The following is a 56,272-nucleotide window of genomic DNA, read 5'->3' on the forward strand; positions in this document are numbered from 1 at the left end:
GCCCGCAGCCACGACCGGGTGGAGAGGTACGCGGTCGCCGGCCACGTCGACGGCGTCATGTTCGCCTCGATGCACGGCGCCGACCCGCTGCCCGGCACGCTGGTCCGCCTGGGCATTCCGGTGATCTGCAGCGGCCGCCCGATCGGCGGCGCCGACGTGCCCTATGTGGACGTCGACCATTTCGGCGGTGTCGCCGCGGCCGTACGCCACCTGGTCGCCGGCGGCCGCAAGCGCATCGCCACCATCGCCGGCCCGCAGGACATGGTGGCCGGCATCGACCGGCTCGCCGGCTATCGCGCCACATTGGAGGAAGCCGGCCTCCCGCAGCGCACGGCGCTGGGCGACTTCACCCGCGAGTCCGGCCTGACCGCGATGCGTTCCCTGCTCGAGGCCGACCCGGCCCTCGACGCGGTCTTCGCGGCCTCGGACATGATGGCCCACGGCGCCCTGGCCGCCCTGCGCCAGGCGGGCCGGCGGGTTCCCGACGACGTGGCCGTGATCGGCTTCGACGACTTCGAGATCAGCCGCTACAGCGACCCTCCGCTGACCACCGTCCGCCAGCCCATCGCCGACATGGGCCGCACCATGGCCCGCCAGCTCCTGGGCCTGATCAACGGCGACCCGGCCCTCCCCGACGCCGTCGTTCTGCCGACCGAACTGGTGGTCCGCGACTCCGCCTGACGCCCGCACGGGTCAGAGGAAGCCGAGCTGCCGCGCCATGTCGTGATGAACCGAAACCAGTTCAGCGAGCGGGATCGGCTTACGAGACACCGCCGCCAGATCCTTGCCCTCCCTGGTCCAGGGCGGTGGCCAGGCGCTGATCCCCTGGTCCGGCGCGACGCCGGCCACTTCCGCCTCCCACCCCGGCCACCGCAATCCCGCGGAGAAGCCGTGCAGCGCACCGGTGAGCATGGCCTCGAGCCAATCGCCGTACCCGAGTTCCAGGTCTTGCCAGGTCAGATCGTCGGGCCCGAAATAGTGGATCGTCGGCCTCGCGCCGGGCTCCGCCGGCAACCAGGCGAACTGCCCGCCCATCACGTCGTAGGCAACGACCAGGCGTCCCGCCTCGACAGCAACACCCGGCAGCCCGTCGTGCCCGCCGCCCAGCACCCGCAGCCAACCGTGATCGACCACGAGCCCACCGCTGTTGGCGACCACCGCGCCGAGCCACGACCGGGTCGAAATCTCCAACGCGCCCAGGCAGTCCGCCGCCCGCCGAGGATCGGCCGGAAGCACCTCCACCGGACACGGAGCCTCCGCCACCAGCGCCGAAATCTCCGGCCAAGCCGACTGTTCCACGCCCTCAGCCTCGCACGAGGATCGTGGCCGCCGCGGCATCGAAACCCTTCCCTAGCGGGCGGGGCGCTGGTCCGCGAATCGCCCAGCGGACAGGTTCGCCGACGTCGGGTGGCCCAGGACCTCGCGGGAGAGCAGGGTGGCGCCGGCGATGGCGGCGGGCATCAGGAGGATGGCGCCCAGGGGGATCAGGAAGCAGCAGAAGACGGCGACGCCGAAGCCGAGGGCCAGGGCCTTGTTCTGTTTCAGCACCTCGCGGCGGTGGCGCAGGCGCCGGCCGCGGCGCTGGAACGGGACGCCGGTCAGTTCGACGGCCAGCAGCCAACCGCCGACGGCGCCACCCAGGACCGGGATCACCGTCTGGCCGACCAGCGGCAGGAAGCCGAGCAGGAACAGCGGGATGCCGACCAGGATGGACAGTCCGATCAGCCGCAGCGAGTCGACCAGGCTGCGGCCCAGCGACGCCCAGAAGCCGGCCTCGACGCCGTCGGGCACACCGCCGTACTGGTCCTCGACCAGCTCGGAGATGCGCTCGTAGAACGGGTCGCCGATGAGCAGGGTGACCGCCGTGAAGCTGAGCACGCCGAGCAGGCCGGCCACGCCCAGCAGGCCGGCGCCGGCGAGCACCTGCACCAGGTCGCCCCACGTCTCGCCCCAGTCGTCGGCGAACCAGGTGACCGCGTCGGAGAGCTGGGGCAGGAAGTCGATGAGGAAGAAGAGCGCGGTCGCGTAGAGCACGCCCGCGATCAGGGCCGGGATGAGGCCGAGCGCGAGCAGCTTGGGGCGGCGCAGCAGGATGCCCAGCCCGCGGGCGAGCAGCCCGGCTCCGATCAGGAACCTGCGGGCCGCTCCGAGCGGCTTTCCGGCGTCAACGTTCACGACCCGGAAGTCTAGGACCCGCCATCACGTCGCCGACGGGCCCGCAACGACGCGGCGGACTCGGGCTCACGACGCCGACGGGCTCGGGCTCACGACGCGGACGGGCTCGGGCTGGTGCTGGGGTCGGCCGACTCGCTGGGTGGCGGCGTTGTGGTGATCTCGGTGGGGGTCGGCACCGGCGGCAGGGTCAGCGGCGGCAGCGGCGACTCCGACGAGACGGTGGGTGCCGGGGTCGTCGGCGCGGGGGCCGTGGTCGTGGCGCTGGGCCGGACCGTCGTCGACGCGACCGGAGCGGCCGGGCCGGCCGACGTCGTAGCCGGGGCCGGGGCCGGCTGGTTCGGCCGGGGCGAGTACCGGACCGTGGTCAGCGGCGTGGTCCGCTCGGGTCGAGGCGCCGAGCCGAGGGCGCCCTCGCCGCCGGGGAGGCCGACCGCCGCCGGGCGCTTGGCCGGGGCGGCCAGCGACCATCCGATCGACACCGCGATCGGCAGACCCAGCGCCACGAGTCCGAAAAAAACTGATTTAGGGGATAACCGCACGCTTGAACAACAGGCGGACAGGCGCGAAAGGTTACGGCCCAGCGGGGAGAACGGGGTTGATCAATTCGGTGGGGCCCCGGTACTGTCCGCTGGCTCCCCTCTGTCGGGACGGGAGAGCACGCCCACGGGGGTACACATGAAGCTCGCATCCTTCCTTTCTCTGACCCTGGCCGCCGGCCTCGTCGGCACCGCCACTCCCGCGCTCGCGGCCGGCGCCGCGCCCGTCGGCAGCTACACCCTGGACAGTCTGGCCATCTGGCCCGGGCAGACGGTCACCCTCACCGAGACCGCGTTCAGCGACGACGACGTCACCGACCCGGCGCTGCTGACCCGCACCATCAACTGGGGTGACAACACCACCACGACCGCCGCCGCCGGCGAGACCTCGTGGACCCACAAGTACACGGCCGCCCGCAGCTACCCGGTCGCGGTCCAGCTGAGCGACGGCGAGGCGGCCGGCCCGGGCACCTTCCCCCAGGGGTCGACGGTCGCCGTGACCGCGCCGACCGGCACCTACTCCTGGAAGAACCCCACGCTTTGGACGTACGGGTCCTACTCGAACCTGGCCGTCTGGAACGCCAGCAACGTGCCGGCCAACTCCGACGCCACCTGGACCAGCTGGGGCGACGGCACCCGGACGCTGCTGCGCGACGGCACCTCGACCACTGTCGAGCATTGGTTCGGCCCGGGCACGTGGCGGCCGCAGGTCCAGGTGAAGAACGAGCAGGGCAAGGCGACCCCGACGGTCGCGCCGCCGCTGTCGGTGCTGACCGACTCGACCCCGCCCACGGTCGCGCTCACCTTCCCGGGCAGCCCGAACAAGGCCAGCTCGTGGTCGACGATCCGGGGCACGGCCCGGGACAGCCAGTCGGGTGCGGACCTCGCCGCCGTCTTCCTGTGGAAGTACAACACCGCCGGCGTCGAGTACTTCTACAACTTCGGGGCCAAGACTTGGGTGCGCTACACCGGGCAGAACCTGAACGCGCTCCCGGACAGCGTCTTCGGCATGTCGGCGGTCTCCGCCGCCGGCACCTGGTCGGTGCCGGTCAAGGGCCTCACCAAGGGCTGGATCATCGAACCGCAGTACCAGGCGGCCGACAAGGTCGGTAACTGGAGCGAACTGAACTGGCGCCAGATCACGCTGAGCAGCTAGGCGTTCAGGAACTCGGAGATGCGTTCGCGCAGCTCGCGGCGGTTGTTCCAGAGCACCGCCGGCCGGTCGTAGACGTGGAGTTCGGCACCCGGTAGCAGGTCGGCCACCTGCTCGGCCCAGGCCACCGGGTGCACCTCGTCGCCGAGGCAGCCGATCACCAGCGCCCGGCCGGAGAAGCGGCGCAGCGTCTCGGGAGAGGCGACCGCCGGCTCGTGCCACAGCGTCGTCAGCTCGGCCGCCAGACCGTCGCGTTGCAGCTGCTCGACCCGCTGGCGCAGGTACGACCAACCGGTCGGGGTGTTGCGCACCGAGGGCGGCAGCTCGCTCTCGGCGGCCGCCGCGATCGACGCCGCCTCGCCGGACTCGACGGCGGCCAGCAGCCGCTCCACCCGTTCCTCGGCCGCCGCCGGACGGGTGCCGTCGAGCGACGCCGGCAGATAGAGGACCACCCGCTCGAACCGGTCGGGGGTCTCGCTCAGCAGCCGGCAGAGGGCGGCCGCGCCCATGCTGACGCCGATCGCCCGGGTCGCCCCGGACAGGTCGGCCACCGAGCGCAGGTCGCTCGCCAGGTCGCCGAAGCTCCACGGGCCGGCGGGCGCCTCGGACCGGCCGTGGCCGCGGAAGTGGAAGAAGACCCGGCGACCGGCGACCGCGGAGCCCAGCGGGCGGGTGCCCGAGATGTCACCGGCCAGCCCGTGCGCGAACACGGTCACCGGGTCGCCGACGCCCGTGGTGAGCAGCTCGAGGCGTACACCGGAAGGGGTCGAAACGATCTCGGTCGGCGGACCGGGCAGGGTGGGCCGCCCGGATCGCGGACCGGTGGAGTCGGCGCGGAGCAGGCGGGGCCCGCCGTCGGGCGGAGGCGGGCCGAACCGCCTCACCAGAAGCCTTTGCCGTCCGACAGATCCTTGAGCCCGGGACGGACGTCCAGCAGGTAGATCAGGGCGGCGGCGATGCCGATGAGGCTGAAGATGCCGGTCGCCCCGCTGCCGAGCAGCAGCGTCAGCACGATGCAGACGGCGAGGATCGCCGCCCAGGCGCCCTTGGGCAGGGTCCCGATGGCCTGGAACCCGTCACCGCGCTGGGTCAGGCAGTGAATGAGCGCGACCGCCTGCACCACCAGCGAAAGGATGAGCAGGAGCAGGCCGAGGTAGACGAGCACGTCGTCGTAGAAGATCGGCGCGGAAGAGGCCATGAGGAGAAGTCTATGCCGCGGGGCCCAGCGGCTGCTGGGCCCCGCGGATCATGTCGTGCTCCGGGTTCACTCGGCCGGCTTGGCCTTGGGGGCGCGCTTGCGCGGCTTCGGCGTCGCGGGCGCGGCCGCGACCTCCTTGGTGGCCTCGGCGGCCTCGATGACCTTGGTCTCCTCGGTCGTCTCGATGTCGGCGTTCACCACGTCGGCGGCCTCGACGACGCCGGAGCCGACGACGCGCTCGCCGCGGGCGACCAGGGCGGTGTACGCCGCGAGGGCGCGGTCCTGGGCGAGCTGGGCGAAGGAGGTGGCCACGCTGGCCGCGTTGCCCCGCAGGGCGTCGAAGTCGGTGGTGGCGGCCTTGTCGCGCAGCTCGGCGGCCTTGGTGCCGGCCTGCTCGTTGTAGGTGCGCAGGGAGGCGGCGGCGCGCTCGCTCAGTACGTTGACCACGGCCGGCAGCTTGCGGAGCTGCTGGTAGGCGAGGTCACCGGCGCCGGCGGCGGCGTAGATCGGGGCGGGGAAGCGGGTCTTGGTCTGCTCGGTCATGTCGTCTCCTCGACGGTCTTTTCGGCCGGCGGGTTCTCTTCGGCCGGCTGGTTGCGCAGGTTCTCGTTACGGAACGTCTCGTAGATCTGTGACAGCGACTGCTTCTGCGCGATCGTGAGCTCGGGATCGGCGGCGATGGCGGCCAGCACCCCTTGCTGGCCCTCGCTGTCCAGCAGGCCGGCGCGCAGGTACATCGCGGGCGTCGACACCCGCAGCGCGCTGGCGATCTGCTGCAGCACCTCGGCGCTGGGCTTGCGCAGGCCGCGCTCGATCTGGCTCAGGTACGGGTTGCTCACGCCGGCCTTGTCGGCGAGCTGACGGAGCGAGATCTTCGCGGTCTGCCGCAGGTCACGGATGAAACCACCGATGTCCTGAGGCAGGTCCTTGGGTGCGGCCACGTGTTCGAAGGTAGCGCGAGGTGCTAGCTCTTGCAAGCAAAGTGCTAACAAGAGCTAGCGTGAAGTCGCTCACCGAACGGCGCGAACCTCACCGACAGGTTCCCCGCCACCGAGGATCAGCTCGGTCATCGCCGGCGCCGTGACGCCGAGCCGGCGCAACTCGTCGAGCAGCACCGGCGTACGGGCCCGCATACCGCCGTCGTCGACCTTGATGGCGATCGCGCCGACGCCCGGCACGGCGGCCACCACCACGCCCTCGGCGCCGCCCTTGGCCAGCAGGCCCGGCACGGCGCCCATCAGGACGGTGTCGTCGGCGCCGGTGCCGGCCACCAGCTCCGGATGGGCCCGCATCTCGTCGGCCACCCGCCGCTCGTCACTGCCCGGCGCGGCCTCGACCAGCCGCTGGAACGCGCGGGCCAGGCCGGTCAGCGACACCGCCAGCACCGGCGCGCCGCAGCCGTCGACCCCGGTCGCGGCCACCGGCTCGCCGGCCAGCTCGGCCACCGCCTCGGCGATCGCCACCTGGAGCGGGTGCTTCGGATCGAGGTACGTCTCGAGCGGCCAGTCGTTGGCGGCGCAGGTCGCGAGCATGCCGGCGTGCTTGCCGGAGCAGTTCATCAGCACGCGCTCGGGGCCGCCTCCGCCGCGTACCCAATCGTCCCGGTCCTTCTCGGCGATCGGCAGCGCCACCGGGCACCGCAGGTCACCCACGGTCAGGCCGGCGGCGTCGAGGATCTCCCGGACCCGCCTGGCGTGGAACGGCTCGCCGTAGTGACTGCCGCTGATCAGGGCCAGGTCGGCGCCGTCACGCGGCACCAGGCCGGCGCGCAGCATCCCGACGGTCTGCATCGGCTTGTTCGACGACCGGGGAAAGATCGGGCTGAGCACGTCACCGCGACTCTGACCGCCGAGCACGGCGACCGAACCGTGGTGCACGCTCTCGACGAAACCGGAACGCACCACTTCGGCGATGATCATTTCAGCCTTCAGTCCGGTCAAGGGCGGCGGCGGGGTGCTTGGACGGGGGGACTCCCAGCAGCTCGCGGGTTTCGGCGGAGGTCAGCGGCGGACGCTGGGCGAGCTGCGCGAACCCGGCCGCACGGGCGACGAGCTGCATGTTCGACTCGACCGGACGGCCCTTGGCGTACGTGATGGTGTCCTCCATGCCGACCCGCAGGTGCCCGCCGGCCGACAAAGAGGCCAGGATGACCGGGATTGCCGTACGCCCGATGCCCGTGGCCGAGAACGTCGTACCCACCGGCAGATCGCGAATGGCCTGCTCACAGGCGACGAGCGCGGCGGCCGTGCCCGGCATCCCGCCCGGCACGCCCATCACCAGGTCGACGTGCACGTGCCCGCCGAACGGCAGGCCGTACTGGCCCAGCAGGCGCTGGAGCGTGGCGAGCTGGCCCAGGTCGAAGATCTCGTACTCGGGCACGATGCCCCGCTCCTGCATGCGGGTGTGCAGGTCGACGATGAACTCCCAGCGGTTGAGGAAGACGCCGTCGCCGAAGTTGACGGTGCCCATCGTGCAGGAGGCCATCTCGGGCCCGGCGTCGAGCACGGCGAGCCGGTCGGACTCCGGGTCGGTGACGGCGCCGCCCGAGGAGAGCTGCACGATCAGGTCGGTCGATTCGCGCAACGCGGCGACCGTCGCGCGGAGCCGGCCCTGATCGAGGGTCGGCTCGGCGCGGTCGTCACGGATGTGCACGTGGATGATCGAGGCGCCCAGCGCCTCGCACTCCTTGGCGGTCGCCACGAGCTCGTCGAGGGTCACGGGCAGCGCGGGTACGGCTGCCTTGCTGCTCTCGGCGCCGGTCGGAGCGACGGTGATCACGGTACCGGTCATGGCACCGATCCTGCCTCAGGCGGGATCGATCGCGGCGGCGGACTCCCCCACCCGGAGCTCGGCGTCGTCGGCGACGTTGCGCTTGAGGACGGCGAGGGCGATCAGGCCCAGCTCGTGGTGGCGGACGGCGGTGCCGACGAAGCCGACCTCGCGGTCGCCGTTGACGACGGGCGTGCCCTTGGCCGGCGGCTGGTCGGTGGCGACGCCGTCGAGGTGCAGCAGGACGAGGCGGCGCGGCGGGCGGCCGAGGTGGTGCACCCGGGCGACGGTCTCCTGGCCGCGGTAGCAGCCCTTGTCGAGGTGGACGGCGGCGGCGATGAAGTCGGCCTCGGCCGGGATCGTGCGGTGGTCGGTCTCCCAGCCGAGCCGGGGCACGCGGTGCTCGACGCGGATCGCCTCGTAGGCCCAGAGGCCGGCCAGCGGCACCCCGAGCTTCTCGATGACGGCGGTCTTCTCGGCCCGGGGAACCAGAAGATCAATTCCTAGGGGTACGCGCCGGGCCAGGCCCCCGGCGTAAGGCGTCACCGCGTACACACTCGTGGAATGGCCCGGCACCTCGCCGGCGGCGAATTTGGCGCCCGGCACCTCGGCGATGCTCGGCGCCGCGAGCGCGGGGAACAGATCGGCGGCGCCCGGGCCGACCAGTGACAGCACGGCCATCTCTTCACTCGCGTCGCGCGGCTCGACCCGGGTGAAGAACCGCATCATTTCCAGGTATTTCAGCAAACCGGCGCCGGCGCCCGGCTCGGTGTCGAGCCAGGCGGTGGTGCCGTCCTCGGTGACGTACGCGTGCTGCTCGACATGGCCGTTGGGCGAGAGGACGAGCAGTTCACTGCCGGTTCCAGCGGACAAATCCGACAAATGCTGGGTTGTCAGGGTGTGGAGCCAGGAGGCGCGCTCCTCGCCCGGCACGGCGATCACGTCCCGGTTGGACCGGTCGACCAGGCCCACGGCGGTGGCCAGGGTGCGCTGCTCACGCATCGGGTCGCCGTAGTGCACGGGCACACCCGCGTCGGCGGACGTGGGGTCGAGATCCTCGGCCATCACGACGGTCATCTCACAGCTCCTTGCAGTCCCCACAGACCCCGAAGAGCGAGACGTGGCCGACATCGACCCGGAAATCCCGCTCGGCGAGCAGCCGGTCGGTGACCGGCCTCATCACCGACGGGTCTACCTCAGAAATCGACCCGCATCCACGGCAGACCAGGTGAACGTGCTGATCCTCACCCGCCGTGTGGTAAGTCGGCGAGCCGTGCGACAGGTGGGTGTGGTTGACCAGCCCGAGCTCCTCGAGGAGCTCGAGCGTCCGGTACACGGTCGTGATGTTGACCCCGGCGGCCCGCTCGCGCACATGGTTGTGCACCTGCTCGGGCGTGGCGTGGCCGAGCTCGTGCACCGCTTCCAGGATGAGCTGGCGCTGCGGGGTGAGCCGCAGCCCCCGCTCCCGGAGCATGGCGGCTAGCGAAGTGGCGGACACGTAACGAAGGTTACGCCCTCTTGTCAGCCGCCGATCCTCAGCAACCGGGCCGACATGTGCGGCCGCAGGCCGCTCTCGTCGACCGCCTGCTCGTGCGCGTAGAGCAGCGCGCCCTCGACAATGCCGAACAGCCGCTGGCCGCCGGTGACGTGCAGGCCGGAGGGCACGTACGCGATCGCGTCGGCCTCCATCTCCAGCCGCGTGGTGCCGATGACCTTGCCGACGTACAGCTCCGCGACACCGTCCGCGGTGATCATCGTGGCTTCCATCTCGTCGGTGGCCCGGCCGTCGTTGAGCACCGGCCGCCAGAAGCCCGACTCGACGATCCACTCACCGGTCGCCTCGGAGGCGTCGTTGAGCAGCCAGGACCGCGAATCCCAGCGCAGGAACGGACGGCCGTCGTGGCTGATCCGGACCTCCTGGGCGAAGTCGTAGTCCTGCTCCTCGGGGAAGCCGCCCTGTCCCCGTCCGCGCCACAGGCCGACGAACGGCAGCAGGCCCAGCAGGGCCGGGTGCAGGTCGGGGCCCGTACGCAGGTCGTGGGTGTCCTCGTAGGGATAGGCCCCGACCGGAGGAGCGTTCAGCCAGGGCGGTGGGCCCAACGGATTCTCACTCACCAACGCCCCCTAGAAACACGCATAGCCAAATAGCCGAAACCGCCGGCCAGACCGCCCAGACCGGCGACCAGCAGGCTCACGAACCCGATTTCCGTAACCATGACCGGCCCATCTTATGCTGGCGCTCATGGCACGCTTGTTGGTCGTCAAGGCAACCGCCGGAGCCGACGCCCCGGAACGCTGTTCGCAGGCTTTCACGGTGGCCTCCACGGCCGCCGCGTCCGGCGTAGACGTGTCGTTCTGGCTGACCGGCGAGTCGGCTTGGTTCGCCCTGCCGGGCCGCGCCGCGGAGTTCGAACTGCCCCACGCGGCCCCCCTGCCCGACCTGATCGACCTGCTGCTGACCAACGGCCGCCTGACGCTCTGCACGCAGTGCGCGGCCCGCCGCGACATCACCCCCGACGACGTGCTCCCCGGCATCCGCATAGCCGGCGCCGCCGTCTTCGTCGAAGAAATCATGGGCGACGGCGCCCAGGCGCTGGTCTACTGACCGCAGGCGGTCGTCACGCTGACCTTCAGCAGATCGCCGTCCGGGCTGACCACGAGCGAGTCGGGCCCCACCCGGTAGGCCCGGACCGACTTGTCGGCCCGGATGACCTCGGCGCCATCGGTGACCGTGGCCAGGGCGGCGGCCAGGTCCTTGGACATCGGCACACCCGCGGCGACGTACGTGGCAACGACCGATTTGTTCGGACACAGGGCGGCGAAGGTCTCCGGGGTATCACCCTGGCCCAGAGCCTGCACGGTCCGCTGGAAGAGCGCGGGGGCGGAGCCGGCCGGCGGATCCCGGCGGTCGAGGTCGTCCGAGCGGGGGCGGCAGCCCGTCGACAACCGCAGGGTCAGCACCTGGGCGGTCGCCTCGGCCGTGCCGTCGATGCCGATGAAGTCGCCGGCGTCGGAGTGGAACGACAGCCGGGTGCCGCCGCGGCCCTCACCCAGCTCGGTCCGATATCCGCCGGGCAGCGCCTTGCTGATCGACTCCATCGTCGTTCTCAGCTCGCCCCGGGGCACGTGGACGGTCACGTCCCGGGCTCCGGCCACGCCCTCGCGCACGGGCGTCACCCGGCAGCCGTCGACCAGCTCCAGCTCGCCCAGCACCACCGCGCGCCCCGGCCCCTCGGCCGCCGCCACCAGCGCGCCGGCCGCCCGCTGAAGGTCGGTCACGGCCAGCGCGATGGCACGCTGCTCGGGGACGGTCGCCCGCTCGTGCCCCACCGACCAGACCGCCAGCGCCGCCACCACGACGATCCACGCGCCGACCACCCCGATCAGCCACCACCGCCTTTGCGCCGGACCTCCCGGGGAAGAACCGCCCCGCGGATAAGGGCCCGGCACGCCCGCTTCCAGTGAAGAGCCGGCGCCCGAGCCCTCGCCCGGCGCGGTGTCGGCGTTCGATCGGGAGCTGGTGGGTGGGGGCAGGTCGGTCATCGGTGGAGGGCCGAGTATTCGGGTGAGGCCAGGAACCGGTCGACCATCTCGGCCGTGCCGGGGGTGAACGGGCGGCCGGGGACCTCGAGGGCCGGGATGAACAGCATCGCGGCGCCCTCGCCCAGGACCACGTCGGACTGGGTCGCGGTGGTGGGGGCGTAGAAGTAGTTCTTCACCCTGTTCTCCGCGGGCAGCTCCTGGCGGGCGAACAGCCGCACCGGCTCCGACGGCCGGATGGACGCCTCCTCCCAGAGCTCGCGCACCGACGCCTCGGCCGGGGTCTCGCCTTCCTCGACCGAGCCGCCGGGGAGGCCCCAGACGTTCGGGTGGTAGGGCGCCTTGTCGTCGCGCAACTGCAACAGCAGGGCGCCGGTCGTGTCGACCACGAAGGTGCAGGCGATTCTGATCATTGTTTGGCCAGCCTCTGCAGGGCGCCGACGGCCACGTCGGTGCGGGTCGTGTACCAGAACGGAGGCAGCGACTTGCGCAGGAAGGCGCCGTAGCCGCGGGCCGTCTCGAGCCGGGAGTCGAGCACCGCCACCACGCCTTTGTCGCCGGTCGCGCGGATCAGGCGGCCCACGCCCTGCGCCAGCCGGATCGCGGCGATCGGCACGCTCACCGAGGCGAAGCCGGAGCCGCCGTTGGCGTCGACCGCGGCCGAGCGGGCGGCGGCCAGCGGCTCGTCGGGGCGGGGGAACGGCAGCCGGTCGATCACCACCAGCTGGCAGGAGTCGCCCGGCACGTCGACGCCCTGCCAGAGGGACATCACGCCGAACAGGCAGCTCTCCTTCTGTTCCCGGAACTTGCGGACCAGGATCGGCAGCGACTCCTCGCCCTGGAGCAGGATCGGCAGGTCGGTGCGGGCGCGCAGCAGCTCGGCGGCCTGGGTGGCCGCCTTGCGGGAGGAGAAGAGGCCGAGCGTACGGCCGCCCAGCGCCTCGACCAGCTTGAGCAGTTCCTCGCCGGCGGCGTCGGGCAGGCCGGACATCTGCGGCCGGGGCAGGTGCGCCGCCACGTACAGAATTCCCTGTTTGGGGTAGTCGAAGGGGGATCCGACGTCGAGCGAGGTCCAGCCGTCGCCGGAGGCCGAGGGCGCCTCGGCGGCCGGTGTCGGGGCGGTGGCGGCGACCGGCAGGCCGAGGGAGCGGGCCACCGTGTCGAAGCGGCCGCCCAGGGTCAGGGTGGCCGAGGTGGCGACGACCGTGCGGTCGGAGTACAGGCCCTGGGAGAGCGTGCCGGCGACCGAGAGCGGGGCGACCACGAGCGCGCGGCGGCCCGAGCCCATGTCGGATTTCTCGACCCAGGCGACGTCGAAGGCATCCTCCTCCAACAGGCGCTGGGTGGTGTCGCTCAGGTCGTCGAAGGCCGCCTTGGCCTGCTGTTTGCGGACCGGGTCGGAGTCGTCGGACTTGACCTCGCCGATCGCGCTGAGCGCGGCCCGGGTGGCCGAGTCGAGGAGGGTGAGCGCGTGCTGGAGGGGCTGCGGCAGGCCCGAGGTGATGCGGCCGGCCGGCACGTCGGCCAGGCCCACGGTCAGCGCGTCGGCCGCCTCGGCCAGCGACTCGGCCACCGCGGGCGGGATCAGGGTGCGGGCCCGGCGGGTCGAGCGCTCGATCGCGTCGGGGGTCAGCTCGGCCTGCGAGGCGGCCGAGACGCGGTCGGCCAGCTCGTGCGCCTCGTCGATGACCAGCAGCTTGTGCGGCGGGACGATGTGCCGCTCGGCCAGCATGTCGACGGCGAGCAGGCTGTGGTTGGTCACCACGATGTCGGCCTCGCGGGCCCGGGCGCGGGAGGCCTCGGCGAAGCACTCGGCGCCGTACGGGCACTTGGCGGCGCCGACGCAGTCGCGGGCCGGCATCGAGACCTGGCGCCAGGCGGTGTCGTCGACGCCGGGGTCGAGCTCGTCGCGGTCGCCGGTCTTCGTCTTCTCGGCCCAGGCCTGCAGGCGCTGGATCTGCTTGCCGAGCCGGCCCGCCTCGCCCAGCCACTGGGTGGCCCGCTGCGGCGGCGCGTCGTCGAAGAGCGTGTCGGTGGGCTCCTGCTCGTCGGCGTGTTCCATCTTGGCGACGCACAGGTAGTGGTGACGGCCCTTGAGCACGGCGAAGGTGGGTTTACGGCCGAGGACCGGCTCGACGGCGGCGGCCAGCCGGGGCAGGTCGTGCTCGACGAGCTGGTTCTGCAGGGCCAGGGTGGCGGTGGAGACGACCACGGGCCCGTCCACCAGCAGCGAAGGGGTCAGGTAGGCCAGGCTCTTGCCCGTACCGGTGCCGGCCTGCACAAGCAGGTGCTCACGGTCGCGTATGGCTTTGTCGATGGCCGCCACCATGGCCTGCTGGCCGGGGCGGGCGGCTCCGCCGGGGACCGCCCCGACGGCTGCGGCGAGGAGTTGCTCGGCGGTGGCCTTCTTCTTCGTAGCTGCGGGCACGCGGAGACGGTACCCGCCACCACCGACAGAAGCCGACCACCGTTAGGGTTCTCGCATGCCGAACGAGACGGTCCGGGTCGTCTACACCAAGTACGACGGTTCGGCCCACCGGGACTATCCGGCCCGCCGGTTCGACGAGGACGACCTCGGCGTGTGGGTGGGTGTCACCCGCGGCACGTCGTCGGTCTACCACGGCCGGCCGAGTGTCGAGCAGATCCCGTTCGTCCTGCTCATTCCCCATCACGCCTGGTGGACGGGCATGTTCAACCCGCCGCCGCGGACCAGCGAGGTCTACTGCGACATCACGACGCCGGCGCGGTGGGAGGGCGACACCGTGCACATCGTCGACCTCGACCTCGACGTGGTGCGCCGGCGTTCGACGGGCGTGGTCGAGCTGCGCGACGAGGACGAGTTCGCCGAGCACCGGGAGCTGTTCGGATATCCCGGCGATCTGGTACGGGAGGCCCACGCGGCCGCGGACAAGCTGATGGTGGCCCTGGGTGACGGCAGCGAGCCGTTCGCCCACCACTTCCACAAGTACCTACAGAAGGTCGCTGACTAGCACCTTCGTGGGGTTGAGCTGCTGGAACATGCCGGTGATCCGCCCGTCCGAGACGGTGAGCGCGAGCGCGGCCCGCAGCGGCCGCCCGTCGGCGTAACGGCCGGAGGCGTAGACCCCGGGCATGCCGTTGACCAGGGCCGGAGTGAAGACCGCGTCGTCGCCGAGCCGCTTGCCGGTGATGATGCCGAGGAAGAACCGGGCGACGTTGTCGGCGCCGACGACGGGGCGCCGGGCCGTATTGAACCAGCCGCCGCCGTCGCTGATCGACACCACGTCGGGCGCCAGCAGGGCGGCCAGTTCGCGGACGTCGCCGCCGTTCACCGCCTCGAGGAAGGCGGCCAGCACCCGGCGCTGTTCGGCCTGGTCGGTGGTGTGCCGGACCTGCCCCTCGGCGACCGCCCGGCGTCCGCGTGACCCGTGCTGACGCGCTGTCGCCTCGGTGCTGCCCAGGACCAGGGCGATTTCCCCGTACGGCATGGCGAAGGCATCGTGCAGCACGACGGCGACCCGCTGTTCGGGAGTGAGCCGTTCGAGCACCACGAGCAGGGCCAGGCCGACCTGGTCGCGCCGTTCGGCCTGCCCGGCCGGGTCGCCGTCGGGGTCCACGAACAGCTCCGGCAGCCACTGCCCGGGGTAGGCCTCGCGGGACACCCGGGCCGACTTGAGCACGTCGAGGCAGAGCCGCCCGGTCACGGTGGTGAGCCAGCCGCGCACATCCCGGACGTCCTCGTGCGCGTTGGAGTAGCGCAGCCACGCTTCCTGCACCACGTCCTGCGCCTCGGCGGCGCTGCCGAGCATCCGGTAGGCCACCGCGAACAGGTGCGGGCGGTGGGCCTCGAACTCCTCGACGGGCGGCATGGGGGAATTCTGAAGGAGATTGCCCTGCCGCGGGTAGCACATGTGACACAGTAAAAACGCACATTTTGGACTAATACGGATGGTGCGCTGTGAACGACGCCGTGACGATCGCGAGTGGTCTCACCGGGGTCGCGGCCGTGGCCGGAGCGGTCACGGCCGCGGTACGGGCCCGCCGGCCCCGCCCGTACCAGGCGACCGGGCACGCCATCGCCCGGCCGGCCGACCTCGACCCGCTCCCCGCGGTGCTGCGGAACGGCCTGGGCGGCCTGACCGTGCCGGTCACCCCCGGGCCGCACGGCGAGCTGTTCCTCGGCCCCGGCACCCCCCAGCCCGGGCGCACCCTGCGCCGGCTGGTGCTCACCCCGCTCTTCGCGCGGATCGGGGCCCACGGTGGCCGGCTCGCCCAGGGGCAGCAGGTGCCGTTCCGGCTCACCGTCGAGTTCACCGGGGCCAACCGGGACGCCGAGACGCTGCTCCAGGCCTACCGCATGCTCGACCAGCAGCTGCGCGACCACGCCGCCCTGCTCAGCCGCGGGGACGGTGACGAGCTGACTCCGGGCGCGGTCACCGTCTCGATCGCCGGCATCGTCGACGTGCGCGAGCTGCTCGCGGCCGAGCGGGTGCGGTACGCGTTCGCCGAGGGGACCTTCGACGACATCGGCTCCCCGGCGGCGCCCACGGGACTGGTCCCGATGATCAGTGAGCCGTGGAGCCGCCGGTTCGGGTGGGACGGACGCGAACCGATCTCGGCCGAGGAGCGTCACCTGCTGCACGCGATGGTGCGCTCGGCCCACGAGGACGGCCGTACGGTGCGAATCGCGGGTCTGCCCGAAGGGACCCGCCAAGCCCGGCGGGCGATCTGGACGGAACTGGGCGAGGCCGGCGTCGACGTCATCGCCGACACCGACCAGCGCGGGCTCGCCAAGCATCTGCGCCGCCACCCGGTCAGCCAGTGGGTGGCGCGCGAACCGCTGCCGACCCGGGCCGTCCGGCGTGCCTCACCCCGGCCCACGGCAGCCCGTGGCGATCGTCGCCGCGAGCCCGTTTAACAGGCGAACGAAAGGTAAACCACGGGAGGCCTTAGCATTCCTGGAGATCCATCCCCAGCTTGCCGATCGAGGTCGCCCCGTGAAGTTTTCATTCCGTCCCGTCGAGGGAGCCTTCTACGAGCTCTTCACGAAGGCGGCGCACAACCTCGTGAAGGGCACCGAGATGCTCAACGAGCTGGCGCTGCCCGGTGTGGACGTGCAGTCGGTGAGCGACCGGCTCACCGACGTCGAGCACGACAGCGACCAGATCACCCACGACCTGTACAAGAAGATCAACTCCACCTTCATCACGCCGTTCGACCGTGAGGACATCTACTCGCTGGGCTCGCAGCTCGACGACGTGATGGACCACCTCGAGGCGGTCGGCAATCTGCTTTACCTGTACGGGCTGACCGAGCTCCCGTCCCTGCCGCGCGAGATGCACGAGCTGGTGAACGTGCTCGACCAGCAGGCGAAGATCACCGCCGAGGCGATGCCGAAGCTGCGCGCCATGAAGGGTCTCGACGAGTACTGGATCGAGATCAACCGCCTCGAGAACGAGGGCGACCGGGCGTACCGCATGCTCCTGGTCCGGCTCTTCTCCGGTGAGTACGACGCGCTGACCGTCCTGAAGATGAAGGAGGTCGCCGACGAGCTCGAGGCCGCCTGCGACGCCTTCGAACACGTGGCGAACACGGTCGAGACCATCGCGGTCAAGGAGTCCTAGACCTTGTCGCCCGAGCTCATCGCCGTCCTGGCGGTCATCATCGCCGCCATGGCGTTCGATTACACGAACGGCTTTCACGACGCCGCCAACGCCATCGCCACCAGCATCAGCACCCGCGCGCTGACCCCGCGGGTGGCGCTCACGATGGCCGCCGTCGGCAACTTCATCGGCGCCCACCTCGGCGGCCAGGTGGCCAAGACCGTCGGCGACGGCCTGGTCACGCTGGAACCGGGCGTGCCCAGCCTCGGCGTCGTCTTCGCCGGCGTCGTCGGCGCCGTCACCTGGAACCTCATCACCTGGTACTTCGGCCTGCCCTCGAGCTCGTCCCACGCCCTGTTCGGCGGCCTGGTCGGCGCCACCCTGCTCGCCTCCTCCCTGGGCACCGTCCAATGGGGCAACATCGTCAGCAAGGTGCTGATCCCGATGGTCGCCTCGCCGATCGTCGGCCTGATCCTCGGCTTCCTGGTGATGGTCGCCATCATGTGGATCTTCCGGCGCGGCAATCCGGGCAAGCTGAACCGCGGCTTCCGGCACGCCCAGACGCTGTCGGCGGCCGCGATGTCCATCGGCCACGGCATCCAGGACGCGGCGAAGACCATGGGCATCGTCGTGCTGGCCCTGTACACGGGCGGTTTCCAGGACAGCCGCACCGACATCCCGTGGTGGGTCTACATCACCACGGCGACGATGCTCGCCCTGGGCACCTACTCCGGCGGATGGCGCATCATCCGTACCCTCGGCCGCAAGATCATCGACCTCGGCCCGGCCGAGGGCTTCGCCGCCGAGACGGTCGCCAGCTCGGTGCTCTTCTTCAACGCGTACGTGCTGCACGCACCCATCTCGACCACCCACACGATCACCTCGGCGATCATGGGCGTGGGCGCCACGAAGCGCCTGAACGCGGTCCGCTGGAACGTGGCCGGCAACATCGTCGTCGCCTGGGTGACCACGTTCCCGGCCGCCGGCCTGATCGCCTGCGGCGTCTACCTGCTGGTCCGCCCGCTGTTCGGCTAACTATCGGCCGGGGCGTCGTCGCCCAGGTCGGCCCGGAGCCGGTCGTTGGCCCGTTCGAGGGCGCTGAGCACGATCGCCCGCTCGGCCACGGTGGCCGACCCGATGATCTGATCGGCCAGGTCGTTCCAGGCGTCCTCGATACGCGGGATCAGCTTCAGCCCCGCCTCGGAGATCACGATCCGTACCTGCCGCCGGTCCCCCGGCACCGGCTCCCGCCGAAACCACCCACCGGCACCGAGCCGGACCAGACTGCGGGTAGCCGTGGGCGGCTCGACCCCGAGCCGCCCGGCCAGCTCGGTCACGGTGATCCCGTCCGGTTCCTGAGCCAGCTGCCACAGCAACACGTCCTGGCCGGGGTGCAGCCCGAGCTCCCCGAGCCGCCTGGCCTTGGCCACCCGGTACAGCTGGCTCATCTTGTTCAGCGCCGCATTGACGCGCATGACCTCGACGCTCTTCACCATCGAAGGATAGCCAGCTAACGATCTTGCCGCAGCGCAACCCGATAGCCGGCTAACCACCGCACCGGTAAGTTGCCCGGGATGGACGCTGGTACTGAGGAACTGCGGGACGCGCATGACGTGCTGTCGGAGTGGTACGCCGAGAACCTGACCGGGGTGCTCGAGAGCATGCCGATAGAGCGGGCCATGCTCGACCTGTTCGCCGAGCTCACGGTGGCCGAGGGCACCGACGTCGCGGATGTGGGCTGCGGCACCGGCCGCCTTCTTCCTTACCTCGCGGGCCGGGGCCTGTCGCCGCGCGGCGTGGATCTCTCGCCTCGGATGATCGAGGTGGCGCGGCGGGACAACCCCGGCTTCGCCTACGAGGTCGCCGACCTGCGCGAGCTGCCGTTCGGGGACGCCTCGCTGGCCGGGGTGGTGTGCTGGTTCTCGCTGATCTACCTGGCGCCGGAGGCCCGGGTTCCCGCCTTCGCCGAGCTGGCCCGGGTCGCCAAACCGGGCGGATATCTGGTGGCCGCCTTCAAGCACGGCGACGGCGCCCGGCACCGCAACGCTCCGGACAGCCGTGTCGCGAGCTTCGGCATCGACTTCGACCGCTATTGGCTCTCGGCCCAGGAGATGACGGACCGCTTCGCCGCCGCGGGGTTCACCCTGATCTTCGAGGGTTGCAACCCGCAGCCCGGAGGATCGGAGCCGCCGTACGGGTACATGCTCGTCCGCCGGACCGGATCAGGCCGGTGAGAGGCGCCAGGCCGGGACCGTCCCCCGGCCTGGCGAGTCTTCTCAGATCTGCCACCACACTGTGGTGTCCGGGGGGAGTTCGATCTCGGTGGGGGTGCCGTCGACGGGGCCGCTCGTCAGCAGGAGCTCGCCCGGCGGGGTGAAGCGGACCGGGGCCGCGCCCATGTTGACCGTGCAGCGGAAGCCGGCGCCCCGGTCGAGGATCAGCAGGCCCTCGGGGGCCTCCTGCCATGTCAGGTCGTCGCCCGACAGCAGCTTGCGGCGCAGTGCCAGGGCGTCGCGGTACAGGGTCAGCGTGGAGCCGGCGACGCCGTCCTGGGCCTCGACGCTCAGTGCCGCCCACGAGGCCGGCTGGGGCAGCCAGGACGGGCCGCCCTCGGGGCCGAAGCCGTACGGCGCCGACGTGCCCGACCAGGGCAGCGGGACGCGGCAGCCGTCGCGGTAGCCGTCCTGGCCGGTCGCGCGGTGGAAGGCCGGGTCCTGGCGGACCTCCGGCGGCAGGTCGATCACCTCGGGCAGGCCCAGTTCCTCGCCCTGGTAGAGGTAGGCCGAGCCGGGCAGGGCCAGCAGCAGCAGCGACGCCGCCCGGGCGCGGCGCAGGCCGGCCACCGGGTCGACCTCGGTGGGCCGGCGGCCGGCGACGTCTCCGGTGAGGTCCTGGAGCAGGCGGTTGGTGTGGCGGACCACGTCATGGTTCGACAGCGTCCACGTGGTGGGTGCGCCCACCGCCCGCATCGCGGCCAGGGAGGCGTCGATGACGGAACGCTGGGCGGTGGCCTCCCACGGGGTGGCCAGGTAGCTGAAGTTGAACGCCTGGTGCAGCTCGTCGGGGCGCACGTAGCCGGCCACCCGGTCCAGGGTGGGCGCCCACGCCTCGGCCACGGCGATCCGCTCGCCCTGGTACTCGTCGAGGATGCGCCGCCAGCTGCGGTAGATCTCGTGGACGCCGTCCCGGTCGAAGCACGGGCTCTCGCCGACCTCGAGCAGGTGCCATTCGGTCTCGCGGCCGATGTCGGGCAGGCCGGCCTCCTTGACCAGGCCGTGGGCCACGTCGACGCGGAAGCCGTCGACGCCGAGGTCGAGCCAGAAGCGCAGGATGGTGCGGAACTCGTCGGCGACCGCCGGGTGGTCCCAGTTGAAGTCGGGCTGCTCGGGGGCGAACAGGTGCAGGTACCACTGACCGTCCGGCACCCGGGTCCAGGCGGGGCCGCCGAAGATGGAGGGCCAGTCGTTGGGCGGGAGATCGCCGCGGCCGTCGCGGAAGTGATAGCGCTCGCGCAGCGGCGAGCCCGGGCCTTCACGGAGGGCCTGCTGGAACCACGCGTGCTGGTCGGACGAGTGGTTGGGTACCAGGTCGACGATCACCCGCAGGCCGAGGTCGTGCGCGTCGGCCACCAGGTCGCGGGCGTCGTCGACGGTGCCGAACAGCGGGTCGACGACCCGGTAGTCGGCCACGTCGTAGCCGGCGTCGGCCTGCGGCGAGAGGTAGAACGGCGAGAGCCAGACCGCGTCGACGCCCAGGTCGCGCAGGTAGGGCAGCCGGCTGCGGATGCCGGGCAGGTCACCGACGCCGTCGCCGTTCGCGTCGGCGAAGCTGCGCGGGTAGATCTGATAAATGACAGCGGACCGCCACCACGAATCACTCATGATCGTGACCGTAGCAGGATTACTAACTCGTGTTACATCACCGGTTTAGCCGTTGAATCACGGACGATCAGCGTGGTACCGAGCACCTGGTGCGGATGTTGGTCCTCACCCCGCACCGCCGAGATCAGGAAGTCGGCCGCGGTCCGGCCCTTGGTCACGATCGGCTGCCGTACGGTCGTGAGCCGCGGCCGGAACCACGCCGACTCCGCCAGATCGTCGAACCCGGTCACCGACACATCGCCCGGCACCTCCAGCCCGAGCTCGGTGAGCGCGTCCACCGCCCCGTAGGCCAGCACGTCGGACAGGGCCAGGATCGCTGTCGGCCTCGGGTCGCGGGCCATCAACTCGCGGGCGGCCCGGTAGCCTTCGGTCCGCGACACCGGCACCTCGGCCAGCGCCACGTCGTCCATGCTCAGGCCCGCCCCGGCCAGGGCCTCGCCGATCCCGGCCAGCCGGCGCCCGAGCGGCCCGCGATAGCCCCGGGTCAGCGGCCCGGGGTCGATGGAGAGCACGGCCAGCCGCCGGTGGCCCAGCTCGAGCAGGTAGCGGGCCACCTCGTACGCCCCGCCGCGGTCGTCGACGTCGACACTCGGCGCGTTCTCGTAGCGGTCGCTGTCGATCAGCACGAACGGGGCGCCGCGCCGCTCCAGCTCGGCCACCTCGGCGCCCTCGGTCTGCAGGCCGCACACGATGAAGCCGTCGGCCGCCGCGACCGGGATGGCCTTGAGCACCGAGTCCTGCAGCGGCGGGCTGAGCAGGAGCGTGTAGCCCTCCTGGTCACAGACCTGGCCGACACCCATCAGGAAGCGGGCGTAGTACGGGTTCTCCAGCACCTGGGCCAGTTTCTGCGGCAGCAGGACACCGATGGAGTTGGTGGCGCCGGACTGCAGCATCTTGGCCAGCGGGCTGGGCGTGTAGCCGAGCTCGCCGGCGACCGCGAGAATGCGCTCGCGGGTCGCCGACGAGAGGCGCTGGGGATTGTTGAAGGCGAACGAGACGGCGGACCGGGAGACTCCAGCGGCCTTGGCCACATCGCTCGACGTCGGCTTGCCGCCGACCTTTCTCGACGGCATCAAGCCACCTTAGTAGACGACGCCGATCTCCTCGCGGATCGTGTCGAGCAGAGTCATGATCTCCAGCGTGGTGGCGTGCGGCATGAGCGGGCTCTCCTGCTCGCCGGCGAGGATGGCGCGCTGCACCTCGGCCGCCTCGAACTGGTAGCCGCTGCCCTCGAACGGGAACTCGAAGGTCTCCGGCTCCTTGCCCGCCCGGTGCAGCCGGAACGAGCGCGGCACGAAGAAGCCCGAGGGCAGCTCGATCCGCCCGTCGGTGCCGGTGATCGTCGCGTTGTTGCGGCTCTCGCCGTTGATGCTGCACGTGATCGCGGCGACCGCGCCCGGCTCGTAGCCGAGCAGCACGCCGGTGTTCTCGTCCACCCGCTCCGGGGTGAGGTGCGCCCAGGCCTGCACCGAGGCCGGCGCGCCGAGGATCAGATGGACCAGGTTGATCGGGTAGACGCCGAGATCGAGCAGGGCGCCGCCGCCCAGCTTGGGGTCGCGCAGCCGGTGCTCGGCGCCGAACGGGCCCTGCAGGCCGAAGTCGGCGTGGATCGCGCTGACCCAGCCGATCGCGCCCTCCTCGACCAGCTCGGCGATCTTGCGGATGGCGGGGTTGAGCCGCATCCACATGGCCTCCATGAGGAAGACGCCCTTGTCGCGGGCGGCCGCGATCACCTCGGCCGCGGTCAGCAGGTCGAGCGTGATCGGCTTCTCGACCAGGACGTGCTTGCCGGCCTCGATGCAGAGCAGTGCGGCCTCGGCGTGGAAGGCGTGCGGCGTGGCGATGTAGACGACGTCGACGTCCGGGTCGGCGGCGAGGTCGACGTACGAGCCGTGCGCGCGGGCGAAGCCGAACCGCTCGGCGAACGCGGCGGCGGTCTCCGCCGAGCGCGATCCGACGGCGGCGAGCTCGGCGCCGGGCACGAGCGGCAGGTCGGCGGCGAACGTGGCGGCGATCCCGCCGGGGCCGAGAATGCCCCAGCGAACCTTCTGTGCGGTCATGATCGCTACGCTATCTTTCGCGGGGCAGAAAGACAGCCGTCCAGTCCGGTTTAGGGTGGTGGGTGGGGCGGTTGGATGGGGAGGATCGAACGGTGACCGACTCGACACCGTTCAGCCTTCCACCGGCCATGGTCAAAAGGGCACGCGAGTTCCGCGGCACTCCGGCTCCGGTCCGCGACGCGGCCACCGTCGTGCTTCTGCGCCCTTCGGGCGATTCCTTCCAGCTGTACGTCTTGAAGCGCGCCACCACGATGGTCTTCGGCGGCCTGTACGCGTTCCCCGGTGGCGGCGTCGATCCGTCCGACCGCCCGGAGACGATCCGCAAGGACTGGTCCGCGCTGCTCGGCGTGCCCGATGAGCGCGCCCGGGCCGTCGTCGGCGCGGCCGCCCGCGAGCTCTTCGAGGAGGCCGGAGTCCTGCTGGCCGGCCCGATCGAGCAGCCCGACCGCACGGTGAGCGATGTCAGCACCGACGAGTGGGAGGCGGAGCGGGCCGCCCTGGCCGCCCGCGAGCTGACGCTGACCGAGTTGCTGAGGCGTCACGACCTGCGGCTGCGCGACGACCTACTTTTTCCCTGGGCCCGCTGGATCACGCCGGAATTCGAGCCGAGGCGCTTCGACACCTGGTTTTTCGTCTCTCTCCTGCCGGAAGGACAGACGGCCCGTGACGTCTCTGGTGAGAGTGACGGCACCCAATGGTCCGGCCCGGCAGCCGCGTACGGCCTGGCCATGCTCCCACCGACGCGCTCGACCGTTGACTCATTACGACCGTACAAAAAAATAGCTGAAGTGGTCGCCGCCTCGAGCCGCCGCAATGCCGCGACGCCCGTTCAGCCTCGCGTGGAATTCACCGAAGACGGCGGCGCCCTGCTGCACATTCCTTAGCAGCAGGGCGCCTTCCATAAAAAGACGAACTCAGCCGAAGCGGCCGGTGATGTAGTCCTCGGTCTTCTTCTCCGACGGGTTGCTGAAGATCTTCTGCGTGTCGTCGTACTCGATCAGGCGGCCGGGGTCGCCGGTCTTGTCGATCGAGAAGAAGCCGGTCTTGTCGCTGACGCGGGCCGCCTGCTGCATGTTGTGCGTGACGATGATGATCGTGAAGCGGTCCTTCAGCTTGAACATCAGGTCCTCGATCGCCAGCGTCGAGATCGGGTCGAGCGCCGAGCACGGCTCGTCCATCAGCACGACCTGGGGCTCGACCGCGATGGTGCGGGCGATGCAGAGACGCTGCTGCTGACCACCGGAGAGGCCGGCGCCGGGCCGGTTGAGCCGGTCCTTGACCTCGTTCCACAGGTTGGCCGACTTCAGCGACTGCTCGGCCGCGTCGTCCAGCACCGACTTCTTCTTGACGCCGTTGAGCTTGAGGCCGGCCACCACGTTTTCGTAGATCGACATCGTCGGGAACGGGTTGGGCCGCTGGAAGACCATGCCGATCAGCCGGCGGACCGCGGTGACGTCCACGTCCGGGTCGTAGATGTTCTGGTCGTCGATGGTGAGCCGGCCCTCGATGCGGGCGTTCGGCAGCACCTCGTGCATGCGGTTGATGGACCGCAGGAACGTCGACTTGCCGCAGCCCGACGGTCCGATCAGGGCGGTGATCGTCTTGGGCTCGACGGTCATCGAGATGCCGTCGATCGCCTTGAAGTTGCCGTAGTACGAGCTGACACCGCTCGCCTCGATGCGCTTGGCCATGGGGGGATACCTCTTAACGGAGACTCGAGCGGCGGGCGAGCAGCTTGGCCGCGATCGTCAGGACGAGAACGAGAGCGACCAGCGTGAGAGCGGCGGTCCAGGCACGGGCCGGAGCGTACTTCGAGGCGTCGCCGGCCTGCTGGTACACGAACAGCGACAGGGACTGCTGTCCACCCTCGAACGGGTTGAAGTTGATCGCGGCGGCGCCGCCGGCCACGAGCAGGACCGGGGCCGTCTCGCCGGCCGCGCGGGCGATGGAGAGCATGACGCCGGTGACGATGCCGGGCAGGGCGGTCGGCAGGACCACCTTGAGGATCGTCTTCCACTTCGGCACGCCGAGCGCGTACGCGCCCTCCCGCAACGGACCGGGCACCAGGCGCAGCATCTCCTCGGTGGACCGCACGATCGTCGGCAGCATCAGCACGGTCAGGGCCAGCGAGGCGGCGAAGCCGGAGAACTGCGGCGTCCCGTCGTTGAACCACTTGCTGACGATCAGCACCCAGAACGACAGGACGAACAGGCCGGCCACGATCGACGGGATGCCGGTCATGACGTCGACGAAGAAGCGGACCGTGGCGGCGAACTTGCCCCGGCCGTACTCGACCAGGTAGATCGCGCCGAGCACGCCGAGCGGCACGGCCATCAGCGCGGCGATGCCGACCTGCTCCAGGGTGCCGATGATGGCGTGGTAGGCGCCACCGTTGGCGTCGCGGGCGCCGATGTTGTTCATCGAGCTGCCGAAGAAGTCACCGTCCAGGCGGGACACGCCCTTGGAGACCAGCGTCCACACCACCGAGGCGAGCGGCAGGATCGCCAGCACACAGGCGCAGTAGATGGCGGCCTGCCACATGCGGTTGCGGGCCGCACGCGAGCCCTCGATGCGGCCGGCCACGATCTGGAGACCGATCAGGTAGAACACGACACCGAGCACGACGACCAGCACCCAGTTGCCGATGCCGGTGGGGAACACGATCGCCGCGGCGATGGCCAGGGCGACGACCGCGATGCCGATGTTGTACGCCAGCGGCAGCTTCTTGGTCCGGATGTTGTCCGGCGTCATGACGACCTCAGACGCCTCGTTCTGCAGAAGTGTCATGCCGCACTGTCCCGGAACTCGCGCCGACGGTAGATGATCGCCCGAGCGGCCATGTTCACCACGAGGGTGATGGCGAACAGGACGAGACCCGAGGCGATCAGGGCGCCGCGGCCGGTCTCGTTGGCCTCGCCGAAGGCGTTGGCGATGTTGGCGGCGATGGAGTTACCGCCGTTCTCGATGATGTTGAACGAGACGTTGAAGACGACGCCCAGGGTCAGGGCCAGGGCGATCGTCTCGCCGAGCGCGCGGCCGAGGCCGAGCATCACGGACGCGATCACGCCGGGCTTGCCGTAGGGCAGGACCGCGGTGCGGATCATCTCCCACTTGGTGGCGCCCAGGGCGAGGGCGGCCTCCTCGTTCATGGCCGGGGTCTGCAGGAAGACCTCACGGGAGAGCGAGGTGACGATCGGCAGCACCATGATCGCCAGCACCAGCGAGCCGAGCAGGACGGAGCGGCCGAACGGGCCGTCGCCGCCGAAGATCGGGATCCAGCTGAAGTACTTGTTGAGCCACTCCGAGAAGCTGCGGACCGGCTCCATGAAGACGTCGCGGCCCCAGAGGCCGAAGACGACACTGGGCACGGCGGCCAGCAGGTCGATCACGAAGCCCAGCGGCGTGGCCAGCCGCTTGGGCGCGTAGTGCGACAGGAACAGCGCGATGCCCAGGGCGATGGGCACGGCCACGATCAAGGCGATCACCGAGGTGAGCACGGTGCCGAAGGCCAGCGCCGCGATGCCGAAGCGCGGCGACGTCTCGTTCGGGAACCACTGTTTGAAGGTCAGGAAGTTCTCTTTGTCGGCGCTGATGGCCGGCGCCGCCTTGGAGATCAGGAAGATCGCGATGGCCACGATGATGACCAGCACCATCGCGCCCGCGCCGACGGAGAGACCGCGGAACCCGCTCTCCATCGAGAAGCGCTTCTTCCGGGGGAGGGCGCCACCGCCGCCGAACGGGGGTTCTTCGTAACTGCTCGGGGATACGCCGAGGCCGGCGACCTGGGTGTGGCTTGCTGTCGCACCCAGGTCGCCGGCGGTGGCGTTCTCCGAGCGGGAGGGGTAGTCACCCATCTGCTCGCTCGCTGTCGTCTCGGAGGGATTTGACTATCTGGCTAGGTCAGGAAATCGAGGCGACGGCGGTCTCGACCTTGGACCGGATGGTCTCCGGCAGCGGGGCGTAGCCGAGGTCGGTCAGCGCGTCCTGGCCACCCTTGCTCGAGGTGTAGGTGAAGAAGGCCTTCAGCGAGGCGGCCTTGGCGGAACCCTTGCTGCAGACGATCTCGTAGGTCGCCAGGACGATCGGGTACGCGCCGGCCGTGGTGGCGTTGTAGTCGATGCTGAGCTTGAGGTCGTTGCCGGTGCCGGTGATCTTGGCGCCCTCGATGCCCTTACCGGCCGACTCGGCGGTCAGCTCGGTGTACTCGCCGGCACCGTTCTTGATCTTGGCCTTCTGCAGGTCGCTGTTCTCGGCGAAGGAGAGCTCGACGTACGAGATGGAGCCGGCCGTGCTCTTGACCGCGCTGGCCACGCCGTCCGACTTGGCCGCACCGGTGCCGCCCTTGGCCTTCCAGGCCTTGGCGTTGCCGTAGGTCCAGTCCTTCTCGGCGGCCTTGCTCAGGTACTTGGTGAAGTTGTCGGTCGTGCCCGACTCGTCCGAGCGGTGCACGGCGGTGATGGTGCTGTCCGGGAGCTTGGCGCCCGAGTTCTGCGCGGCGATCGCCGGGTCGTTCCACTTGGTGATCTTGCTGTCGAAGATCTTCGCGAGGGTCGGCGCGTCGAGCTGGAGGTTGTCGACACCGTCCAGGTTGTAGACGACCGAGATCGGGCCGACGACCATCGGGAGGTTGAGGGCGGCGCCGCCGGCGCACTTGGCGTCGGCCTTCGGCTGCTCCTCCTCCTTGAGGGCCGAGTCGGAGCCGGCGAAGTCGGCGGTCCCCGCGATGAAGGCCTGGATGCCGGCGCCCGAGGCGGTGGCCTCGTAGTTGATCTTGGCGTCGGAACACTGCGACTGGTACTTCTTGATCCACTCGGCCATGGCGTTCTTCTGAGCCGAAGAGCCCTGAGCCGTCACGCTGCCCGCAACACAGTTGCCGGCAGCAGCCGAAGCGCCGCTGTCACCCGACGGCTCGTTGTTGTCCGAGCCGCACGCGGTGAGGGCGAGCGTGGCAGTCAGAGCAATGCCGGCGATGTAACCGGACCGCTGGAGCTTCACTGTTTTCCCTTCAGGGTGGTGTGCAAGCCGGTATCGCACCGGCAACACAACGAAAGCTAAGCAGGCGAGGTAGCCGGTTACCTGGCCATTGGTGAACTGGCGGTGAACACGTTTCCGCCGGAACATGGCCTTGTCCTGAGGGCGAGTTGTCCGTTGCGTGAACTGAGTGACTAGAGACCGAAATATCCGACTTATACGGGCGGTAGTTACCGCCCCGAGATACGGCCTTGTCCTGTTCGTGACTCGTGAGAATACGAATCAGTGACGCTGATAACTCACGTCGGTTTTGAAGATCTCGAAGCCCAGACGGCGGTACAAAGCGACCGCGGCGGCATTCGACTCGTCGACATAAAGGTTCGAAACGGTGAGCCCCTGCGCGGCCAGATGGCGCAGTCCGGCCACGCTCAGCGCGGCGCCCAGGCCCTTGCGGTGACCGCTCGGGTCGACGCCGAGCACGTAGATCTCACCCAGCGCCGGATCGTCGCCGGAGGCGGGGTGGACCTTGGTCCAGTGGTAGCCGGCGAGCGTGTCCTCGATGTCGACGGCGAGCAGGAAGCCGGCCGGATCGAACCACGGCTCGGCCTCGCGCAGCAGCAGGTCGTCGATCGTCCAGCGGCCCTGCTCGGGGTGGTGGGCGAACGCGCGGGCGTTCACCGCCAGCCAGGCGTCCTCGTCGGAGCCGGGGCGGAAGGCGCGCACGGTCAGGCCGGCGGGCAGCGGGATGTCGGGCAGCGGCTCGAGCAATGAACGCCGCATCTGCCACAGGACGCGCACCCGGGCGAAAGCGGCCTTCTCGGCGAAAGCCCGCGCGCCGGGCTCGTCGCCGTGCGCCCAGAAGGTCAGCGGGCCGTCACCGGCAGCCGCGAGCAGCGCCGTGCCGTGGCCGTGCCGCCGGTGGGCCGGATGAACAAAAAGCTCGCCGGACGCGTCCTCGAGGAACGCGTAACCGACGAGCTCATCGTCTTGCGAGGCGAGAAGGTGCCGCTGTGCCGCGGGATCACCCCCGCCGCGTACCCGGAGAACCACATCCTCGGAAAGGGGATAGACACCGTCGGCCTTTTCCGCGGCGGCGGCCAGCGCGAGAACGCCGGCCGCCTCCGCGGACGTCAGCCGATCCGTGGAGCGGATCTCCGTCATGGGTGGTCTCAGACCGGCAGCGAGACCGGCTCGTTGTCCGGCAGCTGACGGCCGGACGGCGGGACCACGAACTTGTAACCGACCTGGCGCACGGTGCCGATCATCGACTCGTACTCGGAGCCGAGCTTGGCCCGCAGGCGCCGCACGTGCACGTCGACCGTGCGGGTGCCGCCGAAGTAGTCGTAGCCCCAGACCTCACGCAGCAGCTGGTCGCGGGTGAAGACCCGGCCCGGGTGCTGGGCGAGGAACTTGAGCAGCTCGAACTCCTTGTAGGTGAGGTCGAGCGGGCGGCCCTTGAGCTTCGCCGCGTACGTGTCGGGGTCGATGTTGAGCTCACCGGCCCGGATCGATCCGCCGGCGCCCGCGGTCGCGTTGCTCAGGCGGCCGACGCCCAGGCGCAGCCGGGCCTCGACCTCGGCCGGACCCGCGCTGGCCAGGATGACGTCGTCGACGCCCCAGTCGGCGTTGAGCGCGATCAGGCCGGCCTCGGTGACCACGGCCATCAGCGGGACGCCGATGCCGGTCGCGTGCAGCATGCGGCACGTGGCACGGGCCTCGGAGAGCTCGGACCGCGCGTCGACCAGGACGGCGTCGGGGCTCGGGCCGGACACCAGGGTGCGGACATCGCGGGGGGCGGTGCGTACGGAGTGGGGAAGCAGATCCAGCGCGGGCAGCACGGCGGAAGGCTCACCGGCACGTGCCGTCACCAACAGAAGGATTTCCACACTCACCTCCGTCCTTGCGGCCCAGGGCCGCACAGGGTGACTCATCGGCGTAGTTGTTCCCGGCGTCACCGACGGGTGGGCTGCGCTTACCTTAACCGATCCACCGCCTGGAACACCTCGATCGTTTGCCCGAGTGACGTAGTGAACGCTCCCACCATGGCCGCGTAACCGGCCTTTTACCTTCGGGGCCCGGGTCTGGCACGATCGCTGCGTGTTCCCCTCCATGCCGCAGGACGACCCCTGGGACGCCGACGCGTCGCGCGAGATCGCGCGCTCCGGCGGCAAGCGGCCGCCCTCCGGCGTCCACCCCGACGACGACCCGGCCGACGACGACCTCGACGAGGAGTTCGAGGAGATCGAGGTCGTACCGGTCCGCCGGCAGCTCTCGCTGGCCATCGCCGGGTTCTCCGGCCTGCTCGCGATCGGGTTGATCCTGGGCGCGCAGACCTCGGCCCCGGACGCCCGCCTGCCGTACGCGATCGTCCTGTTCGGGGTGCAGGCTCTCTATCTGATCGCCTGGATCATGGCGCTGCGGCCGGCCCAGGCCACGATCACCGCCGGGGTCAGCGGGGTGGTCGCGCTGATCGCCGACTACCTGGCCGTCAACCGGGCCGAACCGGAACTGCTCCCGCTCGTGTGGGTGCTGCTCGCCGGGTTCCTGGTGGCGTTCATCGCCCAGCTGGTCCGCTCGGGTGACCGGGCCCGGGCCCGCGACTCGTGGCGGGCCACCCTGGCGATCATGGCCGGCGTGGTCGCGTACGCCGTCCCCATCCTGCTCACCCGGCAGGAGTCCGGCACCCAGACGCTGACCATGTGCGCCACCGCGGCCGGGGTGGCCCTGGTGGTCGCCCGGGCCACCGACGCCGTCCTGCCCAAGCCGCGGATCGCGGCCCAGGTGCCGCGCGGCGCGGCCGGCGTGGTGCTCGGCGCGATGCTCGGCACCCTGGCCGCCGCCTTCCTCGGCAGCGTGCTGGTGCTGCCCTTCACCCCGGCCAAGGGCGCGGTGATCGGCCTGATCGCGGTCGTCGCGGCCCACCTGGTCGACCTGGCCGTCAACTTCGGGCAGGCCGGGCGCCGTCTGGCCGGCGACGCGCCGACCTTCTGGGTGGCCCGGCACATGCAGGGGCCGCTGGGCGCCTTCGCCCTGATCGCGCCCCTCGCCTACGCCGTGACGCACTGGTACCTCAACTGACCGTTTCGCGGCGCGGTGGAACGGGGCATGTACCTTTTCGTCGTCGCTTCGATGGGGAGGTCCGGTGGGCGAGGTGTACGGGACGCAGCAGCGGCCCCGCAAACGGCGTGGGCGCCGCCTGCTCATCACCCTCATCGTGTTCCTGGTGCTGATCGGCGTGCTGCTGGTGGTCGCCGACCGGGTGGCCGCGTCGTACGCCGAACGCGAGATCAGCGACCGGGTGTCCGAGCAGGTCACCCAGCAGCAGGCGACCAGCGAGAAACCGGATGTGACGATCGAGGGCGTGCCGTTCCTGACCCAGGTCCTCGACGGCAACTACCAGGAGATCAACATCAAGTTGCCGAACTTCTCCGGTCCCGCCGGCAACGGGGGCACGATCAAGACCGACCTTCTTGATGTACGGGCCACCGACGTGAACGCCCCGCTCGACACCCTGCGCAGTGGCAACGGCGACATCGTGGCCGGCGCCGTCACGGGCACCGGCACCATCGACTACGACCAGGTCGCCCAGCTGATCAACCAGCCCGGCCTGAAACTCTCCGAGCAGAACGGCAAGCTGGTCGGCACCGCGCCGGTCCAGGCGCTCGGGCAGACCTTCAACGTCTCCGGCGCGGCCACGGTCGAGGTCAAGGGCGACGCGGTGCAGATCCGGTTCTCCGACGTGACCGCCGAGGGGCTGCCCGACGTGCCGCTGGTGAAGAACCTGATCGCCTCGTACGTCCAGAAGCTCGCGGTCGACCTGCGGGTGCCGGCGCTGCCGCTCAACCTGAAGGTGCAGAAAGTGGAGCCGCAGGCCGACGGGCTCCGCTTCACCGCCGGGGCCACCAACGTGTCACTGAACACCGGCGGTCTGTGACCCCGGCCATGTTCCCGGATGGTGGTCGAGTCTGTTACCGCCCGGTGAACCGCTGGTAGGGTCACATTTCATGAGCCCCTTGCTCACCAAGAGGCGCGCGGTCGACCTGTGCCGCGTGGCCGCCTGCCTGTGTTGCTCCGTCCTCTGACGGAGCCACTAGTGCTGAGCAACTTCTAGCTCGTTCATCGGCAGTGGCGCCGTCGCACGACAGCACGAGATCCCTTTTCACCTTTGGGTCCCGCGCGCGGTGCGACTGAACATCTCCGTGCGCTGACTCTCCCCCATCTCCACCGACAGGGAGTGAACCGATGAGTCGCGACACCGCACTCGTTTCGGCCGATTGGGCCGAGCAGAACCTCGACACCCCGGGCATCGTCTTCGTCGAGGTCGACGAGGACACCACCGCCTACGACGGCGGCCACATCCCCGGCGCCATCAAGATCGACTGGAAGAAGGACCTGCAGGACCCGGTCCGCCGCGACTTCGTCAACCAGGAGCAGTTCTCCGCGCTCCTCTCCGAGCGCGGTATCAAGAACGACGACGTCGTGGTGCTGTACGGCGGCAACAACAACTGGTTCGCGGCGTACGCGTACTGGTACTTCAAGCTCTACGGCCACGGCGACGTGAAGCTGCTCGACGGCGGCCGCAAGAAGTGGGAGCTCGACGCCCGCCCGTACACCAAGGACGTGCCGGTCCGCGAGAAGACCAGCTACACCGCGTCCGCGCCCGACCTGTCCATCCGCGCCTTCCGCGACGAGGTCGTCGAGGCCATCGGCGTGAAGAACCTGGTCGACGTGCGCAGCCCCGACGAGTTCGCCGGCCGCCTGCTCGCGCCGGCCCACCTGCCGCAGGAGCAGTCGCAGCGCGGCGGCCACATCCCGACCGCGATCAGCGTGCCGTGGAGCAAGGCGGCCAACGAGGACGGCACCTTCAAGTCCGACGAGGAACTGGCCAAGATCTACGGCGAGGCCGGCCTCGACGGCAGCAAGGACACCATCGCCTACTGCCGCATCGGCGAGCGCTCCTCGCACACGTGGTTCGTGCTCAAGGAGCTGCTCGGCCAGCAGAACGTGAAGAACTACGACGGCTCCTGGACCGAGTACGGCTCCCTCATCGGCGTGCCGATCGCCCTCGGCGACGAGCCCGGGAAGGCCTGATCAGACATGACTTCACCGTCCAACACCGCGGCCGGTTGCGCCGCCCCCGACCAGTCGGCCCCGCTGCCGGCCAGCGTCGACCTGACCCGCGAGACCGTGATCACCGGCATCGTCAGCACCGCCGCGGGTGAGGCCGTGGCCGGCGCCTACGTCCGGCTGCTCGACGGCACCGGCGAGTTCACGGCCGAGGTCGTCACCTCGCCCGAGGGCGCGTTCCGGTTCTTCGCCGCCCCCGGCTCGTGGACGCTGCGCGCCCTGTCGCGTGGCGGCAACGGCGAGGTCGTCGTCGACGCCACGGTCGGCGTCAACGAGGTCGGCCTCAGCGTTTCGCCCGCCTGACCTGCGTCACGAGAAAGGCCCCCGGATTTCCGGGGGCCTTTCGTCACAGATAGAGACCAGTCCCGTCCGACTCGACCCGGCTCGCCGCGACAGCGTGCACGTCGCGCTCCCGCAACAACACGTAGCCCTTGCCGTGCAGCTCGACCTCTGACCGGTCGTCGGGATCGAACAGCACCCGGTCACCGACGACAATCGACCGCACGTTCGGCCCCACGCCGACCGCGGTGGCCCAGGAGAGGCGGCGGCCCATCGACGCGGTCGCCGGGATCACGATGCCCGCTGTGGACCGGCGCTCCCCCTCACCCCCGTCCTGGCGGACGAGGACGCGGTCGTGCAGCATGCGGATCGGCAATCCGCTCTCGGTACGGGTGTCGGTGCTCACGAATGCAGACGGTACGCCTGGTTTTGCCGGTGCCGCCTACGGGGATCTAGCTGCGTCGGGCTACTACGGTGGTGGTTGCTCACAGCAATCCGAGGGGGTAGGCGGTTGAGCCGCTTGGAGCGAGTCCGGGAGAACCTCCGAAAGGCCTACGACTCAGGCCGCGAGTCGGTGCGCCAGGCGCGCGTCAACGACAGCGCGGCCGAGTCCGACACCGAGGTCGAGTTCGCGCCGCCGGCGCCCGAACCGGAAGACGTGCACTACTCGACGAACAGTCGCGACGACGCCGAGGTGCCGCACTCACTGCGCATCGCGGCCGCCTGGGGCTGGCGTCTCATCGTGGTCGGCCTGGTCGGCTGGGCGCTGCTGCGCTTCATCGGCGTCATCAGCGTGGTCGTCATCCCGCTGTCGATCTCGTTGCTGCTCTCGGCCCTGCTGTCACCGGCCGTGGCCCTGCTGCGCCGGTTCCTGCCCGCGTCGTTCGCGACGTTCCTGGTGCTGATCTGCGGCCTGGCCGCCGTCGCCGGCACCCTCACCCTGGTCATCAACCAGTTCGTGAACGGGCTGCCCGAGCTCACCAGGAACGCGAGTGAGGGCGTACGGCAAATTCAGGAATGGTTGAAGACGGGCCCGCTGCACCTGTCCGACGACCAGGTCAACCGGGCCATCGACAACGCGCAGACCTGGGTCAACGCGCACACGGCCCAGCTCACATCGACCGGCATCTCCACCGCGGCCACAGTCTTCGAAGTGCTGACCGGCATGCTGCTGGTCCTGTTCTCGACGTTCTTCTTCCTCCGCGACGGCCGCAAGATCTGGCGCTTCGTCGTACGCCTGTTCCCGGTGAACGCCCGCTGGTCACTGGCCGACGCCGGCGACGCGTCCTGGACGACCCTCGGCTCCTACGTGCGGGCGACGGTCCTGGTCGCCTTCATCGACGCCGTCGGTATCGGCATCGCCCTGGTCATCCTGGACATCCCGTTCCCGTTCCCGCTGGCCGCGCTGGTCTTCCTGGGCGCCTTCATCCCGATCGTCGGCGCCAGCGTCTCCGGCGCGGTAGCGGTCCTGGTCGCCCTGGTCGACCAGGGCTGGGTGGTCGCCCTGATCGTGCTGGGCGCGGTCATCCTGGTCCAGCAGGTCGAGGGCCACATCCTCCAGCCCCTGATCATGGGCCGCGCGGTGGCCATCCACCCCCTGGCCGTGATCATCGGCATCGCCTCCGGCGTCGTCCTGGCCGGCATCATCGGCGCGCTCATCGCCGTACCGCTGATCGCCGTCCTGAACACCGGCGTCCGCCGCCTGGCCCGCCGCCGCCCCGAGATCCCCCCGGACGCGGTGGTGGTCACCGGAGGCGCCGCATAATTCGCTTGGCGTACGGGTCGGCGCCCTCTACAACTCAGGCAATGAAAGCTGACGATGTAACGCGAGCCGTGTCGCTCGCGGTGAGCGCGCTGACCCCCGCCGAGAAACAAGACTGGACCCGCCCGGCCGACTCCCTCACCTGGACCTGCTGGGAGACGGCGGAGCACATGGCCGACGCCCTCTTCGGGTACGCGGGCCAGCTGACCCCGCCGAACCCCTCGACCACGACGTGGGTGCGCTTCGGCTATCAGCAGCGCCGCCCCGAGGGCCCATACCTGACCATGTACGTCGAACACGACGAGGGCGTCCCGGCCCTGCTGGAGGTGCTCGAATCCTGCGGCGGCCTGCTGGCGGCGGTGATCGCCACAGTCCCACCGGACCGCATGTCGTTCCACAGCTACAACGCCTCGGACAGCTCCGGCTTCGCCGCCATGGGCGTGGTCGAGGTACTGGTACACACCCACGACATAGCCCGCGCCTTCGACCTGCCGTGGACACCGCCGGCGGAGATGTGCGCGGCGGCCCTGACCAGGTTGTTCCCCTGGGCCCCCACGGACACCGACCCTTGGCCGACCCTGCTGTGGGCCACCGGCCGAACCGACCTACCCGGCCAAGCCCACCAGACGTCGTGGAAGTGGGACGGCTCGCCGCGCGACCTCGCCTAGCGTGGCCCCGGCCCCGCTCACACAGAGCGCATCGTCCGTTTTGTCGCCCTCGGCGGCCCAGGATGTCATAACCCGCGGCCTATCGAACCTCGAGGGATGCCGCTCGGACCACACCACGCGCGCGTGCCGTTCACCGCCCCGCTTTGTCCGCCCGGACGTCGAGGGCGATGCATAGACACACGATGTCGCTCCGACTCCGCACACGATCCCGACCTCCATCACCTGCTTGAGGCGGTCGACCGTGAAGCGCAGGGCGTCGCGCAGCTCGTCGCCGGCGACCAGCACGATCCCGCGGGCGGCTTACCGGTCCGTTTTGTCGGGCTCGGGCGTCGAGGGCGGCTCGGTGGGCGCGGGCGCGAACGGGGGCGGGCTGGGATAGCTGAAGGGCGTACTCGGCACCGACCCCGGCTGCGGGAACGCAGGCGACGCAGAGGAGGGCTGGGAAGATCCGGGCGACGCCGAAACCGGCTGCGGGGACTCCGGCGACGGCGAAGCTGGCTGCGGGAATGTCGGCGGGGCTGAGTTCGGCTGCGGAGATGCGGGCGTGCCGCTGATCGTCGGCTGACCGGGGTAGGGCTGGGCCTCGTGAGGCGGCTGAGATTCGTGGGCCGGCACGCCGGACGAGGGCGTCTGCGCATAGGAGGGCTGGCCATACGAAGGCTGCCAGTAGTTGGGCTGACCCCCGTAGCTGGCTTGGCCACCGTAGCCAGGCTGACCGCCGTAACTCGGCTGGCCACCGTGGCCAGGCTGACCGCCGTAACCCGACTGGCCACCGTGGCCAGGCTGACCGCCGTAACCCGGCTGGCCGTCGTAGCCAGGCTGACCGCTGTAACCCGGCTGGCCGTCGTAGCCAGGCTGACCGCCGTAACTGGGCTGACCGCCGTAACCGGGCTGACTGCCGTAACCGGGCTGACCGCCGTAGGTGGGCTGGGCGCCGTAACCGGGCTGAGTGCCGTGGCCGGGTGCGGCGTCACTGCCCGGGTGGGCGCTGTGAGCCGGCGGGAGGCCGTGGCCCGGCTGAGGGCTGTAGCCCGGCTGGGGGCTGTAGCCCGGCTGGGGGCTGTAGCCCGGCGGGAGGCCGTGGCCCGGCTGGGGACCGTAGCCCGGCGGAAGGCCGTAGCCCGGCGGGACGGCGTAGCCCGGGGGCGGGCCGTAAGCGGGCTGGCCGCTGTGACCCGGCTGGGCGCCGTAAGGGTGGTAGGCGGGTGTGAACACCGGCTGGGGGGCGGCGATCGGGATCGGGACGACCGGCTCCGCAGGGGGTGCGATCGTGCGGGTCACGCCGTCGGGGAAGCGGATCTGGTAGGACTGGCCGTCCCAGAACGCCTGGGGGGTGGCCGGGTCTCGGCCGGTGAAGACCGCTCGGTATTCGAGGATTTCGGTCAGCAGGCGCTGTTCCTCGGCCGCCGCCTTTTCGAGTTCGGCCGGTTTGCGGTCCAGGCCCCTCTGCATGCCGTCGCGGAGCAGGGCCAGCTGGGTGGAGGCGAACTGGAAGCCGCGCATCGCCTTCTGGCCGGTTGTGCCGGCCACCCGCTTGGCCCACTGGCGGGCCGAGTAGCGGCGGCCGAGGCTGCCCAGGGCGGCCACCTCCGGCGGGGCGAACCAGCCGGTACGGACGTAGTAGGGCAGGATCCGCTCGGTCAGGCGGCCTTCCCAGCTGCGGAGCGCGATCGCGAAACCGACCACCGCGAAGAAGAACGGCACCATGAAGCCGAGGTAGCCGTACAGCATGATCAGGGGCTGGTCGAGGCTCACCGAGAGCGTCGGCAGCAGGTTGAACGTGCCGTGCAGGATCATCGCCAGCAGCAGGCCGGCGATGGGGGCCAGCCAGCGCACCCGGCGGTCGCCGGAGCGGGCCGCCAGGCCGAGGCCGATGCCGGTCATCGAGCTGAACAGCGGGTGGGCGAAGCCGGTGAACAGGATGCGGACGATGAAGATGGCGAACAGGTTCTGCAGGCCGGTGGCCGGGCCGTACTGTTCGACGCCGGAGGCGTAGCCGTGGCCGCCCAGGTAGAGGATGTTCTCCACCATGGCGAAGCCGAGCGCGGACAGGCCGATGTAGACGATGCCGTCGGTGATGCCGGACCACTCGGAGCGGCGGCGCCAGAACAGCAGGAACGGGCCGAGGGCCTTCATCGACTCCTCGATGAAGGGGGCCACCAGCACCGCCACCAGCGCCTCGGGCAGGCCCCACTTCTCGAACAGCGACGCCGTGACCGTGTTGACGAACAGGGCCACCGAGGTGGCGATGGCCGCGCCCCAGACGAAGCAGAACGCCAGGTAGCGGATGGGTTCGGGTTCGTAGCGGTCGAGCCACAGGAACGCCGAGACCAGCAGCGGCACCGGCAGCACGGCGGCGGCCAGGCCGACCAGCAGGCTGGTGACGCCGATGTTGTAGCCCAGGTAGAGCAGCAGGCCGATGGCGGCCGCGAGCAGGAACGCGACGACGCCGGCGATGGGCAGCCACCGCCGCCAGCCCGTCCGGGGCTTGCCCGAGGTCACCACGGGCGGTTCGGACGGCACGGGGGCGCCCGGCGAAACGTCGGCCATGTCCGCCAGCGTAGTCACTCGGACAACGGGTGGCCGCCCCGAGGATCAAGGGCGAGGCGTGCGCCGCTTGCGGGAGCGCAGGTGCCAGCCCACCGCCCGGCGCACCAGGCGGGGCGCCTCGGCGTAGTCGACCCCGCTGGCCCGGAGCAGGTCGGTGGCGGCCGTGCGGATCTGGGCCACGATGACGCCGCCGGAGAAGCCGACGCCCTCCTCGTACGCCCGGCCGCACTCGGTCGCCGCCCGCAGCGCCCGCTCGCGGGCCGCCTCCGGCTCGACGCCCTTGGCCCATTCCTGTTTGAGCAGTTCGACGGCGTCGCCGAGCAGCGACACCGAGACGGGCAGGACCGCCGGGATCGGCTCGTCGTCGCCGAGGGCCGTGTCGACCCGGCGGCTGAGGACGCGGATGTTGCGGAGCATGTACGTGATCTGGTCGGCCCCGTCGACGTAGAGGGCCAGCGCTCCCCGGTTGCGCCACCGGGCCGGCGCGAACGCCACGTTCTCCCGGGCCGCGGTGACCGCCGCCGAGAACGCCGCGAAGGTGCCCTCGGCCGCCCGCAGGCCGGCGAGCGCGTCCCGTACCTCGTCCCGGTCCTTGTCGCCGAGGCCGGCGGCGACCCGGTGCAGACCGTCGGCCAGGGCCTGCAGAGCCGGGTCGGCGGCCCGGCGGACCACGCTGAGCGGGTTGAGCGGCAGCAGCAGGGTCATCACGATCAGCCCGATACCACCGCCGACCAGCGCGTCGAAGAACCTGGTCCAGGGCAGCCCGGTCGACGAGGTCAGGGTGGCCACCAGCACCGCGGAGGAGGCGGACTGCACGACCAGCGGGGTTCCGCCGCCCACGGCCGTGGCCACCAGCACGGCCAGCACCACGATCAGCCCGATCTGCCAGGGGCCGCTGCCGATCAGCAGGATCAGCGCGTCGCCGATGCCGATGCCGATGGCGACGCCGATGACCAGCTCGGTGGTGCGTTTGACGCGCTGGCCGACCGACGAGGCCAGCGTGATCACGGCGGCGATGGGCGCGAAGAACGGCGCCGGCCGGCCGATCACGTCGTGCGCCACGAACCAGGCGAGCCCGGCCGCGACTCCCGCCTGCACGGCCAGCGCGAGGCCGCCCCGTACCCGGCGCAGGCCGGTGCGGAAGCCGGTGGTCACGGTTCCCGAAATGCTCGTCGTCACCTCAGTGACCTTAAATTAGTCGGGTGGAAGATCTCGTGGAACGTTTCCGGCGGGCGGCCCGTGACGCCGGCGCGATGGCCGCCGACGGCGACCTGGACGCCGCCGCCGGATACCTGCTGACCCGCTGGTCGGAGCCGCAACGGCAATATCACACCGTTGAGCACCTGACCGCCGTACTCAATACTGTTGATCTTCATGCGGGTCTGGCGCCGCATCCGGAACGGGTGCGGCTGGCGGCCTGGATGCACGACGCCGTCTACGATCCGCGGGCCCTGGGCGATGCCAACGAGCGGGACAGCGCCGAGTTCGCCGAGGGGCTGCTGACCACGCTCGGGGTGCCGGAGGCGAACGCGGCCGAGGTGGCCCGTCTGGTGAGCCTGACCGCCGGGCACGCCACCGAGGCCGACGATCCGGACGGCGAGCTGCTCTGCGACGCCGACCTCGCGGTTCTGGCCGGCGACGAGGAGCAGTACGCGGCGTACACCGCGGCCATCCGGCGGGAGTACGCGCACGTGCCCGACGACGCTTTCCGGGACGGCCGGGCCCAGGTGCTCAAGGCCCTGCTCGAGCTGCCGTCGATCTACCGGCTGGCCCCGTTGCGCGAGCAGTGGGAGGCGCGCGCCCGGGCCAACCTCGAGAAGGAGCTCAACGGATAGACAGATGCTTGGGCCGGCGCAGGCCGGTCGCCCGGAGCCGGGCCGCCAGGTCGCGGGAGGGCAGCAGCGTCGCGCCGAGCCAGATCGCGCTGCGGAAGCGCGTCTCCGGGATGTCGTAGTGGTCCCGGTCGAAGGCCCGGCGCGGCGCGCCCAGCATCTCGGCGAAGGCGTGCAGCTCGGCGTACGAGAGGTCGCTCACCAGGTGTGACCAGAGGCGGCCCCGGGCCGGCCAGAGCGGCTCGTCGACGAGGATCAAAGGTCGATCTGGAGCAGGTCGACCCCGCGGTCGGCCGCGAAGCCGCGGACGTCAGGCGAGCCGATCCGGGCGGCGTCGGCGGTCGCGTCGTCCGGCATCGTCTGCGACTGCCGCTCGGCCGCCACCCGGGCCAGGTAGTGCTCGGCCTCGCGCTCGCGCACCGCCTTGTCCCAGCCCAGCACCTCGCCCATGATCTCGGCCGTGTGCTCGGCCGACTCGCTGCCGCGGTGCGGGGTCTCGATCGAGATGCGGGTACGGCGGGTGAGCACGTCGTCGACGTGCAGCGCGCCCTCGGCCAGGGCCGCGTACGCCACCTCGGCCGCCAGGTATTCCGGCGCGCCCCGCAGCGGGACGGCCAGCGACGGGTCGGCCTTCATCATCGCCAGCAGGTGCACCGTCAGCGACCCGTACCGCTCGAGGAGATGTTCGACGACTCCGGCCGGCACGCCGTGCCGGCGGGCGATGTCGTGCCGGTCGCGCCACGCCGCCGCGTAGCCGTCGGCCCCCAGCAGCGGCAGGTCGGCGGTGGACGACGCGCGGGCCGCCCCGCCCAGGCGGCGGACCGCCCGGTCGATGACGTCGGCCGCCATCACCCGGTACGTCGTGTACTTGCCCCCGGCCACCAGCATGAGCCCGAGCATCGGCTCGATCACCGCGTGCTCGCGGGACAGTTTCGAGGTCGACTCGGCCTCGCCGGAGAGCAGGGGGCGCAGCCCGGCGTACACGCCCTCGATGTCATCGGTGGTCAGCGGCCGGTCGAGGACCGTGTTGACCTGGTCGAGGATGTAGCGGATGTCTCGGGCCGAGGCGGCCGGGTGCGCCCGGTCGAGCTTCCAGTCGGTGTCGGTGGTGCCGATGATCCAGTGGCCGCCCCACGGGATGACGAACAGCACCGAGGTGGGCGTGCGCAGTATCAGGCCGACCTCGCCGGTGATGGCCGAGCGGGGCACCACCAGATGAACGCCCTTGGAGGCGCGGACCCGCATTCCGGGACGGACGCCGACGTCGCTGAGCATCTGCGACATGTCGTCGCTCCAGACGCCGGTGGCGGCGACCACCGTACGGGCCCGGACCTCGAACTCCGGCTCGTCGGGCGCCTCGAGGTCGCGGACGCGGACGCCGACCACCTCGCGGGCCTCGCGCAGGAAGCCGGTCACCCGGGCGCTGGTCACGACGGCCGCGCCCATGCTGGCCGCGGTGCGGGCCAGGGTGACCACCAGGCGGGCGTCGTCGACCTGGCCGTCGTAGTAGCGGATGGCGCCGCTGATCTGGTCGGCCCGCAGGCTCGGGAACAGGTGACGGGCGCCGTCGCGGGTCAGATGGCGGTGCAGCGGCATGCCGCGGCCGGTGCCGAAGAGCCCGGCGAAGACGTCGTACGCGGCCACGCCGAGCCCGTAGTAGGCCCGGCGGCCGACCCGCGCGGCCGGGTTGCCGGGCGGCAGCGGCACCATGATCGGCACCGGGCGGACCAGGTGGGGCGCCAGCCGGGTCGAGAGCAGCCCGCGCTCGGTCAGCGCCTCGTGCACCAGGTGGAGCTCAAGCTGTTCGAGGTAGCGCAGGCCGCCGTGGATCAGCTTGCTGGAACGGCTGGACGTGCCGGCCGCGAGGTCACGGGCCTCGACCAGGGCGACCTTGAGCCCCCGGGAGGCGGCGTCGAGGGCCGCGCCGGCGCCGGTGACCCCGCCGCCGACGACCAGGACGTCGAACTGCTCGTCGCGCAGGCGCCGGAGATCAGCGACGCGACGGATCGGGGAGAGCCGGCCGGCCGTGTAGCGGGAGACGGAGGGATCGCGCACGAGTCCCACGGTAGCGCTCGCTACCGAACCGGCTCCCCGCTGCACCCGATCCGCACTCGGTGATTTCTAGCGTCGATGGAGGCCGGACCGTGGGAGTCCGCCGCCGCCGAATGACGACGGGGTTCCGCATGCACCGAGCCGTTCTACGTTCCCGGCCGTACCGGGCGCTTGTCCTGGTGGTCGTGGTCGCCGTCGCCCTCACGGTCGCGGTGACGCTGGTCGGCGGCACGGCCGACGCGGCGATCACCAGCGAGTTCAAGGCCCGTTTCTCGGCCAACGTGAACGGCTCGATCATCCTGCGCGGCAACACCAACATGGTGTGCCCGGTCTCCACGACGTGCACGGCGGCGCAGGCCGGCACGTACACCGGCACCGACAAGGGTGTGCTGAACAACAACAACTACGTCATGCAGTACGCGGACGGGGACAGCGACCCGGACACGTTCAACGTCAGCACCACCAAGGTGACGCTCCCCACCGGCGGCAGCAAGGTGCTCTTCGCCGGTCTGTACTGGGGCGCCGACCTCAGCGCCGGTAACAGCGGTGTCGCGGCCAAGAACGAGAGCAACGCCGACAAGGTCCTTTTCCGTACGCCGGCGAGCGCGGCCTGGCAGACGGTCACCGCCACCACGCTCTTCCAGAACGCGTCGATCAAGGCGTACCAGGGCTTCGCCGACGTCACGGCGCTGGTCTCGGGCGCCGGCGACGGTGACTTCTCGGTGGCCAACATCCAGGCCGGCACCGGCAAGGACCGGTACGCCGGCTGGTCGCTCGTGCTGGCGTACCAGAACCCGAACGAGGCCATGCACAGCCTGCGCGTGTTCGACGGCTTCGGCGTCGTGACCAGCAAGGACACCCAGGTCGACATCAACGTCACCGGTTTCCAGACGCCGGACCTCGGCCCCGTGAACGCCACGATCGGCACGGTCGTGTACGAGGGTGACCTCGGCCTCGAGGGCGACAACCTCAAGCTCGACGACGGCGCGGTCAGCGACGCGGCCAACCCGGCCACCAACTTCTTCAACAGCACCGTGAGCGAGAGCGGCACGCTGCTCAACAGCGGCCGTTCCCCCGGCAACCGCAACCTGATGGGCGTCGACGTCGACCAGTTCGACGCCTCCGGCAAGCTGGCCACCAAGGCCAGGACGGCCAAGCTGACGCTGACCACGGGCGGCGAGACGTTCTATCCGGGCGTGGTCACCTTCACCACCGACCTGTTCGCCCCCGACCTGGTCACGACCGTGAAGGGCACCGACGCCGACGGCGGCGACCTGCTGCCCGGCGACGAGATCGAGTACCGGATCGACGTGCGGAACAACGGCAGCGACCCCGCCGACAACACCGTGATCAGCAACGCGATCCCGACGCACACCACCTACGTCCCGGGCTCGATGACGGTCAAGGGCACCCCGGTCGCCGACACCGGCGCCACGCCCGCCTGGAACCTCGGCTCGATCGCGAACGGCAGCCCGACCTGGGTGACCTTCCGGGTCAAGGTCGACAACGACACCCCGGCCGGCTCCGCGGTCACCGACGTGGCCAGTTCCTCGTTCACCGCGCACTTCACCAACATGGGCGTCGACGGCGTACCCGGAACCGACATCATGACCGTGCAGCAGCCGCACGCCGACCTGGCCGCCACCTTGACCGTCTCCCCGGCCACCGTGCAGCGGGCCGCCGCGCCGAACACGGTCGTCTACACCGCCGTGGTCACCAACAAGGGTTCCGACCTGGAGCCGGCCGCCACCGCGAAAGTGACCCTGCCGACCGGTGTCACCGCCGGCCCGCTCCCGTCCGGCTGCTCCGCGTCGGGCCAGGTCGTCACCTGCCCGGCCGGCGCGCTCGTCGCGGGCAGCCAGGCCACCCTGACCATCCCGGCCACCGTCGCCGGCAGCGCCGCCCGGTCGGCCGTCGCGACCCTCGACGTCTCCGGCTCCGGCCTCGACGCCGTCGCCGGCAACAACAGCAGCATCGCCACGCTCACCGTCAACACCGCGCCGAAGGCCGTCGCCGACACCGCGACCACCACCAACGGCACGCCGGCGAAGATCGACGTGCGGGCCAACGACACCGACACCGAGGACGCCCCGTCCGACCTCAAGGTCACCATCGGCACCCCGCCCGGGCACGGCTCGGCGGTCGCCGGGGCCGACGGCTGGATCACCTACACCCCGGTCCCGGGCTGGGCCGGCGCCGACACCGTGGAGTACGTCGTGACCGACTCCGACGGTGGCACCGCCACGGCCACGGTCACGGTGACCACCGCCAACGCGGCCCCGGTGGCCGGCGACGACGTGGTCGCGACCGGGCCGGGCACCAAGGCCGACATCTCGCCGCTGGCCAACGACTCCGACCCGAACGACGACCCGATCCACGTCGCGTCGATCACGCAGCCGCAGTCCGGCGCGGGTGCCGCCACGCTGAACGGCGACGTCGTCACCTACGTACCGGCCGCCTCCTTCAAGGGCATCGCGACCTTCACCTATACGGTTCAGGACAGCGCGGGCAAGCAGACCGTCGGGCAGATTCGGGTCACCGTGGGCAACGCCGCCCCGGTCGCCGCGCCCGACCGGGCCGGCGCCGATCACGCCGGGACGGTGACCGTCGACGTGCTCGCCAACGACACCGACGGCAACGACGACAAGCTCCGCCTCGTCTCGGCCGGCCGGCCCGACCACGGCACGGCCACGATCAGCGCTGGCAAGGTGGTCTACACGGCGCCGGCCGGTTTCTCCGGCGACGCCACCTTCACGTACGTCGTCAGCGACGGCACCGACACCGCGACCGGCACGGTCACCGTGACCGTGGCCAACGCGCTGCCCGTGGCCGCCGCCGAGACGGTGACCACGCCGTACGGCACCGCCGTCACCGTCGACGTGCTGGCCGACGCCAAGGACCCGAACACCACCGACAAGCTGCGGGTGAGCGGGCTGACCACGCCGGCCGGCGGCACGGCTGTGCTCGGCGCCACCGGCAAGATCACGTACACCCCGAAGGCGGGCTTCTCCGGCGCCGACAGCTTCGACTACACGATCACCGACGACAAGGGCGGCCTCGCCACCGCGACCGTCAATGTCACCGTGGCCAACGGCGTGCCGGTGGCCCGGCCCGACTCGGTCACCGTCCCGGCCGGCGTCGTGGCCACGATCGACGTGCTGGCCAACGACTCCGACCCGAACCGCGACCCGCTGACCGTCACGGTCGACGTCGCCCCCGGGCACGGCACGGCCACCGTCGGCGCCGACGGCAAGATCACCTACACGCCGGCCGCCGGCTACCGCGGCACCGACTCGTTCCACTACACCGTCGCCGACGGCAAGGGCGGCACGGCCGGCGCCACGGTCACCCTCGGCGTGGTGAACACCGCGCCGACCGCGCGCGACGACGCCGCCGCCACCGACACGGACACCGCGGTGACCGTGCACCCGCTGGCCGACGACTCCGACGAGAACGGCGACACCATCCAGCTCACCGCGGTCACCACGCCGGCGCACGGCACGGCCGTGCTCGCCGCCGACGGCACGATCGCCTACACCCCGGACGCCGGCTTCCAGGGCACCGACACCTTCACGTACTCGATCACCGACGCGTTCGGGAAGACGGCCTCGGCGCTGGTGACGATCACCGTGCGCAACGCGGCCCCGATCGCCGTGGACGACCGGTTCGTCGTACACCCCGGTGTGACCTCGACCCTCGACCTGCTCGCCAACGACGTCGACCCGAACACCGGGCAGAAGCTCGGCATCTCGTCGGTGACCCAGCCGGCCAAGGGCGTCGTCACGATCACCGCCGACGGCAAGGTCACCTACCGCCCGAACGCGATGACCACCGGCACCGACACCTTCGACTACGTGCTCACCGACGATCTGGGCCGCACCGACACGGCCACGGTCACCGTCATCATCGACGCGGCGCCGACCGCCGTGGCCGACACCGCCACGACCGCCTCGGGCCAGGTCGTGGACATCGCGGTGACCGCCAACGACACCGACCCCGGCTCGGCGCTGACGCTGGTCTCGGCCGGCATGCCGGCCCACGGCACCGCGACCGTCGCCGGCGGCAAGATCCGCTACACCCCGGCCGCCGGATACACCGGCACCGACACCTTCACCTACGTGATCAGGGACGCCGCCGGCAGCACGGCGACCGGCACGGTGACCGTGGCCGTCGGCAACGCCGACCCGGTGGCCGCCGACGACGCGACCGCCGTCCTGGCCGGTAAGCACGTCGACGTGGACGTGCTGGCCAACGACACCGACCCCAACCCGGGACAGAAGCTGACCGTCACCGCGGCCGGCACCCCGGCCCACGGCACCGCGATCGTCGCCGACGGCAAGATCCGCTACACCCCGGCCGCCGGGTACACCGGCACCGACACCTTCACCTACACGATCGGCGACGGCAACGGCGGCACCGCCCGGGCGAGCGTCACCGTCACGGTCAGCGACGGCTCACCCGTCGCCGTGCCCGACCAGCACACCACGGCGTACCAGCAGAACCTGACCGTCGCGGTGTTGGACAACGACCTCGACCCGGCCGGCACGCTCGGCCTGACCGCTGTCACCACCCCCGACCACGGCACCGCGAAAATCAGCGGCAACAAGATCGTCTACACCCCGCCGGCCGGTTTCTCGGGCGTCGCGACGTTCGGCTACACGGCCACCGACGGCGACGGCGCCGCCACGAGCACGACCGTCACGATCACGGTCGGCGCGCCCCCGGTCGTGCCGAACCGGCAGCTCACCACCAAGGCGGGCGCCCCGGTGCGGATCGTCATGCCGACCACCGACGAGGCGGGCCACCCGATCACCGTGCTCTCGATCGGCCGGCCGAAGCACGGCACGGCCAGTCTGAACGCCGACGGCACGGTGACCTACACGGCGGCGGCCGGCTGGTCGGGCACCGACAGCTTCACCTACCAGGCCGCCGACGCCGCGGGCAACCAGGCCGCGGGCACGATCAGCATCACGGTGGCCGGGGTCAACACCAAGCCGGCGGCCCGCAACGACGTGGTGGCGGTCGACGCGGGTGACTCAGTGGTGATCCACCCGCTGGCCAACGACAAGGACGTCAACCAGGACAAGCTGCGCATCACCGCGGTCGGCCGCGCGCGGCACGGCACGCCGGTGCTCAACAAGGACGGCTCGGTCACCTACGCGCCGTACGACAGCTACGCCGGCGGGGTGGACTCGTTCACCTACACGATCAGCGACGGGCACGGCGGCGTGGCCACCGCGATCGTCACGGTCACCGTGAACGCGCCGGCAACCGGCGGCAAGCTCCCGAAGACCGGCCTGAACATCGTCTCGATGGTCACCGCGGGCGGCGCCATCGTCCTGGTCGGCGGCTTCCTGCTGATGGCCGGCCAGCACCACGGCCCCGGACGGCACCGGCCCGGCCGGCACCGGATGACCTGAGGCGTTCCGGTCACGCTGGGCGCCCCGCGCGCCTAGCGTGATCTGGTGCGCGGACCGGTTCTCCTCCTCGCCATCGCGGTCACTCTGGCCACGCTGGTCACCGGGCGGGCCGACGCGGCGATCTCGGACACGTTCACGAGCCGGTTCGACGTCAACGCGAACGGTTCCATCATCCTGCGCGGCAACTCGAACCTGACCTGCTCGACGCTCGTGCTCCAGTGCGCCTCGGCCCGCACCGGCAGTGGGGTCTCGACCAGCTGGCTGAACAACAACAACCAGACGATGGTCTACACCGACGCCGACGGTGACCCCGTGTCGACGTTCAACGACAGCAGCTCGACCGTCACCCTGCCGGCCGGCAGCAGCGTCCTGTTCGCCGGCCTCTACTGGGGCGCCCTCACCGCCCTCGACGTCGGCGTGCTTCCGGCGCCTTCACCGAACAACAAGGGCAAAGTCCGATTTCGTACGCCGGCCGGCGCGACCTGGAATCCGATCGCCGCCGACGAGGTGTACACGGCGTCCACCTCCGCCTACGAGGGGTTCGCCGACGTCACCGCGCTGGTGGCGGCCGCCGGCAACGGCGTGTACTCGGTGGCCGACATCCAGGCCGCGACCGGCACCGGCACCTATGCGGGATGGGCGCTGGTGGTCGCGTACGGCAATTCCGCCGAGCCCCTGCGCAGCCTGCGCGTCTACGACGGCTTCGGGTCGATCACCGACAAAGACGTGGACATCCCGCTGTCCGGCTTCGAGACGCCGCACTCCGGAACCGTGCACACCGAGGTGGGAGCGGTCGCCTTCGAGGGCGACCTGGGCACGACGGGCGACAGCCTGAAGATCGACGGGCAGCCGCTGGGCGACACGGCCAACCCGCTCAGCCCGGTGAACGTCTTCAACAGCACGGTCAGCGAGAACGGCGCGATCGTCGGTGGCCGCGACCCGGCCTACCGCAACCTGTTCGGCGTCGACATCGACCGTTTCGACGCCAGCGGGATGCTCGGGCACGGCGTCACCCAGACCAAACTCACCATGTCCACGACCGGGGACGTGTACTACCCGGGCGTCCTCACCGTCGCCATCGACCTCTACGCCCCCAAGATCACCACGACGATGACCGGAACCGACGTCAACAACGGCGACCTCCTGCCGGGCGACGAGATCGAATACCGGATCGTCGTCCGCAACGAGGGCAGCGACACCGCCGACGGCGTGCGCCTGACCGACGCCATCCCGACCTACACGTCGTACGTGAGCGGCGGCCAGTACGCCGCCGGAAATGTCACCTTCGACCTCGGCAGCATCCCCTACCTCGGCACGACGACTGTCACGTTCCGGGTCCGGGTCGCCCTCGACACCCCGGCCCTGTACGCCATCGCCAACATGGTCAACGTCTCGTACACGGGCCGGACCACCAACGTGAGCGTCGCCGCCGTCGGCAGCACCCTGGCCGCGACGGTCAAGCAGCCCAAGGCCGACCTCGCCGCCGGCCTGACCATCAGCCCGGCCGACGTGCAGCGCGCCGCCGCCCCCAACGCCGTCACCTACACCGCCACGGTCACCGACCTGGGCCCCGACCCCGAGCCGGCCGCCCGGGTCGAGCTCACCCTCCCGGCCGGGGTCACCCCGGGCCCGCTCCCCTTCGGCTGCGCCACCTCGGCTCAGGTCGTCACCTGCCCGGCCGGGCAACTGGTCAGCGGCAGCAAGGCCACCGTGACCATCCCGGCCACCGCCGCGCCGGGCACCGCCACCTCGGCCCCGGCCACCCTGCGGGTCTCCGGGAGCGGCCAGGACCCGGCCCCGGGCAACGACACCGCCACGGCCACCCTGCGGGTGAACTCGCCACCGGTCGCCGTCCCCGACGCGGTCACCACGAGCCACGCCACAGCGGTCACCTTCGGCGTCCGGGACAACGACACCGACCCCGAGGACCCGAACACCGGCTTCACCGTCACGATCGTCGGCCCGCCGACCCACGGCAGCGCGGTGGTGCTGGCCGACAACTCGGTCCGCTACACGCCGCAGACCGGCTGGGCCGGCGCCGACCCGTTCCAGTACACGATCACCGACGGCCACGGCGGCTCGGCGACCGGCACGGCCACCGTGACCACTGCCAACGCCCCGCCCGTGGCCAACCCCGACGTCGCCGGCACCCCACCGGACACCCTGGTCACCCTGCTCGTGCTGGCCAACGACACCGACCCCAACCCGGGCGACATCCTGCACGTCACCGGCCTCGGCGCCGTCTCGCCGGCGTCGGCCGGCACCGCGGGCCGGGCCGGCGACCTGGTCAGCTTCCAGCCCGCGACGGGGTTCTCGGGCCGGGCCTCGTTCACCTACGTGGCCGACGACGGTCACGGCGGGCAGGCGACCGGCCAGGTGTACGTCGACGTGCAGAACGCCGCGCCGACCGCGGCCGACGACCTCGCCTCGACGCCGTACCTGACCGGTCTGCTGATCAACGTGCTCGGCAACGACCGGGACCCCAACGTGGGCGACACGATCAGCATCTCGGCGGTCGGCCCGCCCAGCGCCGGCACCGCCATCCCCGAGCCGGGCGGCATCCGCTACCAACCGCCGGTGGGCTTCTCCGGGGTGGCCACGTTCCGCTACGACATCCGGGACAACGGCGGTCTGCCCTCGTACGCCACGGTCACCGTCACCGTGGGCAACGCCCCGCCGACGGCGGCGAATCGGACCGCCACCACGCTGTACGGCATCCCGGCGGTGATCAACGTGCTGGCCTCCGCCACCGACCCCAACACCACCGACACCCTGACCGTCACCGGCACCACCGACCCGGCCCACGGTTCGGTCGCGCGCAACGTCACCGGCACGCTCACGTACACCCCGGACGCCCGCTTCTCGGGCACCGACTTCTTCGACTACACGGTGGGCGACGGCCACGGCGGCGCGGCCACCGCGCGGGTCACGGTCACGGTCGGCAACGGCGTGCCGGTGGCCCGGCCCGACTCGGTCACCGTGCGCACCAACCTGCCCGAGGTCATCGACGTGCTCGCCAACGACGACGAGGACCCGAACGGCACGCCCCTGACCATCACGGTCGGCACGCCGGCGCACGGCACGGCGGCGGTCGGCCCCGGCCAGAAGATCACCTACACGCCCGGTCCCGCGTTCCACGGCACCGACGCGTTCGCCTACACGCTCAGCGACGGCCTGGACACCTCGACCACGACCGTGACGGTCGGTGTGGTCAACTCGCCGCCCATCGCCCGCCCGGAGTCGGTCGCCACCGACACCGACGAGCGGGTGACCATCGATCCGCTGGCCAACGACGAGGACCCCAACGGTGACGCCCTGAGCCTGGTCGGCTTCACCGCGGCCGCGCACGGCACGGTGGCCCGCGACACCGACGACACGGTGATCTACACCCCGGCCCCCGGCTTCTACGGTCTCGACGCGTTCACCTACACCATCGAGGACACGGACCGGCTGGCCGTCTCGGCCGCCATCACGGTCACCGTGCGCAACGCCGCCCCGATCGCCGAGGACGACACCTTCGTGGTCCGGCCGGAGATCGTCACGGTGGTGGACGTCCTGGCCAACGACCACGACCCGAACACCGGCCAGCCGCTGGCGGTGTCGGCCACCGGCCCGGCCGCCGAGGGGACGGTCGCCCTGGCCGCGGACGGCACGGTGACCTACCGGGCCGACGCGGACTCACCGGGCGCCGACACCTTCACGTACGTGCTCACCGACGACTGGGGCCGCACCGACACCGGCACGGTGCACATCACCGTCGACTGGCCGCCGACGGCCGGCGACGACGACATCACGACGCCTTCCGGCACCGCCGTCGACATTCCGGTCCTGGCCAACGACACCGACCCGGAGGGCGGGCCGCTCACGGTCGTCACGGTCGGCACACCGGCGCGGGGCGCCGCCACGATCCTCCCGAACGGCCAGATCCGTTACCAGCCCCGGGGCAGCGCGGCCCAGGTCGAGACCTTCGCCTACGGGGTACGGGACCGGGCCGGCAACACCGCCGGCGCCCACATCACCGTCCACGTCGACCAAGCCGTCACCCCACCGCCGGACCCGACCACAGCTCCCACCGTGCCACAGCCCACCGCGCCGCAACCCACCGCGCCGCAACCCACCGCGCCGCAACCCACCGCGCCGCAACCCACCGCGCCGCAACCCACCGTCACGCAACCGGCCGCGCCGCAACCCACCGCGCCGCAACCCACCGCGCCGCAACCCACCGCGCCGCAACCCACCGCCACGCAACCCACCGCCACGCAGCCGGCCGCCACGCAGCCCGTCAGCCCGCGGCCCTCCGGCTCCTCGACCGCGACGGCCGGTCCCGCGCCTCCGGCGGGCACCTACAAACCTGTGGTTCCCGACAAGGTGGCCGCCGCCCAGCCGGGCCACCCCATCGGCATCCCGCTACCCGCCTCCGACGCCAACGGCCGCCCGGTGACCGTCCGCTCGGTGGGCCGGCCCGAACACGGCACAGCCGTCCTCAACGCCGACGGCACAGTCACCTACACCCCGCCGCCGGGCTTCGCCGGCGTCGACAGCTTCACCTACGAGGTGGTCGACGCCAACGGCACCATCGCCACGGCCACCATCACCGTGACTGTGGGCAAGCCCGACCAGCTCCCCGGCCCCGGCCTCCTGCCGCTCCCGGCCACCGGCGACAACATCCTCGCCGTGATCGCCGCCGGCGGCATCACCCTGACCATCGGCGCCGCCCTCTACTGGCTCGGCGCCTCCGGCGGAAAAGCAGAAAGGCGGGCCCGCCGAAGCGGACCCGCCTGACTAAGACTGGACTCAGAAGTCCATGTCACCGCCGCCCGGGGCGCCGGCCGGAGCCGGGTTCTTCTCGGGCTTGTCGGCCACGACGGCCTCGGTGGTGAGGAACAGCGCGGCGATCGACGCGGCGTTCTGCAGCGCCGAGCGGGTGACCTTGGCCGGGTCGATGATGCCCGCGGCCAGCAGGTCCACGTACTCGCCGGAGGCGGCGTTGAGGCCGTGACCCGGGTCGAGGTTGCGCACCTTCTCCACCACGACGCCGCCCTCGAGGCCGGCGTTCACGGCGATCTGACGCAGCGGGGCGTCGAGCGCGAGCTTGACGATCTGCGCGCCGGTCGCCTCGTCGCCGACCAGGTCGAGCTTGTCGAACGCGGTCTTGCCGGCCTGCACCAGGGCGACGCCACCACCGGGCACGATGCCCTCCTCGACGGCCGCCTTCGCGTTGCGAACGGCGTCCTCGATGCGGTGCTTGCGCTCCTTGAGCTCGACCTCGGTGGCCGCGCCGACCTTGATGACCGCAACACCGCCGGCCAGCTTGGCCAGGCGCTCCTGCAGCTTCTCACGGTCGTAGTCGGAGTCCGACTTCTCGATCTCGGCGCGGATCTGGTTGACCCGGCCCTGGATCTGCTCGGCGTTGCCGCCGCCGTCGACGACGGTGGTCTCGTCCTTGGTGATGACGATCTTGCGAGCGGTGCCGAGCAGGCTCAGGTCGGCGCCGTCGAGCTTGAGGCCGACCTCCTCGCTGATGACCGCGCCACCGGTGAGGATGGCGATGTCCTCGAGCATGGCCTTGCGGCGGTCACCGAAGCCCGGGGCCTTGACGGCGACGGACTTGAAGGTGCCGCGCACCTTGTTGACGACCAGGGTGGCCAGGGCCTCGCCCTCGACGTCCTCGGCGATGATGACCAGCGGCTTGCCGCCCTGCATGACCTTCTCGAGGATCGGGAGCAGGTCCTTCACCGCGGAGATCTTGCTGTTGGCGATCAGGATGTACGGGTCGTCGAAGACGGCCTCCATACGCTCGGCGTCGGTCATGAAGTACGCCGAGATGTAGCCCTTGTCGAAGCGCATGCCCTCGGTGAGCTCGAGCTCGAGACCGAAGGTGTTGCTCTCCTCGACGGTGATGACGCCTTCCTTGCCGACCTTGTCCATGGCCTCGGCGATGATCTCGCCGACCGTGGAGTCACCGGCGGAGATGGAGGCGGTGGAGGCGATCTGCTCCTTGGTCTCCACGTCCTTGGCCAGCTGCTGCAGGCCCTCGGAGACGCTGGCCACAGCGGCCTCGATGCCCCGCTTCAGGGCCATCGGGTTGGCGCCCGCGGCAACGTTACGCAGACCCTCACGGACCAGCGCCTGGGCGAGGACGGTCGCCGTCGTCGTGCCGTCACCGGCGACGTCGTCGGTCTTCTTGGCGACCTCCTTGACCAGCTCGGCGCCGATCTTCTCGAAGGTGTCCTCGAGCTCGATCTCCTTGGCGATCGACACACCATCGTTGGTGATGGTGGGAGCGCCCCACTTCTTCTCGAGCACGACGTTGCGGCCCTTGGGGCCGAGCGTCACCTTGACGGCGTCGGCGAGCTGGTTCATGCCCCGCTCGAGGCCGCGACGAGCTTCCTCGTCGAATGCGATGATCTTGGCCATACGGCTTTGTCCTCCTGGACATACGCGGTGCCGGGCCTCGTCGGCCCCGCCCGTTGCGGAACTCTGCGGACGTCACCACCTGGCGTCGTGACGTCCTCAGGCCGAGCCGGATAGCCCGCGACGACCGGCCCCGTGCCCCGGCGCCGATGGCGACGCCGTGACCGAGACCCCACCGTCCCGACCTGCTGGCACTCACCGCTAGCGAGTGCCAATGACTTGTTTAGCACTCTCGGGTGGCGAGTGCAAGGAAACGGCGGGCTCCCTAAGTCAGTCTTCAGGGGCGTTCAGCTCAGCGCGCAACGACCGGCTGGTCACCGGTCCTTCCGAGCGACGGCCTTGGCCGTACGCCACGAGCGCCGCCACCGCCCACACCTGGACCGCGACCACTCCGACGGCGGTCGCCGCGACCCCGCCGAACAGCTCGTCCGCCACTCGCGGCAGCACCGAGGCCACCGCCGAGACGGCCACCATCCCGACCGCCGGCCCCCGCCCCAGCAGATGCGCCGCCCGCCGCAGCCCATGACCTCGTTCGATCAGCAGCACACACCCGAAGACCCCGGCCACGGTCAGCACCCCGGTCGAGGCGACAGCGGTCAAGGCCTCGTTGGCCGCCAGCGACAACCCACCGGTCACCAGCCCCACAGCCGCGAACCGGAGCCACAGACCCCGCAGCCGGTACGCCACCAGACCCCACACCTGACGCGGGCCGGGCCGCACCCCGTCGGCCGCCGACGGCACGGCCACCCCGACCGCCGCGGCCAGACAGATGACAAAGGGCAGCGCCGACACGGTCAGGTAGGCCAGCCACATGGTCGGCAGCAACAGCAGCCCGAAACCACCGGCGAGATCGGACAGCGCCGGCGCCGCGATCACCGTGTCGTCCAGCCGGCCCACGAAGAAGTGCAGCGGCAGCGCCGCCAGAGCCATGGCCGGCAGCAGCCGCACCCCGTCCCGCCCGAGCACCGCCGCGACCCGCCCGGCCCAGCCCCGCAGCCCCGACCCGGCCGCCGGCACCAGCGGATCAGCCACCTCCGAAATCACCGTTTCGGGTACGCCCCCGCGCGGCAACTCAGCCGTCCGCGACTCCGGGTCGAAGGGGTCGGCCGCCGCCACCACCGGCCCTTCGACCATGTGCATAGCGCCTTCGCCCTGATCCATCGAAACACCTTGCCCCAGCACCCACTCCCCCCGCCACCCGGCACCCTCACCGCGACCGATCATCGCCGGACCGGACGGGCGGCCTCCTCGCCGAAAAGCAGCAGACCGCTCACCACGGCCGCCGCGATCCACCACGAATCGACGCCGAACCAGGCGAGAGTCGCGTGCCCGGCGATCAGCACCCCCACCATCGCCACCGGAGACATGTCGGGCCGACAGCGCGGACACAGCGCCTCCTGCTGTCCAGGCGACAGCTTCAGCCAGGTCGATCTGCAGATCGGCGTGCCCATCTGGTCGATCGGGGAGTCGACTCCGGCGAACGGGTCGCGCGGGCGTCCTCGTCGCGCCGGTCCTGGCTCAGCCGGCGAACGCCGCGGCTCACGAGGCTGCGGCTTCCACCGGCGCGCCGAGCGTGACGGACCATTCCGCTCCGTCGGCCGCGCGACAGGCGACCTGGCCGCCGTGACCGGCCGCGGCCAGGTCAGAGGTCGGGGCAGTCAGGGGCCTGTCCGGCTTCCACGTCCAGTGCTGCTCCTCTCGTCCGATTACCGCTAACGGGTTGCCGGAGGGGTGGTCAGCGGGTAGTCAGGACGGCATGGACAGCTGGAGCGTGCACCGGGTCACCGTCGGCGACGCGGCGCGGATGCGGGCTCTTCGGCTCGAGATGCTGGCCGACAGCCCGCTCGCCTTTCTCGAGACGCTGGCTCAGGCGGCCGCCCGGTCGCACGAGGGCTACCGCCAGCGCATCGCCCAGGCCGCGACCGGGGACGAGATCGCCAACTTCGTGGCCGATCCCGGGCCCGGCAAGCGGCTCATCGGTCACGCCGGCGGCACTGTCGCCCACGATTCGGCGCCCGAGACCGTGGTCTTCGCCGTTTATGTCACCCCCGCCTACCGGGGCGGCAAGGTGCTTCCGGAGCTGATGGAGGCCGTCTTCGACTGGTCGCGGCGGGCCGGGCGGCGCCGGACGATGCTCGAGGTGGTCGTCGGCAATGATCGGGCCGTCCGGGCGTACGAAAAACTCGGTTTTGAAGACACCGGCGAACGCGTGCCCCACCCGGTGCTGCCGGCCCTGACCGAGCTGCGCATGCGGCGGCGGATCTGATGGCCCGGCGGCATGTGGCGCGCAGCCTGATCACCGC

General features: G+C 71.0%; 54 protein-coding genes and 2 pseudogenes (2 of these 56 running past the window's edge). 21 read left to right on the forward strand and 35 right to left on the reverse strand.

The window, feature by feature from the left end:
* Positions 1–681: the 3' portion of a LacI family DNA-binding transcriptional regulator gene (locus AB0C26_RS14935; protein ID WP_360246983.1), read on the forward strand. The gene continues 330 nt to the left of window position 1, outside the view; only the last 681 of its 1,011 coding nucleotides appear in the window; the start codon falls outside the window, past its left edge; it ends in the stop codon at positions 679–681.
* A 12-nt stretch (positions 682–693) separates the two neighbouring features.
* On the opposite strand, the gene AB0C26_RS14940 is transcribed toward AB0C26_RS14935, so the two are convergent.
* The 3 genes from AB0C26_RS14940 to AB0C26_RS14950 all read right to left on the reverse strand — a co-directional run bounded on the left by AB0C26_RS14940 (position 694) and on the right by AB0C26_RS14950 (position 2,678).
* Positions 694–1,299, reverse strand: a complete 606-nt coding sequence (locus AB0C26_RS14940) for a DUF2625 family protein (RefSeq protein ID WP_360246985.1) — start codon at positions 1,297–1,299, stop codon at positions 694–696.
* 51 nt (positions 1,300–1,350) lie between these two features.
* On the reverse strand, positions 1,351–2,175 hold the full coding sequence (locus AB0C26_RS14945; protein WP_360246987.1) for an EI24 domain-containing protein: 825 nt from the start codon (positions 2,173–2,175) through the stop codon (positions 1,351–1,353).
* Positions 2,176–2,264: 89 nt separating this feature from the next.
* Positions 2,265–2,678 (reverse strand): hypothetical protein, encoded by a 414-nt coding sequence (locus tag AB0C26_RS14950; RefSeq protein WP_360246989.1) that lies wholly within the window; start codon positions 2,676–2,678, stop codon positions 2,265–2,267.
* A gap of 172 nt (positions 2,679–2,850) precedes the next feature.
* On the opposite strand from AB0C26_RS14950, the gene AB0C26_RS14955 reads away from it, so the two are divergent.
* Positions 2,851–3,867 carry a hypothetical protein gene (locus tag AB0C26_RS14955; protein ID WP_360246991.1) on the forward strand — a complete coding sequence of 339 codons (1,017 nt, stop codon included), beginning with the start codon at positions 2,851–2,853 and terminating at the stop codon, positions 3,865–3,867.
* Here AB0C26_RS14955 and AB0C26_RS14960 read toward each other — a convergent pair.
* From AB0C26_RS14960 to mtfM, 10 genes and pseudogenes are all read right to left on the reverse strand, one after another.
* On the reverse strand, positions 3,864–4,748 hold the full coding sequence (locus AB0C26_RS14960) for an alpha/beta hydrolase (RefSeq protein WP_360246993.1): 885 nt from the start codon (positions 4,746–4,748) through the stop codon (positions 3,864–3,866). The genes AB0C26_RS14955 and AB0C26_RS14960 overlap by 4 nt on opposite strands.
* Positions 4,745–5,062 (reverse strand): DUF2516 family protein, encoded by a 318-nt coding sequence (locus AB0C26_RS14965; RefSeq protein ID WP_097317681.1) that lies wholly within the window; start codon positions 5,060–5,062, stop codon positions 4,745–4,747. The genes AB0C26_RS14960 and AB0C26_RS14965 overlap by 4 nt, the downstream gene beginning before the upstream one ends.
* 66 nt (positions 5,063–5,128) lie before the next feature.
* The gene (locus AB0C26_RS14970; RefSeq protein WP_360246995.1) at positions 5,129–5,605 is read right to left on the reverse strand and encodes a hypothetical protein; all 477 of its coding nucleotides are present in this window, start codon (positions 5,603–5,605) and stop codon (positions 5,129–5,131) included.
* A pseudogene (locus tag AB0C26_RS14975) lies at positions 5,605–6,003 on the reverse strand (helix-turn-helix domain-containing protein); the annotation flags it as partial. The gene AB0C26_RS14970 and the pseudogene AB0C26_RS14975, both read right to left, overlap by 1 nt.
* A gap of 69 nt (positions 6,004–6,072) precedes the next feature.
* A complete protein-coding gene (locus AB0C26_RS14980) occupies positions 6,073–6,981 on the reverse strand; it encodes an asparaginase (RefSeq protein ID WP_360246997.1) in 909 nt (302 codons plus the stop codon).
* A 1-nt stretch (position 6,982) separates the two neighbouring features.
* The gene (locus AB0C26_RS14985) at positions 6,983–7,852 is read right to left on the reverse strand and encodes a 3-keto-5-aminohexanoate cleavage protein (protein WP_360247001.1); all 870 of its coding nucleotides are present in this window, start codon (positions 7,850–7,852) and stop codon (positions 6,983–6,985) included.
* Between the two features lie 15 nt (positions 7,853–7,867).
* Positions 7,868–8,908, reverse strand: a complete 1,041-nt coding sequence (locus AB0C26_RS14990) for a folate-binding protein (protein ID WP_360247003.1) — start codon at positions 8,906–8,908, stop codon at positions 7,868–7,870.
* Between the two features lies 1 nt (position 8,909).
* Positions 8,910–9,305 carry a Fur family transcriptional regulator gene (locus AB0C26_RS14995; protein WP_097317675.1) on the reverse strand — a complete coding sequence of 132 codons (396 nt, stop codon included), beginning with the start codon at positions 9,303–9,305 and terminating at the stop codon, positions 8,910–8,912.
* A 47-nt stretch (positions 9,306–9,352) separates the two neighbouring features.
* Positions 9,353–9,949 (reverse strand): FABP family protein, encoded by a 597-nt coding sequence (locus AB0C26_RS15000; RefSeq protein ID WP_360247005.1) that lies wholly within the window; start codon positions 9,947–9,949, stop codon positions 9,353–9,355.
* Positions 9,943–10,047, reverse strand: a complete 105-nt coding sequence (gene mtfM / locus AB0C26_RS15005; RefSeq protein WP_284044707.1) for a small membrane protein MtfM — start codon at positions 10,045–10,047, stop codon at positions 9,943–9,945. The genes AB0C26_RS15000 and mtfM overlap by 7 nt, the downstream gene beginning before the upstream one ends.
* A 14-nt stretch (positions 10,048–10,061) precedes the next feature.
* Between mtfM and AB0C26_RS15010 the strand changes: the two genes are divergently transcribed.
* Complete coding sequence (locus tag AB0C26_RS15010; protein ID WP_360247008.1) at positions 10,062–10,436, forward strand: DsrE family protein; 375 nt, start codon at positions 10,062–10,064, stop codon at positions 10,434–10,436.
* On the opposite strand, the gene AB0C26_RS15015 is transcribed toward AB0C26_RS15010, so the two are convergent.
* The 3 genes from AB0C26_RS15015 to AB0C26_RS15025 are packed head-to-tail and all read right to left on the reverse strand — an operon-like array spanning position 10,430 to position 13,700.
* Entirely contained in the window at positions 10,430–11,374 is a 945-nt protein-coding gene (locus AB0C26_RS15015) for a hypothetical protein (RefSeq protein WP_360247010.1), read from the reverse strand. The two genes, AB0C26_RS15010 and AB0C26_RS15015, sit on opposite strands and share 7 nt — an antisense overlap.
* Entirely contained in the window at positions 11,371–11,784 is a 414-nt protein-coding gene (locus AB0C26_RS15020) for an NUDIX domain-containing protein (RefSeq protein ID WP_360247012.1), read from the reverse strand. Before AB0C26_RS15020 ends, AB0C26_RS15015 begins: the two co-directional genes overlap by 4 nt.
* Positions 11,781–13,700, reverse strand: a complete 1,920-nt coding sequence (locus tag AB0C26_RS15025; protein ID WP_360248239.1) for an ATP-dependent DNA helicase — start codon at positions 13,698–13,700, stop codon at positions 11,781–11,783. Before AB0C26_RS15025 ends, AB0C26_RS15020 begins: the two co-directional genes overlap by 4 nt.
* Positions 13,701–13,854: 154 nt before the next feature.
* Here AB0C26_RS15025 and AB0C26_RS15030 point away from each other — a divergent pair, with 154 nt between their 5' ends.
* Positions 13,855–14,361 (forward strand): DUF402 domain-containing protein, encoded by a 507-nt coding sequence (locus tag AB0C26_RS15030; protein ID WP_360247014.1) that lies wholly within the window; start codon positions 13,855–13,857, stop codon positions 14,359–14,361.
* On the opposite strand, the gene sigJ is transcribed toward AB0C26_RS15030, so the two are convergent.
* Positions 14,341–15,219, reverse strand: a complete 879-nt coding sequence (gene sigJ, locus AB0C26_RS15035) for an RNA polymerase sigma factor SigJ (protein ID WP_360247016.1) — start codon at positions 15,217–15,219, stop codon at positions 14,341–14,343. The genes AB0C26_RS15030 and sigJ overlap by 21 nt on opposite strands.
* Before the next feature lie 89 nt (positions 15,220–15,308).
* On the opposite strand from sigJ, the gene AB0C26_RS15040 reads away from it, so the two are divergent.
* The 3 genes from AB0C26_RS15040 (at position 15,309) to AB0C26_RS15050 (ending at position 17,988) form a co-directional block, all read left to right on the forward strand.
* Complete coding sequence (locus AB0C26_RS15040) at positions 15,309–16,268, forward strand: hypothetical protein (RefSeq protein WP_360247018.1); 960 nt, start codon at positions 15,309–15,311, stop codon at positions 16,266–16,268.
* Between the two features lie 79 nt (positions 16,269–16,347).
* Positions 16,348–16,974, forward strand: coding sequence for a DUF47 family protein (locus AB0C26_RS15045; RefSeq protein WP_360247020.1), 627 nt, complete (start codon positions 16,348–16,350; stop codon positions 16,972–16,974).
* Between the two features lie 3 nt (positions 16,975–16,977).
* The gene (locus AB0C26_RS15050) at positions 16,978–17,988 is read left to right on the forward strand and encodes an inorganic phosphate transporter (protein WP_360247022.1); all 1,011 of its coding nucleotides are present in this window, start codon (positions 16,978–16,980) and stop codon (positions 17,986–17,988) included.
* Here AB0C26_RS15050 and AB0C26_RS15055 read toward each other — a convergent pair.
* Positions 17,985–18,446, reverse strand: a complete 462-nt coding sequence (locus AB0C26_RS15055) for a MarR family transcriptional regulator (RefSeq protein ID WP_360247024.1) — start codon at positions 18,444–18,446, stop codon at positions 17,985–17,987. The genes AB0C26_RS15050 and AB0C26_RS15055 overlap by 4 nt on opposite strands.
* Before the next feature lie 81 nt (positions 18,447–18,527).
* On the opposite strand from AB0C26_RS15055, the gene AB0C26_RS15060 reads away from it, so the two are divergent.
* Positions 18,528–19,187 carry a class I SAM-dependent methyltransferase gene (locus AB0C26_RS15060; RefSeq protein WP_360247026.1) on the forward strand — a complete coding sequence of 220 codons (660 nt, stop codon included), beginning with the start codon at positions 18,528–18,530 and terminating at the stop codon, positions 19,185–19,187.
* Positions 19,188–19,229: 42 nt separating this feature from the next.
* On the opposite strand, the gene AB0C26_RS15065 is transcribed toward AB0C26_RS15060, so the two are convergent.
* Genes AB0C26_RS15065 through AB0C26_RS15075 form a run of 3 tightly spaced genes read right to left on the reverse strand, consistent with a single transcriptional unit; the run spans position 19,230 to position 22,894 of the window.
* Positions 19,230–20,834 carry a glycoside hydrolase family 13 protein gene (locus tag AB0C26_RS15065; protein ID WP_360247028.1) on the reverse strand — a complete coding sequence of 535 codons (1,605 nt, stop codon included), beginning with the start codon at positions 20,832–20,834 and terminating at the stop codon, positions 19,230–19,232.
* Between the two features lie 32 nt (positions 20,835–20,866).
* On the reverse strand, positions 20,867–21,907 hold the full coding sequence (locus AB0C26_RS15070) for a LacI family DNA-binding transcriptional regulator (RefSeq protein WP_360247030.1): 1,041 nt from the start codon (positions 21,905–21,907) through the stop codon (positions 20,867–20,869).
* A 9-nt stretch (positions 21,908–21,916) separates the two neighbouring features.
* On the reverse strand, positions 21,917–22,894 hold the full coding sequence (locus AB0C26_RS15075; protein ID WP_360247032.1) for a Gfo/Idh/MocA family oxidoreductase: 978 nt from the start codon (positions 22,892–22,894) through the stop codon (positions 21,917–21,919).
* 128 nt (positions 22,895–23,022) lie between these two features.
* On the opposite strand from AB0C26_RS15075, the gene AB0C26_RS15080 reads away from it, so the two are divergent.
* Positions 23,023–23,778, forward strand: a complete 756-nt coding sequence (locus AB0C26_RS15080; protein ID WP_360248241.1) for an NUDIX domain-containing protein — start codon at positions 23,023–23,025, stop codon at positions 23,776–23,778.
* 30 nt (positions 23,779–23,808) lie between these two features.
* Here AB0C26_RS15080 and pstB read toward each other — a convergent pair whose 3' ends face one another.
* From pstB to AB0C26_RS15110, 6 genes are all read right to left on the reverse strand, one after another.
* Positions 23,809–24,585 (reverse strand): phosphate ABC transporter ATP-binding protein PstB, encoded by a 777-nt coding sequence (pstB, locus tag AB0C26_RS15085; protein WP_360247034.1) that lies wholly within the window; start codon positions 24,583–24,585, stop codon positions 23,809–23,811.
* 13 nt (positions 24,586–24,598) lie between these two features.
* The gene (gene pstA, locus AB0C26_RS15090; RefSeq protein WP_360248243.1) at positions 24,599–25,645 is read right to left on the reverse strand and encodes a phosphate ABC transporter permease PstA; all 1,047 of its coding nucleotides are present in this window, start codon (positions 25,643–25,645) and stop codon (positions 24,599–24,601) included.
* Between the two features lie 32 nt (positions 25,646–25,677).
* Complete coding sequence (gene pstC / locus AB0C26_RS15095) at positions 25,678–26,748, reverse strand: phosphate ABC transporter permease subunit PstC (RefSeq protein WP_360247036.1); 1,071 nt, start codon at positions 26,746–26,748, stop codon at positions 25,678–25,680.
* A 46-nt stretch (positions 26,749–26,794) separates the two neighbouring features.
* Positions 26,795–27,889 carry a phosphate ABC transporter substrate-binding protein PstS gene (gene pstS, locus AB0C26_RS15100; protein WP_360247038.1) on the reverse strand — a complete coding sequence of 365 codons (1,095 nt, stop codon included), beginning with the start codon at positions 27,887–27,889 and terminating at the stop codon, positions 26,795–26,797.
* A gap of 258 nt (positions 27,890–28,147) precedes the next feature.
* Entirely contained in the window at positions 28,148–29,026 is an 879-nt protein-coding gene (mshD, locus tag AB0C26_RS15105; protein WP_360247040.1) for a mycothiol synthase, read from the reverse strand.
* Positions 29,027–29,034: 8 nt separating this feature from the next.
* The gene (locus AB0C26_RS15110; protein WP_179854978.1) at positions 29,035–29,757 is read right to left on the reverse strand and encodes a response regulator transcription factor; all 723 of its coding nucleotides are present in this window, start codon (positions 29,755–29,757) and stop codon (positions 29,035–29,037) included.
* Positions 29,758–29,962: 205 nt separating this feature from the next.
* Between AB0C26_RS15110 and AB0C26_RS15115 the strand changes: the two genes are divergently transcribed.
* The 5 genes from AB0C26_RS15115 (at position 29,963) to AB0C26_RS15135 (ending at position 33,295) form a co-directional block, all read left to right on the forward strand.
* Positions 29,963–30,943 carry a hypothetical protein gene (locus AB0C26_RS15115; RefSeq protein ID WP_360247042.1) on the forward strand — a complete coding sequence of 327 codons (981 nt, stop codon included), beginning with the start codon at positions 29,963–29,965 and terminating at the stop codon, positions 30,941–30,943.
* Between the two features lie 64 nt (positions 30,944–31,007).
* A complete protein-coding gene (locus AB0C26_RS15120) occupies positions 31,008–31,799 on the forward strand; it encodes a DUF2993 domain-containing protein (RefSeq protein ID WP_360247044.1) in 792 nt (263 codons plus the stop codon).
* 70 nt (positions 31,800–31,869) lie between these two features.
* Positions 31,870–31,947, forward strand: coding sequence for an Ms5788A family Cys-rich leader peptide (locus AB0C26_RS15125; RefSeq protein ID WP_360248245.1), 78 nt, complete (start codon positions 31,870–31,872; stop codon positions 31,945–31,947).
* Between the two features lie 160 nt (positions 31,948–32,107).
* The gene (locus AB0C26_RS15130; RefSeq protein ID WP_360247046.1) at positions 32,108–32,956 is read left to right on the forward strand and encodes a sulfurtransferase; all 849 of its coding nucleotides are present in this window, start codon (positions 32,108–32,110) and stop codon (positions 32,954–32,956) included.
* Positions 32,957–32,962: 6 nt separating this feature from the next.
* Positions 32,963–33,295: a DUF1416 domain-containing protein gene (locus AB0C26_RS15135; RefSeq protein ID WP_360247048.1), complete on the forward strand. Its 333-nt coding sequence runs from the start codon at positions 32,963–32,965 to the stop codon at positions 33,293–33,295.
* 43 nt (positions 33,296–33,338) lie between these two features.
* Here AB0C26_RS15135 and AB0C26_RS15140 read toward each other — a convergent pair whose 3' ends face one another.
* On the reverse strand, positions 33,339–33,635 hold the full coding sequence (locus AB0C26_RS15140) for a co-chaperone GroES (RefSeq protein WP_097317651.1): 297 nt from the start codon (positions 33,633–33,635) through the stop codon (positions 33,339–33,341).
* A gap of 147 nt (positions 33,636–33,782) precedes the next feature.
* On the opposite strand from AB0C26_RS15140, the gene AB0C26_RS15145 reads away from it, so the two are divergent.
* Complete coding sequence (locus AB0C26_RS15145) at positions 33,783–35,036, forward strand: AI-2E family transporter (protein ID WP_360247050.1); 1,254 nt, start codon at positions 33,783–33,785, stop codon at positions 35,034–35,036.
* Positions 35,037–35,077: 41 nt separating this feature from the next.
* Complete coding sequence (locus tag AB0C26_RS15150) at positions 35,078–35,701, forward strand: hypothetical protein (RefSeq protein ID WP_360247052.1); 624 nt, start codon at positions 35,078–35,080, stop codon at positions 35,699–35,701.
* A 930-nt stretch (positions 35,702–36,631) separates the two neighbouring features.
* On the opposite strand, the pseudogene AB0C26_RS15155 reads toward AB0C26_RS15150, so the two are convergent.
* Positions 36,632–38,300: pseudogene (locus tag AB0C26_RS15155) on the reverse strand (PrsW family glutamic-type intramembrane protease); the annotation flags it as partial.
* On the reverse strand, positions 38,297–39,430 hold the full coding sequence (locus AB0C26_RS15160; protein WP_360247054.1) for an FUSC family protein: 1,134 nt from the start codon (positions 39,428–39,430) through the stop codon (positions 38,297–38,299). The gene AB0C26_RS15160 and the pseudogene AB0C26_RS15155, both read right to left, overlap by 4 nt.
* Before the next feature lie 23 nt (positions 39,431–39,453).
* Between AB0C26_RS15160 and AB0C26_RS15165 the strand changes: the two genes are divergently transcribed.
* Entirely contained in the window at positions 39,454–40,086 is a 633-nt protein-coding gene (locus AB0C26_RS15165) for a metal-dependent phosphohydrolase (RefSeq protein WP_360247056.1), read from the forward strand.
* Here the strand turns inward: AB0C26_RS15165 and AB0C26_RS15170 are convergent.
* Together AB0C26_RS15170 and AB0C26_RS15175 are read right to left on the reverse strand one after the other, a co-directional pair.
* Entirely contained in the window at positions 40,076–40,342 is a 267-nt protein-coding gene (locus AB0C26_RS15170; protein ID WP_360247058.1) for a DUF4031 domain-containing protein, read from the reverse strand. The genes AB0C26_RS15165 and AB0C26_RS15170 overlap by 11 nt on opposite strands.
* Complete coding sequence (locus AB0C26_RS15175) at positions 40,339–42,138, reverse strand: glycerol-3-phosphate dehydrogenase/oxidase (protein ID WP_360247060.1); 1,800 nt, start codon at positions 42,136–42,138, stop codon at positions 40,339–40,341. Before AB0C26_RS15175 ends, AB0C26_RS15170 begins: the two co-directional genes overlap by 4 nt.
* 128 nt (positions 42,139–42,266) lie before the next feature.
* Between AB0C26_RS15175 and AB0C26_RS15180 the strand changes: the two genes are divergently transcribed.
* Entirely contained in the window at positions 42,267–47,555 is a 5,289-nt protein-coding gene (locus AB0C26_RS15180; protein ID WP_360247062.1) for an Ig-like domain-containing protein, read from the forward strand.
* 45 nt (positions 47,556–47,600) lie between these two features.
* Positions 47,601–52,337: an Ig-like domain-containing protein gene (locus AB0C26_RS15185; protein WP_360247064.1), complete on the forward strand. Its 4,737-nt coding sequence runs from the start codon at positions 47,601–47,603 to the stop codon at positions 52,335–52,337.
* Positions 52,338–52,349: 12 nt separating this feature from the next.
* Here the strand turns inward: AB0C26_RS15185 and groL are convergent, their stop codons facing one another.
* From groL to AB0C26_RS15200, 3 genes are all read right to left on the reverse strand, one after another.
* Entirely contained in the window at positions 52,350–53,972 is a 1,623-nt protein-coding gene (gene groL, locus AB0C26_RS15190) for a chaperonin GroEL (RefSeq protein ID WP_360247066.1), read from the reverse strand.
* Between the two features lie 267 nt (positions 53,973–54,239).
* Entirely contained in the window at positions 54,240–55,130 is an 891-nt protein-coding gene (locus tag AB0C26_RS15195) for a hypothetical protein (protein ID WP_360247068.1), read from the reverse strand.
* Between the two features lie 59 nt (positions 55,131–55,189).
* Positions 55,190–55,420, reverse strand: coding sequence for a hypothetical protein (locus AB0C26_RS15200; RefSeq protein WP_360247070.1), 231 nt, complete (start codon positions 55,418–55,420; stop codon positions 55,190–55,192).
* Between the two features lie 305 nt (positions 55,421–55,725).
* Between AB0C26_RS15200 and AB0C26_RS15205 the strand changes: the two genes are divergently transcribed.
* Together AB0C26_RS15205 and AB0C26_RS15210 are read left to right on the forward strand one after the other, a co-directional pair.
* The gene (locus AB0C26_RS15205) at positions 55,726–56,235 is read left to right on the forward strand and encodes a GNAT family N-acetyltransferase (protein WP_360247072.1); all 510 of its coding nucleotides are present in this window, start codon (positions 55,726–55,728) and stop codon (positions 56,233–56,235) included.
* On the forward strand, positions 56,235–56,272 hold the start of the coding sequence (locus AB0C26_RS15210) for a hypothetical protein (RefSeq protein ID WP_360247074.1). The gene runs 430 nt beyond the window's last position; the window shows 38 of its 468 coding nt (coding positions 1–38); it begins with the start codon at positions 56,235–56,237; its stop codon lies beyond the right edge, outside the window. Before AB0C26_RS15205 ends, AB0C26_RS15210 begins: the two co-directional genes overlap by 1 nt.

The organism is Actinoplanes sp. NPDC048796, from assembly GCF_040650035.1.
GTDB lineage: Bacteria > Actinomycetota > Actinomycetes > Mycobacteriales > Micromonosporaceae > Actinoplanes.

Bases quoted from the DNA above. Each gene is read 5' to 3' on its own strand.
- AB0C26_RS14955 (WP_360246991.1), top strand. From the start codon at position 2,851: ATGAAGCTCGCATCCTTCCTTTCTCTGACCCTGGCCGCCGGCCTCGTC.
- AB0C26_RS14965 (WP_097317681.1), bottom strand. From the start codon at position 5,062: ATGGCCTCTTCCGCGCCGATCTTCTACGACGACGTGCTCGTCTACCTC.
- AB0C26_RS14970 (WP_360246995.1), bottom strand. From the start codon at position 5,605: ATGACCGAGCAGACCAAGACCCGCTTCCCCGCCCCGATCTACGCCGCC.
- AB0C26_RS14980 (WP_360246997.1), bottom strand. From the start codon at position 6,981: ATGATCATCGCCGAAGTGGTGCGTTCCGGTTTCGTCGAGAGCGTGCAC.
- AB0C26_RS14985 (WP_360247001.1), bottom strand. From the start codon at position 7,852: ATGACCGGTACCGTGATCACCGTCGCTCCGACCGGCGCCGAGAGCAGC.
- AB0C26_RS14990 (WP_360247003.1), bottom strand. From the start codon at position 8,908: ATGACCGTCGTGATGGCCGAGGATCTCGACCCCACGTCCGCCGACGCG.
- AB0C26_RS14995 (WP_097317675.1), bottom strand. From the start codon at position 9,305: ATGCTCCGGGAGCGGGGGCTGCGGCTCACCCCGCAGCGCCAGCTCATC.
- mtfM (WP_284044707.1), bottom strand. From the start codon at position 10,047: ATGGTTACGGAAATCGGGTTCGTGAGCCTGCTGGTCGCCGGTCTGGGC.
- AB0C26_RS15010 (WP_360247008.1), top strand. From the start codon at position 10,062: ATGCTGGCGCTCATGGCACGCTTGTTGGTCGTCAAGGCAACCGCCGGA.
- AB0C26_RS15015 (WP_360247010.1), bottom strand. From the start codon at position 11,374: ATGACCGACCTGCCCCCACCCACCAGCTCCCGATCGAACGCCGACACC.
- AB0C26_RS15020 (WP_360247012.1), bottom strand. From the start codon at position 11,784: ATGATCAGAATCGCCTGCACCTTCGTGGTCGACACGACCGGCGCCCTG.
- AB0C26_RS15025 (WP_360248239.1), bottom strand. From the start codon at position 13,700: ATGGTGGCGGCCATCGACAAAGCCATACGCGACCGTGAGCACCTGCTT.
- AB0C26_RS15030 (WP_360247014.1), top strand. From the start codon at position 13,855: ATGCCGAACGAGACGGTCCGGGTCGTCTACACCAAGTACGACGGTTCG.
- sigJ (WP_360247016.1), bottom strand. From the start codon at position 15,219: ATGCCGCCCGTCGAGGAGTTCGAGGCCCACCGCCCGCACCTGTTCGCG.
- AB0C26_RS15060 (WP_360247026.1), top strand. From the start codon at position 18,528: ATGGACGCTGGTACTGAGGAACTGCGGGACGCGCATGACGTGCTGTCG.
- AB0C26_RS15065 (WP_360247028.1), bottom strand. From the start codon at position 20,834: ATGAGTGATTCGTGGTGGCGGTCCGCTGTCATTTATCAGATCTACCCG.
- AB0C26_RS15070 (WP_360247030.1), bottom strand. From the start codon at position 21,907: ATGCCGTCGAGAAAGGTCGGCGGCAAGCCGACGTCGAGCGATGTGGCC.
- AB0C26_RS15075 (WP_360247032.1), bottom strand. From the start codon at position 22,894: ATGACCGCACAGAAGGTTCGCTGGGGCATTCTCGGCCCCGGCGGGATC.
- AB0C26_RS15080 (WP_360248241.1), top strand. From the start codon at position 23,023: ATGGTCAAAAGGGCACGCGAGTTCCGCGGCACTCCGGCTCCGGTCCGC.
- pstB (WP_360247034.1), bottom strand. From the start codon at position 24,585: ATGGCCAAGCGCATCGAGGCGAGCGGTGTCAGCTCGTACTACGGCAAC.
- pstA (WP_360248243.1), bottom strand. From the start codon at position 25,645: ATGACGCCGGACAACATCCGGACCAAGAAGCTGCCGCTGGCGTACAAC.
- pstC (WP_360247036.1), bottom strand. From the start codon at position 26,748: ATGGGTGACTACCCCTCCCGCTCGGAGAACGCCACCGCCGGCGACCTG.
- mshD (WP_360247040.1), bottom strand. From the start codon at position 29,026: ATGACGGAGATCCGCTCCACGGATCGGCTGACGTCCGCGGAGGCGGCC.
- AB0C26_RS15125 (WP_360248245.1), top strand. From the start codon at position 31,870: ATGAGCCCCTTGCTCACCAAGAGGCGCGCGGTCGACCTGTGCCGCGTG.
- AB0C26_RS15130 (WP_360247046.1), top strand. From the start codon at position 32,108: ATGAGTCGCGACACCGCACTCGTTTCGGCCGATTGGGCCGAGCAGAAC.
- AB0C26_RS15135 (WP_360247048.1), top strand. From the start codon at position 32,963: ATGACTTCACCGTCCAACACCGCGGCCGGTTGCGCCGCCCCCGACCAG.
- AB0C26_RS15140 (WP_097317651.1), bottom strand. From the start codon at position 33,635: ATGCTGCACGACCGCGTCCTCGTCCGCCAGGACGGGGGTGAGGGGGAG.
- AB0C26_RS15150 (WP_360247052.1), top strand. From the start codon at position 35,078: ATGAAAGCTGACGATGTAACGCGAGCCGTGTCGCTCGCGGTGAGCGCG.
- AB0C26_RS15180 (WP_360247062.1), top strand. From the start codon at position 42,267: ATGCACCGAGCCGTTCTACGTTCCCGGCCGTACCGGGCGCTTGTCCTG.
- groL (WP_360247066.1), bottom strand. From the start codon at position 53,972: ATGGCCAAGATCATCGCATTCGACGAGGAAGCTCGTCGCGGCCTCGAG.
- AB0C26_RS15195 (WP_360247068.1), bottom strand. From the start codon at position 55,130: ATGGATCAGGGCGAAGGCGCTATGCACATGGTCGAAGGGCCGGTGGTG.
- AB0C26_RS15200 (WP_360247070.1), bottom strand. From the start codon at position 55,420: ATGGGCACGCCGATCTGCAGATCGACCTGGCTGAAGCTGTCGCCTGGA.
- AB0C26_RS15205 (WP_360247072.1), top strand. From the start codon at position 55,726: ATGGACAGCTGGAGCGTGCACCGGGTCACCGTCGGCGACGCGGCGCGG.